Below are 55,606 nucleotides of genomic sequence, written 5' to 3'. Positions count from 1 at the left end.
TCATCCAGCGCCTGCCCGAGCAGACTGAGGTCGCGAATTTTGACCGACAATTGATTGCCTGCCTCATAACCTTTGATGCGCGCAACATCGATCCGGTTATCACCGCGCTCCCACACCGGGTTCAGATAGAGGTTACCGGTTTGCATATCCCGTGGCTCCACCCCGAGGCGCAGCATGATGTCAATGGCAGCCTGCGTGCGCTGATTGACCTGATCCATCGCCTCGCGCGCGGTATACGCCTGATAGCGCGCGCCCAGCATCAGGGTCGCCATATCTGGGGCTTGCTCAACAACCCCACGGCCCTGAACCACAATCTCTCCGCAATGCGCAACAGCGGGCAGTGCCAGCGCCGCCATCACCGCAAACGTCTTCAATTTCAGCATGTCTCGCTCCTCAATTCGGACAGAATTGACCTTAGTCGGCTGTTTCGGAAAATGCTTGCCCATAAAGGGCTTTTCCTTCCCCTTCGGCGATTTCCTGCTATAAATCGCTGGCGCAAATGGCAAAATCTTTTGCCAACCCTGATCGAATGCTAGAGCCTTACTATGAAACCTGACTTTGCCCTGTCCCTCTCATTTGAAGGCATCCGATTCCTGTGTCGCGTCGATGCAGGGTGGCACAACTTGGGCGAGGTCCCTCTTGAACATGTCGATCTTGAAGCCGCACTCGCGAAGCTGCGCGGTCTGGGCGAAGATCAAGCAGACGGTCAGGCACTTTGCAAAATCGTCCTGCCAAATGACCAGATCAAGTACATTGCACTTGCCGGTTTAAAGAGCGATCAAGACGAAGAAATCGCTGCAGCGGTGGCCGAGGCCACGCCATATACGCTGGATGAACTCGCCTATGATTTTGTCGAAACCGAAGATGGTGTGGACGTTGCGATAGTGGCGCGCGAAACGCTGGCAGAGGCTGAAAGCTTTGCCCTAGAACATGGGTTTTCACCTGTCTGTTTTGTTGCCCAGCCGACAGCGGATCAATTCAACGCGGAGCCGTTTTTTGGCTTAACCCAAGAGGCCGCGAAACTTGTCGATGACCCAAAGGTGATCACCCCGGACGATGCACCGATTGAGGTTGTATCAAGCGGACCGTTGCCAGACCCCGTCGATGACCCGCCCCCGCCGTTTTCGTCGTCGCGCCTCTCGACGTCGGCGACCGAGGGGGCTGCTGGCAAACTCGGCGGTGCAACGCGAACACAGTCGGCGACTGGTGCGCCTGCAGTTTCTGGGCAGTCGGCAACTGAAACCGGACTGGAACCCGCGAGTGCCTTGTCTGCGCAGGAACCACGGTTTGATACGGCAACCCTGATTGCGGGCCTCAAGAAACGCCCCGAACCCGTGACCAATACCCGGCCACGTGGGGCGGCGCGTGTTGGCGGTGCCGAAAAACCCCCAACATCGACCGTTGTTGCCGAGGTCGCGGGCTCTGCTGATGCAACGGCGAGCATTCAGACAATCCAAGCTCAGCCAGCGGAGGGCGGCAAACCCCGTTACCTCGGTGTGATCCTGATTGTGATCCTCTTGGTCTTTCTTGCTGCTGTCGCACTCTGGTCAAGCATGACATCCGAGGATGGTCTTGCGGGTCTTTGGGGCGCTGGCAACAACGTGGAAACCATCGAACTCTTACCCGAAACGGACAATACGTTTGAAACCACGGCGCTGCCTCCTGTTTCTGAGGAAAGCGTGACAGATTCCGCTGAGATCGAAGCGCTGGATGACAATGAAGGTGTTTTGATTGATCCGGTGATGGAAGCGGCCCTGCCCTCTCCGACCAGCGAAACGATCTATGCCGCGACCGGCATTTGGGACCGCGCACCCGCGCAACCCATTGCCCCACAGGAAGACGTGTCAGAAAACTCCGAGGCGATATACCTCGCGTCTTTTGAGCCAGTGCAACAAACCCACGACGCGATTGCGCTGCCCTCGGCGGACAGCTTCACCATCGACCCAGATGTCGCGCGCCAGAACAACCCGGTGGCAGCCGGAACGACAATTGATCTGGACGAACGGGGATTGGTTGTTGCCACGGCAGAGGGTGCGATTTCTCCGGAGGGGATCTTGGTCTATCTTGGTAAGCCGGCATCTCTGCCGCCGTCTTTCCCAGATCGGACCCAGATCCAAGAAGAAGCGCAAGAGGAAATGGCGGCCGAAGTTGATGCAGAACTTGCCCGCCTCGCGGCCTTTCGTCCAAAGGCACGTCCTTCCGACCTGATCGAACAGAATGAGCGCGCCACATTGGGGGGAAGCACCCGGTTGGAATTGGCCGGTATTCGCCCGAAACTTCGCCCGGAAGGCTTGGTTCAAGTCGTTTCGATTGATCCTAACGCCATTGCCTTGGCCACGGATCAAGCCGTTATGGCCAGCATTCGCCCACAAGTGCGCCCTTCGGATTTTGCAAGCACCGTGCGCGCACAGAAAGAGCAACTGGCCTCGGTCGCTGTGCCGCGCAGTGAAACCGTGCAACCAAGCATCCCGACAACAGCATCGGTCGCACGCAACGCAACGCAGGAAAACGCGATCAATCTGCGCAAGGTGAACTTGATCGGGGTCTATGGGGCCTCCAACGACCGGCGCGCGCTGGTGCGACTTTCGAGCGGACGTTATAAGAAAGTCCAGATCGGTGACCGGATTGATGGTGGCCGTGTCGCAGCCATCAACACCACCGAATTGCACTATGTCAAAGGCGGACGGACAATCGTCTTAAAAATGCCGCGCGGCTAAGGGTTTTGCGTAGGGCTTGCTCTGCACGCAGGACCGCTAGCGAGACACCGGCGACCAAACCAAAAACAATGCAAAAGCGCATGACCTCGGGCATGGTCAAGGAAGTCGTCATCGCGGCTGCGCACATCCCCAATGTGTAATGGTTCAGATACAGCGGATAGCTGAGCGCGCCAAGAAACCGAAGCCAGTGTGAACTTCTGCGGTTTGCGACACCTAATCCGGATCGCGCAATCAACAGCAGAGCGGCAGCAAACAAGAACCACGCGCTGAGAACCCCCACCCCATGCGCCTTCATCAACAGTCCGATCTCTAACAGCCCAGCAGCGCAAAACACCATCAACCACAGAAAATGGCGGTGCAGCCCGTGGGACCGTGCCGACCAAAGCAAGATCCCGAGGGCAAAGAAGACGCCATGGCGCAGCAGCAAAACTTTGTATTCAAACCCGTTGAGATGCGCGACCGCGCTTTCGGCGCCGGACCAGTCCAGGTCAAAGAACACAAAAAGATAGAGGCTGCTCACGCTTCCCAGCCATCGCGCGAAGCGCGTCAAATCGGCACCGCGTTGTTGCAAGATCAAAAGACAAACACAGCCGTAGAAAACAATCTCGACGACAAGCGTCCAAATGACCCCATCGACATAGGGACCGATGGGCGAAAGAAAAACCGAGCGCAATGCGCGCTCGATCACTTGCGCTACGTCGACCCCGCTAAGCAACAATGCCGTGGCCCCAATCGCCGTCGATAGCCAAAGCGCAGGCAGAATGCGCAGCGCGCGCGCCGTTATAAAGCGGCGCGCTCCGGACCTCCCACCCAAACCCTCAGCGCTTTTGGCAATCACGAACCCAGACAGCACAAAAAAGATCTGAACCCCAACCGCCCCAACCCCAAGAAACGGGCGGAGGAATGGAAATGCCACCACTTGCGCGGCGGCTTCCTTGTCTATGGCCAGATGGGGATCGCCCAATGCAATGGCTGCAAAATGGTTCAACAACACCAAAAGCGCCGCAAAAAAGCGTAGCAAATCGAGTTCGGAAAAATATTGGCGGGGCGCAGCCATAACGCAAAACCTGCGCCATTAAAGTTAACAACTTGTTGCGAACAGGCGGGCGCACAATAGGCAACAGCATTCACAGACAATCTGATTTGCATCAAGGCGCCGAGTCATCACTCGGCATAATCTACCTGCAAAGGGTGCAACATGCCGCCCTTGGCCGACACGTGGCGGAAACCATTCGTTGGCCGTAGCAACAAATGGAATTTCTTAGGAGGGTCCTATGTATAAGAATATTCTGATCCCGGTCGCACCCGATCACAGCACATCCTACAAACAAGCGCTCGCCATGGCGCGCAAACTGGTTGCGCAAGACGGTAAAATCACAGCGCTAACGGTTTTGGAAGCGATCCCCGACTTCGTGCGCTCGCAGGTACCAAGCGATATCTACGAAGGGCGCGCTGCCGAAGCCGAAGGGGCCCTGAAGGCGGACCTGGGCGACAGCGCGGATATCGAGCCTGTGGTTGTCTCTGGGCATAGCTATCGCACAATTCTCGACTATGCGCACAATGCTGACGTCGACTGTATTATCATCACGTCGCACAAGCCAGAATTCAGCGACTATCTGATCGGCTCCACCGCTGCGCGCGTCGTACGACATGCGAAATGCTGCGTGGTCGTTCTGCGCTAAGACGACACGAATACGAAACGGGCGGCGATTGCCTCGCCGCCCGCAATTTACATGGGCAAAAGATCAGCTTGCGGCCTGAATCTCACCGTTGTCGATCTGCTCTTGTTCGATGCTTTCAAACAGCGCTTTGAAGTTCCCTTCGCCAAAGCCATCGTCGCCTTTGCGCTGAATGAACTCAAAGAAGATTGGCCCGATCACGGTTTTAGAGAATATCTGCAGCAAGATCTTTGTCTCACCGCCGTCCACTACGCCTTCGCCATCAATCAGGATACCGTGTTTCATCATCCGGTCGAGCGGTTCCTCGTGACCAACCACACGCTCTTTGGAAAGGGCATAATAGGTCTCTGGTGGCCCCGGCATGAATTTCACGCCTTTGTCAGCGATCGCGTCAACGGAAGCATAAATGTCGTCAGACCCCACCGCGATGTGTTGAATGCCTTCGCCGTTGTACTTTTTCAGGTAGCTGACAATCTGACCGGTCTCACCGCGATCTTCATTGATTGGAATGCGGATTTTGCCGCAAGGGCTGGTCAATGCGCGTGAAAACAGACCCGTGTATTTGCCTTCGATGTCGAAGAAACGGATTTCGCGGAAGTTGAACAGGTCACCGTAGAACTTGAACCACTTGTCCATATTGCCTTTGAACACGTTGTGGGTCAGGTGATCGAGGTAGAAGAAACCCTCGCCTTCTGGTTTAGATTGGGTGATCCAGTCAAATTCTTGGTTGAAGGGCGACGTGTCATAATACTGGTCAGTAAAATAGATCAGAGAGCCACCAATGCCTTTGATCGCGGGCCAATCCAATGTTTTGTCATCCGCCTCGTAAGGCTCTGCGCCTTTGGACACTGCGTGCTCGAACGCCTTTTGCGCGTCGACCACGCGCCAGCCCATGGAAGGGGCACAGGGGCCGTGCTCTTCGACAAACTTCAATGCATAGCTGCCGGGTTCATTGTTCAGCACGTATGTAATGTCGCCCTGCTGCCAAAGCTCGATTGCTTTCGACTTATGATTGGCAACATGGGTGTAGCCCATCCGCGCAAATAGCGCGCGCAGCTCTTCCGGCTCGGGATGGGCGAATTCGACAAATTCAAAACCATCGGTCCCGGCCGGGTTATAATCGGATATCTCTGCACGTGGCGCGTCATGTGGAAACGGACCCATCGGATGCTCCTGTTTTAGGTGGGGTTTGTTCGCTGCGACAATGATAGTCCTATGACCGGGCGGGGAGTCCGCGAAATGACGTGCAGTTTCGGCAATTTTCGCGTAGCATTCACGAAAGTGACATGAAACTTGCGGAAAACGCGCATGATGATTGATGAAACAGACAAAAGGCTGCTTGCCGCATTGCAACACAATGCACATCTGACCGCGCAAGAGTTGGGGGATATTCTGCATCTCTCACCAAGTCAGGCCGGGCGGCGTCGACAACGACTAGAGGCCGAGGGGCTGATCAAAAGCTACGCTGCAAAGCTGGACCCCCAGCGGTTGGGCCTGCACGTCCAAGCCTTTGTGCAAATTCAGCTCGGCACGCATGGTCCAGATCAGGCCAAAAGCATCGCACGGTTGATCGCCACACGCCCCGAAGTGATCAGCGCATGGACGCTGACCGGGGAAGCTGACTACATGTTGCGTGTTTTTTGTGCAGATTTGCAGGCGCTTAACACCTTGATCCATGAAATCCTTTTGCCGCATTCTGCGGTTAGCCGCGTACAGAGTCAGATCGTGATGGACCAGTTCAAACACGACGCCCCTCTGCCAATTTGATCCGACCGCCCTGGAGCCATAATGGAAAGTTTTCTACTCGAAGCCACAATGTTTTTGCTTGCCGCCGTGCTGGCCGTTCCACTTGCCGTGCGGTTTGGCCTTGGCTCGGTGCTGGGCTATTTGATCGCCGGCATTGTTATCGGGCCGATCTTTGGCTTCATTGGTGGCGCCGAGACCACGGACCTGCAGCATTTCGCGGAATTTGGCGTGGTAATGATGCTGTTCCTGATTGGGTTGGAACTTGAACCGCGCGCGCTGTGGGACATGCGGCACAAGCTGCTGGGGCTAGGTGGGTTGCAGATTACCCTGACCACCATGGCCATCGCCGGTGGCATGCTGTTTTTAGGCTATGTCTGGAGCATCTCTTTGGCCGTGGGCCTGATCTTCGCCCTGTCCTCGACGGCAATTGTATTGCAGACGCTTGCGGAGAAAGGGTTGATGCAAACATCAGGCGGACGCTCGACCTTTGCTGTTTTGCTGACACAGGATATTGCCGTTATCCCAATGCTGGCCCTGTTGCCGCTTCTGGCGTTGCCCGCCACAGCGAGCTTTGCACCAGATGGGTCGGTCAAGCGCGCTTCCGATGCGGCCCATGATGCGGGGCACCATTCCTTGTCGCTGGTCGAAGGGCTGCCCGGATGGGGGGTCACATTGGTCACGATTGGCGCGATTGCCGCCGTCGTTCTGGCTGGAACCTACCTGATCCGCCCGCTGTTCAAATTCATTGCTGGTGCGCATCTTCGTGAAATCTACACCGCCACGGCCCTTCTGATCGTGATTGGCATTGCCGTTCTGATGACGCTTGTGGGCCTATCGCCTGCGCTTGGCACCTTCTTGGCGGGCGTGGTTCTGGCCAACTCGGAATTCCGGCACGAACTTGAAAGCGATATCGAGCCCTTCAAGGGCCTGCTGCTCGGCCTCTTTTTCATCACCGTTGGCGCGCAGATTGATTTCAATACGCTGCTGAAGGACCCGGTCAACATTCTTGGCCTGACCATGGCTGTCATCGCGATCAAGATGCTGGTCCTTTATGGCTTGGGCCTCGCCTTCAAACTGAAAAGCCGCAACCGCTGGCTCTTTGCGCTGGGTCTGGCACAGGCCGGGGAATTTGGCTTTGTGTTGATCTCTTTCGCCGTCCAACAGCATGTGCTGCCGACCCCACTGAGTGAAACGCTCTTGCTGGTGGTGGCGCTGTCGATGCTTATCACGCCACTGATGTTTATTCTTTACGAAGTCGTGTCCAAACGTATGAAAGAGGATCACCCCGAAACGGCAGCAGAGGAAATTGATGAAACCGGGCAGGTCATCATCGCGGGGATTGGTCGCTTTGGTCAAATCGTGAACCGCTTGGTGCGGGCATCTGGTTTCAGCACGGTGGTTCTGGACCACAATATGGAAACGATCCAAGCCATGCGCAGCTTTGGCGTGAAAAGCTTTCTCGGCGACCCGACGCGCCCTGAGCTTTTGCATGCGGCAGGTCTGGATGAGGCGCGGGTTTTGGTGGTCGCGTTGGATGATCCGAAAGCAACGATCAAACTGGTCGAACACGCCCGCCGTGAACGGCCCGACCTCCATATCGTCGCGCGTGCTCGGGATCGTGTTGAGGTTTTCAAACTCTATCAAGCTGGGGCCAACGACATTGTCCGCGAGATGTTTGACAGCAGCCTTCGCGCTGGTCGCTATGTTTTGGAAAACGTCGGCCTAACGGAATACGAAGCCAGCCAAGCCGAACAGACTTTTTATCACCACGATCGCCACGCGGTCAGGGAGTTGGCAAAGCTCTGGGACCCGAAAAACCCAGGCGCGCAAAACGCGGAATACCGCGCGCGTGTGAAAGAGTTGGAAGAAGATCTGCAGACGTTGCTCACCGCGCAGCTGGAAAAACCGACCGCCGCAGAATGATCAATTCAGGGGCTTTGCGCCTCGGAGAGAAAGCAGGCTTTCTCCCCTCACCCAGAGTATTTCACAATGGTGAATGATTAGGCTTCAGACACGCCCGCTTCGGCGAAGGTGGCCATGCCAGAGTGACAAGCGACAGCAGATTTCAGAATATTGATCGCAAGCGCGCCGCCGGAAGCTTCGCCAAGGCGCATGTTCATCGCCAGAAGCGGCTCTTTGCCGAGGTTCTTTAGCACGTTGAAATGCGCGGCTTCTGCCGACACGTGGCCTGCCACTGCATGATCCAAAGCATCGTCGCTTTCGGCGACCAGCGTCGCGGCGGCCGCCGTGCAGATGAAGCCATCCAGAATGACAGGAATACGCGCGACGCGGGCTTTGGCAATGGCCCCGGCCATCGCTGCCAGTTCGCGCCCGCCGAGGCAACGCAGAACCTCAAGACCTGCACGGTCCGGATTCGCAGCGAGGCCTTCGCCCACAACACGCGCTTTATTGGCAAGGCCAGCATCGTCGACGCCGGTACCGCGTCCAACCCAGTCTGCGGCCTCGCCACCATAAAGCGCGTTCAGAATTGCCGCGCCAGAGGTCGTGTTGCCGATGCCCATTTCGCCGACCACCAACAGATCGGTATTATCATCAACCGCATTCCAGCCCGTCAGAAGCGCCGCGACGACCTCGTCTTCGCTCATCGCCGGGCCTTGGGTGAAATCAGCCGTTGGGGTGTCCAGATCAAGCGCATGCACCGACAGTTTTGCGCCCGCCGCGCGGGACAATTGGTTGATCGCCGCGCCGCCATGCTGGAAATTCAACACCATCTGCTCGGTGACCTCCGCCGGGAACGCCGAGACGCCTTGCGCTGTCACCCCATGGTTGCCTGCAAACACAATCACCTGCGGATTGGCGATTTCCGGGCGAGGATTTCCGCGCCAACTGCCATACCAGATCGCCAGATCCTCAAGACGACCCAGTGCACCCGGCGGTTTTGTCAGCTGTGCGTTGCGCTCTTCTGCTTCTCCCAGAGCTTTTGCATCCGGCGCAGGGGCGCTTGTCAGCAAGGAACGGAATTCATTCAAGGTGGAAAAAGCGGCAGTCATGGCTGGCTCCTGTTGTCTCGGGCTGGCAAGCTGTTTACCTGATGGAACGCGCGGAACAAGTCTGGAAGGGACATCGCAATGCAAAAGGACGACATGTCGCTGGTTGCGGGCAAAGATATCCTGACCGCGCTTTCGCTTTTGACGCGCCTGCCGGTAAAGGCAGAGTTCACCCGCAGCGCGCAAGCCGCTTGGGCCTATCCAGTCGCTGGGATCGCCGTCTCGCTCGGGGCCGCATTGGTCGCTTGCGTCGCTCTTTGGTTGGGACTTGCGGCAGAGATTGCGGCCGGGCTCTGGATTGCAACAACAGTTGTCCTGACCGGCGCGATGCACGAAGACGGGTTGGCCGATTGCGCAGATGGCTTTTGGGGCGGGTTTGATCCAGCGAAACGTTTGGCGATTATGAAAGACAGCCAGATTGGCACCTATGGTGTCTTGGCACTGGTCCTGTCCATCGGTCTGCGTTGGCTGGCGGTCGCAAGCCTCATGCCCCTAGGGAACTGGTTCTGGCCGCTGTTGGCCGTTGAAACCCTGTCGCGCGCCTGCATGCCTGCTGTGATGTCGGCCCTTCCCCAAGCACGGGACACCGGGCTTTCGAAATCGCAGGGGCGTCCTGCGTCAAAAACAGCCATGCTATCGGCAGGCCTCGGTGCGTTGATCGCGCTAATCTGCGTTGGTTGGGCTGCCATCACACTTGTTGCGTTGGCAGCGCTGGCGGTTTGGCTAATCGGAACGCTTGCGGATCGCAAAATTGGTGGACAAACGGGCGATGTTCTTGGCGCGACGCAGCAGATTGTTCTGTTGGTAAGCCTTCTGGCCCTTACGTAGTTCACGCATACTGGCGCAGCAGCACCAAGAAAACCACGCCTAGCGCAATGGTTGGCAGCATCGACAGCCGCAATGACAGCAAACACACAAAGATCAGTGCAACCGCATCCGGCCACTCTCCGTTAAGAACCGTCGGTGCGACAAGCGCAGACAACACAGCAATAGGCACAGCGTTCAACCCGGCCTCGACCCTATGATTGACTGTTCCGAAATAGGACATCAGCACATAGCCGCCACTGCGGACAATATAGGTGACGACTGCACAGAGCAGGATCAGAACATAGGTATCAGACATGTTGTGCATCCTTGCCTTGGGTCGCTGGCGCGGGGCGACTGCGCAGGGCAGCAATGAGGATCCCGCTGATTCCACCCAACGTGATGTGCCAGGGCGCACCGATCGTGAAATAGCTGATCAAAGAGACCGCAACGCTGGTGATCAGGATCACAGCAAACCCAGACGTCTGGCGGAAGCTGATAACCAAAGTGGCAAAGAACATGGGCAACATCAGGTCCAACCCAAAGCGGCTGACATCACCGAGCAACTGGCCAAACACCGCGCCAGTCAGATTGGAGATCATCCACACTGCGTAAATGCAAAGCGCATAGGTGAAATAATACCGTGGCGTGATGGGGCGTCGTTTGTGACGCGCCTCGCAGGTGGCGTATTGCGGGTCGATCAATAGAAAAAATGCCAGCACTTTTTGCCAAGTGGAAAACCCAGCCAACCAGCGCACGGAGGCTGCAGAATAAAGCACGTGGCGGAAATTCACTGCCAGCACTGCAAGCAGGACGGACCAGATTGGAACGCCTTGGACCCACAGGTCCAGCATCACGTATTGGCTGGCGACGGCATAGATGCTGCCAGAGGTCACCAGCAATTCGGTCAGCGTCATACCCTGATCGACAGCAAGTGCACCAAAGACCGCTGAATAAGGCGCGATGGCGGATGCCACAGGCACCATATCACGCAGGGCATCTCTGGTTTCTGACACGACTCACCTTTCATCGAAACGAACGTTGTTCGGCAACATGAACGGAATTGCCGAAGCTGTCAAATCGAACTATGTTCGCCATAACGAACAACTGAGGACTAGACCGTGACCCCCTCCACCCTCATTGCCCGCGCGATTCAGCGCGAACGTTCCAAGGCTGGGATCAGCTTGTCTGCGCTTGCGCAGCAGGCGGGGCTTGCCAAATCTACGCTTTCGCAACTGGAGTCTGGCCAAGGGAACCCCAACATCGAAACGCTTTGGGCCATTGCAAAGGTTCTCGGGGTGCCTTTCAGCCATTTGTTTGAAATGCCAGCAAATGACATCAAACTTGTGCGGGCCGATGAAGGCACGCCCGTCCCTTCAGAGAACGCTGCTTTTCAGGCCATCATATTGGACAAGTGCCCGCCGAACCGCTGTCGCGACCTGTATCGGGCGACCATCACAAAGGGCGATGTCCGACACGCCGAAGCGCATCCAGCCGGAACCGTGGAGCATATTTTCGTGATTTCGGGTCAAGCACTGATCGGCCCCGAGGATTCCGCAGAGACCCTAGCATGGGGCGATTATTATCGCTTCCCTGGCGATGTGCCGCATTTCTACGAAGCCCTGACTGATCAAGTTCACCTAGTCGTCGCCATGGAAAGCCCAGCCTAAGTGGGCATTTCAACACCGTTTGCGTCCCTTCCCCGGCACTCAGCTAAAAATAAAGCTGCGCATCGAGATGCTGCCTGCATCTATGGAGTCATTCATAAAAGCTAGTTCGTCATCACGTTGCACCGTACCAGCGACGGTCAATGCGGGGAGGTAGTGATCAAAGCTCGGATGGGCCTGTTCAAACAATGGCCCCATTGCGCGCCTGTCTGCCAATGCATCAAAATTTCTGTCTGTCAGTTTATTGGCGACGAACTGATCAAAGCCTTCTGCCCAATCAAACGGTGCTCCGTCAAAGCGCAAGTTTCGCAGGTTATGCACCAGGTTGCCGCTGCCCAAAATCAGAATGCCACGATCCCGCAATTCAGCCAGTTGCGCGCCGACTTCAAGGTGCCACGCCAGAGGGCGGCTCATGTCAATAGAAAGTTGGAACACCGGAACATCAGCTTCTGGGTAAAGCCATTTCAAAACGGCCCAAGAGCCATGATCCAGCCCCCAAGTCTCATCTTCCTCGGCGTGGTGGCTCGACAATAAAGCAACGACTTCGCGCGCCAACTTGGGATGACCGGGTGCAGGATATTGTTGTTCATAAAGCGCGGGAGGAAAGCCGCGAAAATCGTGGATCGTGCGCGGCATCGTCGAAACATCCACCAGCAGGCTGCCGCGGCTCATCCAATGGGCAGAGACCAGAAGAATGGCCTTGGGGCGCGGCAGGCTTTGGCCGAGATGCTGCCACGCATCGGCATAGGGGTTGTTGCCAAGGGCATGCATCGGGTTCCCATGGCCGAGAAACACAACCGGCATACGTTCGGTTTTTTGAAAGCGTGTTTTTAGGTCTTCGATGCGAATGGACATAGGCATTCCCCCCATTGCAAATATCAAAGGAAAACCAGTTCCACTCAAGCCCCGTGCCCGCGCAGATACTGTTCAGATATGCAGGTTTGCCTTGGCTGCTGCCAACTATGCAGCAAAGAAAAAGGCCGCGCTCCTACCTAGAACGCGGCCGATTGTCTTGCTGATATGGCTGTTTACGCAGCGCGTGCGGTCAGGACGTCGTCGACCTGTTTGGCAGCCAGAACCTCATCCCCGCCAGCCACTGCAGCCACTTCGCGTGTCAGACGCTCCAGCGCGGCTTCGTAGAGCTGACGTTCAGAATAGCTTTGCTCACGCTGATCGTCGGTGCGATGCAGATCGCGCACAACTTCGGCGATGGCGATCAGATCACCAGAGTTGATTTTCTGTTCGTATTCCTGCGCCCGGCGCGACCACATGGCCCGCTTGACCTTGGCCTTGCCTTTCAGCGTTTTCATCGCCTGATCAATCACGTCTGGGGAGCTAAGGCTACGCATACCAATCTCGGTCGCCTTATGGGTCGGAACCCGCAGCGTCATCTTGTCTTTTTCGAAAGAGATCACAAACAGCTCTAGTTCGATCCCAGCGATTTCCTGCTCCTCGATCGACACGATCTGACCCACGCCATGCGCAGGATAAACAACGTAGTCATTCGGGCGGAATTCGTTCTTCTTCGCTTTGCTCATGCAGTCCTTCCTAACAGAGCGCGTCACAGCAAAACTCGCCAATGCAGAAAGCGCGTTCCGCATCTTCGATAAGCTGTGGCGCAAAAAACCATCCGTGGCAGCAGCCTGCGGGATGGCATCGGGGTCTTATCATTTGTAACAACAGTGTATCACAAAATTACCCCAAATAGAAGCGCAACCACCATCTGAGGGGGTATTTCTGTTCGTTTTCAAACTATTACGCGGTTTCTGCGCGGCAGAAAGAGCTGCTGCACGCGCGAATCGATTTGAGATCAGGCTTAACCGCCTTCACCGGGCGCTTCGGAGAAGTATTTCTCCATTTTGCCCTCTTCACCGTCGCGATCTTCATATCCCGGCATCGGTTCTTTTTTGGAAATGATGACGGGCCAGATTTCCGCGTATTTGCGGTTAAACTCGACCCATTTTTCCATATCCGGCTCTGTGTCCGGACGGATTGCGTCAGCGGGGCATTCAGGTTCGCAAACACCACAGTCGATGCATTCATCCGGGTGAATCACCAGGGTGTTTTCGCCTTCGTAGAAGCAGTCCACGGGGCAGACTTCGACGCAGTCTGTATATTTGCAAGCGATGCAGTTCTCTGTGACAACGTAGGTCATGGGTCTATCGATATCCTAGGTATTTGACCGTCTAGCTAAATCAGACGCGCCTAATCTTCAAGCCGCGTGTTTTTCATAAGGTCGAGATTGCGACGATCCTTTTTTGAAGGGCGTCCTTTTCCTTCAAATCGCGGAGAAGCCGGAATTTTTTCTTTACGTTCGGTCATATCGAAGTACAGGGTTTGCGCTTCGGGCGCTGGCCCACGCCGTTCCCCGAGCACTTCGATCCGCACCACCCTGATTTCCTTGGCCTGAGGGAAGGTCAGAACGTCACCTGGACTTATCGAATGGCTGGATTTGGCAATCTTTTGGCCGTTCACGCGCACATGGCCGCCTGAAACGACTTTAGCCGCCAGTGATCGCGTCTTAAAGAAGCGCGCGTACCACAACCATTTGTCGATACGTAGTTTGGCCGTTGCATCGTTCATGCGGCGTTCCCAGACAGGCAAAAGGCGCGCCTCAACGGCGCGCCTTTGAATGTCCAACGCATGGCGCGTCGGCTCATTTGGTTTTCAGGCCCATCAGCGCGGCGGCGAATGGGTTGTCTGGATCAATGGCTTTTTCCTTCTTCGGAGGGCGCGCGCTGAATTGCTTTGCACCCTCATTCCGAGGTTTGCCTTTGCCGCCTTTGCCCTGTGGCTTGCCACGCGGTTTACCGCCCGGTTTGCCTCCTGGATTTCCTTGACCTTCGCGACGCCCACCCTGCGGACGACGGTTCGCATTTTGACGACGACCGCCACCCCAAGTGAAGGTGTAGAACACTTCAACCTCTGGAGTGACGTCCTCGGTAGGCGCATCTTCAGCGACGGCACCTTCGGTTAGTGCCTCTGGCGCCGCAGCTTCAACAGCTGTGTCTTCAGACGTTGTCTCGGGTGTCGTATCTTCCGGTGTCTCAGAGACTTCCGTCGCTTCCGCATCGGTCGCAGGCGTGGCTTTGACCTTTTCCCGCTCGCCCTTTTCGGCGTTGTAGCCAAGACCCTGCATCAGGTCGGCAAAATGTTCGAGCGTCATCCCGGTGATCGACAGCATATCTGGGTTGGCTTCAAAACCACCCCGGCTGTCCTCGGCACGCAGCATGTCTGCCAGACGTTCCAGCATATCGATACGAATCGCGCGTTCGCCCGCAGCGCGGTAACCCGCCATCGCGTGGTAGCCTTCTGGTGTGCCCTCGCCCGCCGGAACGGTAACCAGCCCCGGAGGTGGCGATTCTGGGAAGATATCCAGACCTTTGGACAGGGACCACAGCACCAACCGCAAGCGCGTCGGCGCGGGTTTCAGCAGCAAAGGCATAAAGATGGTGAACTGACCAAAGCGAATGCCATGTTTGCGCAGCGCGCCACGTGCATCTTGATCCAGCTCTTTGACTTCCTGCGCAACCTCGCCACGCGGCAGGATGCCCAACGCTTCGACCATGCGGAAGGCAAAGCCACGCGCCAGACCAGAGAGTTCTTCGTCGCGCGACAGGTTCAAGAGCGGCTCAAACAAAGCCGCGATCTTGCGGTCAATGAAATGCTGCAGGCGGCGCTCTACTTTCTGAGCGACCTCCGGCCCTGCCTCATCATCGACGAATACGCTGATCGACGGTTTCAATGGGTCACTGCCGGCCACCAATTTGCCCACAGCATGTTCGCCCCACATCAGGCCGCCTTGTTCGGTAAAATCAATTTCAGTATCGGGTGCATTGTAAAAGCGATCCGCCCGTAGGTGGAACTGCGGTGCCAGCGCGGACACGCTCGCCTGACGCAGAGTCTTTGCCTCTGCCCCTTCGGCGCTTTTGTCTGCCTGAAAGCGGAACCCTTCCAAACGACCAACGAACTCCCCTTCGATGGTCACTTCACCTTTATCATTCACATCGGCCAAAAGGGCCTCCTTCTGTTTGAGCCGCCGCAACAACACAGATGTCCGGCGATCCACAAATTTTTCTGTCAACCGTGCATGCAGCGCATCTGACAGGCGATCTTCTACCGCGCGAGTCTCCTCGCGCCAATGGTTTTCGTCGTCAATCCAACCATTTCGCTGCGCGACATAGGTCCATGTGCGGATAAATGCCAATCTTTTGGAGAGTGTATCAATATTTCCGTCGATTTTATCGATTCTTGAGACTTGGCGCGCGAACCAATCCCGCGGAATCCGGCCTTTTTCGTGCAAATAGCCGTAGATTCCCTGCAAGAGGCTGGCGTGCTCATTGTGACTGATGCCTCGGAAATCGGGGATACGGCAGACATCCCAGAGCAAACGCACCGATGCCGCATCGCTGGCGCGGGCGGCAACTTCGGTGTCTCGGGCTAGGGTTTTCAACGCTCCCAAGTCATCCGCTTCGCGCGCCTTCATCAGCAAAGGATCGGTAGGCGCTTCTTCAAGCGAAGCGATCAGCGCTTCCAACTTGCCGAACCGCAGGTCCGCATTGCGCCAGTTCACCTTACGGATTGGTGTGAAGCGATGGTTCATAATCGCCTCGGCCACCTCTTCGTGCAACGGACGCGCCTCACCTGTGACACCAAAGGTGCCATGGCTCATCCCCCGCCCGGCGCGGCCTGCGATCTGTGCAAGTTCATTGGGCATCAACTCTCGCATCCGGCGGCCATCGAATTTTGTCGTCGAACTGAACGCCACATGGTCGATATCAAGGTTCAACCCCATGCCGATGGCGTCCGTCGCCACCAGATAATCGACATCGCCATTCTGATAGAGTTCCACCTGAGCGTTACGTGTGCGCGGGCTGAGCGCACCCATCACCACTGCCGCCCCGCCTTTTTGCCGGCGGATGAGTTCGGCAATGGCGTAGACGTTATCAACCGAGAAGCCGACAATGGCGGACCGGGGTTGCATCCGACTGATCTTGCGGCTGCCCGAATAGCTCAGCGTGCTCAGGCGTTCGCGACGAACGAATTCCGCTCCGGGCACCAGCGCCGCAATCGTGCCACGCATGGTGTCAGACCCCATGAACATGGTTTCATACAAACCCCGCGCGCGCAGCAATCGGTCGGTGAACACATGCCCGCGTTCTGGATCGGCACAGAGTTGGATTTCATCGACAGCAAGGAAATCGCACCCCATGCCCTCGGGCATCGCCTCAACCGTGCAGACCCAATATTGTGCTTTTGGGGGAACAATGCGTTCTTCACCGGTGACAAGCGCCACAACACGCGGACCACGTGCGGCAACGATTTTGTCGTAAACCTCTCGCGCCAAAAGCCGTAGCGGCAGGCCGATCACCCCAGTGCGATGGCCCAGCATACGCTCTATCGCCAGATGCGTTTTGCCCGTGTTGGTCGGCCCCAAGACCGCCGTGATCCGACCTTGTCCGGCCATGCCCCGCCCCTGACTTATAGTTTCCGGCCTTTTGCAACCGGCTCGAGTCGCTCCAGCGCTTCTGTTACGGCGGGATGGTGGGGATGTATAGGGCGCACCATCTGGTAGGCCTCATAGGCCGCTTCGGGTTGTCGGATCATTTCCAAAATCGCACCCAGCCCTATGATGGCTTCGAAATGCTGCGGATTTATCTCTAAGGCCGTTTCAATGTCATCAAGCGCCAGACCGTATTTCTCTGACTGCGCGAATGCCATGGCGCGGCTGACCCAGCCTTCAGCAAACTCTGGCGCGTGGTCGGTCAGAGCAGTGAAATGCTCTATCGCGGATGCAAAATTCCCAGCATCCATTGCCTTGCGGCCGCGCGACAACAAAAGGTCAGCCGTGGCTGAACCCGATTTCTCCCACTCAAGCTGAATATCCGCCGCAATGCGCCGTGCCTCTTGCGGATCGGCTGTTTGCAACTCTTGCATCAGCTGTGTCAGGCGATCTGTATCGGCCACCACGGCGCTGTTCAGCAAAGCCAGCAGCGCCGCTGCCGCCACGGCAGGTTTGAGAAAGTTTGAAAGCATGGTCATATCAACCTTGAATGTAACCGGCGGCTCGGGATTTACTAGTCTCACGAGGCGCAAATCAAAGGATATTGATAAGATGAGCGACATTGTGGCTGCAGCCGTGGAAGCCCTGCGTGAAAAACTAGGGGGTGGCGTGCTGGATGGCTCTGCCAAATTCGTGATCGAAGGCGAAGGCGCGCTGATCATTGACGCCGATGGTGTGCGCGCATCTGATGATGAGGCTGACGTCACCCTGACCGCAGACGCAGACCTGTTTCAGGATATCCTTGCGGGCGACGTGAACCCAACCACCGCTTTCATGAGCGGCAAGCTGAAAGTCGATGGCGACATGGGCATGGCTATGAAGCTGGGCCAAATCCTGTCCTGATGGAACAAGCGCCCTACCACCAGGTCCCTGCCGGTGAGCCGATTGGGCAAGCCTATTGGACGCAGGCCAGTGATGACGTGCGGCTTAGGGTGGCCGCATGGGCGAAAGACAGTGCCAAGGGAACGGTATTACTTTTCCCAGGGCGCACTGAATATGTCGAGAAATACGCGCTTGCGGCGGGTGAGCTAGCCGATGCAGGCTACGCAACATTGTCGATTGATTGGCGCGGGCAAGGGTTGGCGGATCGTTTGCAAAAGAACCGCCAAGCCGGGCATCTGTTGGCGTTTTCCGACTACCAGCGAGACGTTCAGGCGCTGCTGGAAGCGGCCGAAACATTGGACATGCCCAAACCCTATTTCCTGCTCGCTCATTCCATGGGGGGATGCATCGGGTTGCGGGCACTTTACAACGATCTTCCGGTAAAGGCCGCAGCCTTTACAGCGCCGATGTGGCACATCGGTTTGGGGCCCCTGCGCCCTGCGGCTTATGGGCTAAGTGTCGTTCTCAGGCGGCTTGGCATGGGCGACTGGTTGGCCCCGGGCACCAAGAACGAAACCTATGTACTGGACACAGCGTTTGAGGATAACCAACTGACCCGCGACCGTGGCATGTTTGCGCGACTACAGGCGCAGGCCCGTATGGTGCCCGACCTTTGCATCGGCGGCGCGACGGTGCGCTGGGTCAATGAGGCGCTGCGGGAATGCGGTGCCCTCGCCCAGATGCCTGCGCTGCACGTCCCTTGCGTGACATTTCTCGGGACCGACGAAAAAATCGTCGACACAGCGGCCATTAAGACCCGCATGGAAAGTTGGTCCAATGGCCAATTGATCATGGTTCCAGACGGTGAGCATGAAGTTTTGATGGAAGGCCCTGCAAAACGCGCGCCCATCATGCATGCCATGACGGACCTGTTTGATCAGCACGTCTGACTTTACTGCGCCAGCCATGCGGCGCGCAGATCATTTTACCCACCACCCCTTGCACCTTGCGACCGGCTCTGCCTATCTCTGGTCAAGCACTTCAACCAACACCAAGAGGTCCCAATGCTGAACCTGCCCTTCCCCGTCCGCGACGCCAACGCCAGTTCTGGCAGCGAAGGATTGGGAAACCTTCCCGAATGGGACCTCAGCGACCTGTACACCAGCCCCGATGCGCCAGAACTACAGGCGGACCTTGATTGGCTGGATAAGGAATGCGCGTCTTTTGCGGCGGACTACGAAGGCAAGCTGGCCGGTTTGACAGCCGCAGAGATGCTGACCTGCGTTGAACGCAACGAAAAGATCAGCCAAGTTTCTGGCCGCATCATGTCCTATGCGGGCCTGCGCTACTACCAACTGACCGTTGATGCCGAGCGCGCGCAGTTCATGTCCAACATGCAGGGCGCGCTGACCGAATTCTCAACGCCGCTGGTGTTTTTCACACTGGAACTCAATCGCCTCGATGACGACAAACTTGAGGCAATGTTTGCGGAAAACGACGCGCTTGCGCGCTATAAACCGGTCTTTGATCGCATTCGTGCGATGAAACCGCACCAATTGTCTGATGAGTTGGAAAAGTTCCTGCACGATCTTGGCGTTGTGGGTGACGCTTGGGAGCGGATGTTTGACGAAACCATCGCTGGGCTGGAATTTGAGATGGAGGGCGAAACGCTCAACATCGAAGCCACATTGAATTTCCTGACCGAACAAGACCGCAGCAAACGCGAAGCCGCCGCGCGGGAAATTGCGCGTGTGCTGGGGGCCAATATCAAAACCTTCGCCCGTGTGCACAACACGCAGGCCAAAGAAAAAGAAGTGCTGGACCGCTGGCGCAAGATGCCGACAGCGCAGCATGGCCGACACCTGTCAAACCACGTAGAACCCGAGGTCGTCGAAGCCCTGCGCAACGCCGTGGTCGACGCCTATCCGAAACTCAGCCACCGCTATTACGAACTGAAACGCAAATGGCTGGGACTGGATGTGATGCAGGTCTGGGACCGCAACGCCCCCCTGCCCATGGAAGACACGCGCACCGTCCACTGGGATGAGGCTGAGAAAACCGTGATGGAGGCCTATGCCGCCTTCGACCCGCGCATGGCCGAAATTGCCAAACCGTTCTTTACCGACGGCTGGATCGACGCCGCCGTGAAACCCGGCAAAGCGCCCGGCGCTTTTGCCCACCCGACGGTTACCAATGTCCACCCCTATGTGATGCTGAATTACCTCGGCAAACCACGCGACGTGATGACCTTGGCGCATGAGTTGGGCCATGGCGTTCATCAGGTTCTTGCCGCTGAACAGGGCGAAATGCTGTCCTCTACACCTTTGACATTGGCCGAAACCGCGTCGGTCTTTGGCGAGATGCTGACCTTCCGCAAGATGCTGGATGCAGCCAAAACCAAAGAGCAACGTAAGGTGCTGCTGGCCGGTAAGGTCGAGGATATGATCAACACCGTCGTGCGCCAGATCGCGTTTTACGATTTTGAATGCAAACTGCACGCGGCACGTCGCGAAAGCGAGTTGACGCCAGAAGACATCAACGCTCTGTGGATGTCCGTACAAGCCGAGAGCCTTGGGCCGGCGTTTGAGTTCATGGACGGCTACGAAACCTTCTGGGCTTATATCCCGCACTTCGTACACAGCCCGTTCTATGTCTACGCCTATGCGTTTGGCGACGGCTTGGTGAACGCACTATATGCGGTCTATGCCGAGGGCGGCGAGGACTTCCAAGAGAAGTATTTCGATATGCTCAAGGCGGGCGGGTCCAAACACCACAAAGACCTTCTCGCGCCCTTTGGGTTGGACGCCAGCGATCCAAAGTTCTGGGACAAAGGCCTGTCGATGATCTCTGGCATGATCGACGAGCTTGAGGCGATGGAAGAGTGATCAATGATGGCGGCTTTGGCAAATGCCAAGCGCCGCCAGATACCTACAGATCCCTCGCCACCTCAAACACCTGATCCATCATCGCCTGCGTGCCGCGCGAGAATTCGAGGGGGCATGGGTAGTCAACGCCTTCCCGCACCGATCGCACAAAAGCTTCGACCTGCAGTTTATAGTGATCATCTGCTGGGAAACGATGTGTTGTGACAGTGCCGCCGCCGACATGGTTCGCCTTGTGAATCTCGATCTGCGCTTCTCCAAAGACCCGCGCGTTAAATGGCACAACAACGCGGATCAGGCCTTTTTCGCCGTGAAACACCATCTCTTGCGCGGGATGCATGCGGGTGCTGACGTAGGCAGAATAAGTCGCGTCGCCGAACCGCGCTCCGATCTCTGAAAAAACATCAACGCCGTTTTCTTTACGAATGCGAGCGCTGATATCGCTGCCCTCCTGCCCGGTCACAAACCGCGCCGCGCCGATAACATAGACGCCGATATCCCTAAGGGCTCCGCCGCCAGTTTCGGGGCGGTTTCGGATGTTCTCTGTGTCCGCGCGGTTGTCGAAAGAGAACCGTCCTGCAATGTGGACCAGCCGACCGATTTCGCCGCTCTGTACCAAGTCGCGCACATGCTGCCACTGCGGGTGATGAACAATCATATAGGCCTCTGCCGCCAACAGCCCTGCCTTGTCGCGCGCGGCGATCAATTGGTCAAAGTCGCTGGTCTGCATCGCGATGGGCTTTTCACAAAGGACGTGTTTGCCCGCCTCCAGTGCCTTGATGGTCCAGGGCACATGAAGGTGATTGGGCAAGGGAATGTAGACGGCATCGATAGATGGGTCCGCTAACATGGCGTCATAGTCTGTGTGGACCTTTATATCCGGGCAAAACGCCTGAAAGCCCTGCGCCTTGTCAGCGGAAGACGTGGCCAGCGCCGCCAACCGCGCCCCATGTGCTGCGTGAATGGCAGGCCCCATAAACAAACGCGCGAATTTTGACGCGCCGAGTATTCCCCAGTTCAGTGGTTGCAAAGCCTACTCCCCTCAATGTTGGCGCTATCATTGCGGGGCGGCCCAGTGAAAACAACCCAGAATCTGGCTATGGCGCTTTGGACGTGTAAATGAAAAGGCCCCGTCGGAACCGACAGGGCCATATTCGAATGCGGTAAGTTGTTCGCCTTAAACCTTCGACAGCATGCCCTTTTCGCTGGCCAATGCACGCATGCGCATCTGCAGCTTTTCAAAGGCGCGCACTTCGATCTGACGGATGCGCTCGCGGCTAACGTCATATTGGCCGGACAGTTCCTCTAGTGTCAGAGGTGTGTCCTGCAGCCGACGCTGCACCAGAATATCCTTTTCACGGTCATTCAGCACGTCCATTGCCTCCGCAAGCAATTCCCGGCGGGCTTCCAACTCATCCTTGGCTTCGTAATCTGCCGCTTGATCGGCGTCTTCGTCTTCCAGCCAATCCTGCCATTGCATCGTGCCTTCGCCGTCAGAGCCAACTTGAGCATTCAGTGACGCATCCCCGCCGGACATACGCCGGTTCATGCTGATCACCTCATCTTCGGTCACACCAAGGTCATGGGCAATTTTCGCCACATTGTCCGGGTGCATGTCGCCCTCTTCCAACGCGCCGATACGGGCCTTTGCCTTGCGGAGATTGAAGAAAAGCTTCTTCTGAGCGGAGGTTGTGCCCAGTTTGACCATCGACCAGCTACGCAGCACGTATTCCTGGATCGACGCACGGATCCACCACATAGCATAGGTCGCCAGACGGAAACCTTTTTCAGGGTCAAACCGTTTCACAGCCTGCATCAGACCAACATTGGCTTCGGAAATGACCTCTGCCTGCGGCAAGCCATAGCCACGGTAGCCCATTGCAATCTTAGCAGCTAAGCGCAGATGCGACGTCACCAGCTGATGCGCGGCGTTTGTGTCTTCTTTTTCGACCCAAGCCTTGGCCAGCATATATTCTTCCTCTGGCTCAAGCAGAGGGAATTTGCGGATTTCCTGCATATAGCGGTTCAGACCGCCTTCCGGCGTTGGGGCCGGCAGATTCTTATAATTTCCCATGTCCTGTCCCTTTCCTCCCAAATGGGAATGTTTAAAGGCTTAACATTCAGATAAGTTGGCACCAACAGGCTTTCAAGCAAGCTCGTGCAAATTTCTTGATTTAACGTGACCGCGATGTCGGTGACTTTCCAGTCACAGGCGCGTGCGCTCACGCAGCTGTGCAGAATGTGTCATACTCAGCAATGCACGCATAGCGAAATGAATATGCAAATTTGCATAGTATATACGCGGAAATCCACAGGTGGTTCCGCCGTCAGGGGCTTATGTCCGTGGTTGCTTCAGCGCAGCGATCAGCGCCTGCATGTCATCCGGGATGGCCGCTTCAAACCGCATGTCTTCGCCGCTGACTGGATGCACAAAACCCAGCACCGCCGCGTGAAGCGCCTGCCTGTCGAAAGATTGTGCCGCGTTGATCCCCGCAATCGACACGGCCTTCTCCGATAATTTGCGCCGCCCACCATAGGTTGGGTCGCCAATCAAGCTGTGACCCGCATGGGTCATATGGACCCGGATTTGGTGTGTACGACCGGTTTCCAGCCAGCACTCCACCAATGAGGCCACTTCTGGCGCGCCAAAACGTTCGACGATCCGCGCGCGCGTGACCGCGTGACGCCCGCCCTCAAACAGGACGGCCTGCCTTTGGCGATCCGTTTTATGGCGCGCCAGATGCGTTGTGATCTTCATAATGTTGCCGGATTCAAAACTCACGCCGCGCACACCGCGCAGCCGGGGATCGTTGGCATCTGGCACGCCATAGACCACAGCATTGTAGTATCTTTCGACCGTGTGCTTTTCGAACTGCGCCGCCAAGCCGTGATGTGCACGGTCACTTTTGGCCACCACTAAAAGGCCAGAGGTCTCTTTGTCGATCCGGTGCACAATGCCCGGACGTTTGGACCCGCCTACGCCAGACAGCGTGTCGCCACAGTGATGCAGCAGGGCATTCACAAGCGTCCCATTGGGCGTGCCGGGGGCAGGATGTACCACCATGCCTGCAGGCTTGTTGATGACGATCAGATCGTCGTCTTCAAAGACCACATCCAAAGGAATGTCCTCTGGCCCAATATGGCTTTCATCGGCGACAGGCACGTCGATCTGAACCACCGCGCCTTCGGTCACCTTGGCCTTGGGGTCCGTGACGATCACTCCATCAACCAACACACAGCCGCCTTCCAGCAGTTTCGCGAGCCGGGTGCGAGACAAAGACGCTTCTTCTGGCACATCCCGCGCCAGTGCCTTATCAAGGCGCGCAGGCGGGTTATCCGCGATTTGAAACGTAACACGGGTCGTGGCCATGCCAACTTCTCCTGAGCAAGACGCTCCTGAACCGGAACTGCCGGCCAATCTGCAATTTTTGCGCCGCCTGATCACAGTTCTGACAGCGGTGATGATTGGCGGGCTTGTAGTGGTCGTCGCACTGCTTGTCACCCGTTTCTATGGCGATGGACCCGAGATGCCCGAGAGCATCAGTTTGCCAGACGGAACAGAGGCCACGGCCTTTACCAAAGGTGAAGGCTGGTACGCAGTTGTCACAAAGGACAACACGATCCTGATTTTCGACGCCATGACCGGTCAGCTAAAGCAGACCATCGCTATAGAGTGATCCCGTCTCAGACAACGTCGACCTGCAAAGGCATCAGGCCTCCAATCTCTCCGATGAGTCGATCTCCGCGCACCACCGGCCCAACGCCTGACGGTGTGCCTGTCAGGATCACATCACCGGCTGCCAATTCGAAAAACTGGGAAAGATAGGCAATAATTTGGGGTGTCTTCCAAATCATTTGCGAAAGATCACCGGATTGCCGCGCAAGGTCGTTCACAATCAATCGGATGGCCCCAATTTGCGGATGACCGACATCCGAGGCAGGTTGAAGCGGACCAACAGGGGCAGAATGCTCAAACGCTTTGGCAACTTCCCAAGGGCGCCCCTGTGATTTGGCCTGAGCCTGAAGATCGCGGCGCGTCATGTCCAAGCAGGTTGCATAGCCCCAGACACAAGCCAAGGCTTGCTCTTCTGGGATGTCACGACCGCCAGACTTGAGTGCAACCAGCAATTCGACCTCGTGATGCACATCTGCGCTTTGCGAGGGATACGGGAAAACACCGCCTGTGGTCAGATTGTTTGGATTCTTTTGAAAGAAGAACGGCGGCTCACGGTCTGGGTCATGGCCCATTTCCACCGCATGCGCCGCAAAGTTGCGACCAATGCAATAGACGCGCCGTACAGGAAAGTCGCGCCCATCGGACGTTTGGATCACGGGGGTGGCTGGCGCGGGTATGACAAAGTCTGGCACTTGGCTCTCCCAAATAGTCACTTGCAGCGATCGACGTTCATCCGACGCTATAGGCCATCAAGTCGACGCGTCCATGTGGGGGGGGTGGTACCACCTCCCCGGCTCGAACGGGGGACCTCCTGATCCACAATCAGGCGCTCTAACCAACTGAGCTAAGGCGGCACTGCAGCGCGATTTACAGTTCCGTTTTGGCAATTGCAAGCACCTAATCAGGAAAATTTCCAATTCGAAGCTTGCCCGCCAAACAGAGCTATATCTTGCCAAAACAAGCATATACCGCTACGCCACTTTCACGCAAGGAGAGAGAAAATGGGCATCAATACCGAACGTGACATCGAAGCCAATATGCAGATCGGCCCGACCGACGAAGGGTTCGTGCGCATTTTTGTTGAAGCCGGCGATCTTGAGATTCCGATGGATTTCGACCCTGAGGAAGCCGATGAAATCGCAGAGGAAATTCGCGCCGCGGCAGCGACTGCGCGAAAGCTGGCAAAATAGCTAGACCTCTGCCCCGACTTCGTCCGGCAGCGGGGCCATTTTAGGGTCCCTAAATCGGTGCAACCGTCGCGCGGCATCCATAGCGAACTTTTGGATGACTTTCTTGCGACGCGCCGCAGCAAGTTTGTCTTCAGGTGCCATACGGATAATTTCCGCGTCATAGGCATCTGCAATGATCAGGCCCGTTTCCGGCGGCAAAAGGTCGGTCGGAAAATCCGTATCGACCGCCCAGAAATACCGATCACACCACTCTAGATAGCCTTCCCATTTGCTATCCGCATTGTAATCCGCACGGCTGGATTTGCATTCAATCACCCAAAGCTCACCCCTTGGACCCAATGCCATCACATCGACGCGTTTCCCGCGCTCAGGCACAAACTCCTCAATCGAAACAAAACCATAGCTCCGCAGGTGGCGCGAAACACCACGTGCCAAAAGTTGTCCGGGTTGCAGTTCAATATCCATGACGGCAATGGTGAACATTTGGTGAACAAATTGCAAGCCAAATAGAAAAAAGGGGCCCTTGGGCCCCTTTTCAACACTAATATCTGATGGAAATCCGAAATTAAAACGTTGGCAGCGCAGGCAACGGCTGACCGAGCCAAGTTTCAGAGATTTCGTTCAACTCACCACCGAGCTTCTTGTGCAGGATGAAAACGTTGACCCACTGCAGCAAGTCAAAATCGCCTTTCTTCACGCCAATAAACGCTGGAGATTCTTTGATGATCAGCTTTGATTCCAGTGACATCTCTGGCGCATCCGCGCTCAGTTTCGCGGCAACCGTGTTGCCAGTCACCAGCACATCGACTTGACCAGAGGTGAAGGCCGCCAGTGTCGCCGCGTTGTCACCGAAACGGATGATTTCTGTACCTTCCGGCGCGCGCTTAGTCACTTCGAGGTCTTCAAGCGTGCCGCCCGTCAGGCCAATCTTGTAGGCCGCATGGTCTTCAAACTCTTTCACCATCACTTCTGCAGACGCAAAAGCGCCGGAATAAAACGGCGCATAGGCTGCCGAAAACCAGATCGATTTTGCCCGTTCTGGGTTTGCACCATAGAACTGATCACAAGGTCAACTTTATCGGTCTCAAGGAAAGGAATTCGTTGCTTGGATGTCACCGGCACCAATTCAAGTTCGACACCAAGGTCGGCCGCGATCAGCTTGGCAACATCGACGTCATAGCCTTCGTACTCGCCCTCAATGCCAAGCGAACCGAAAGGCGGGAAGTTCTCGGGCACACCAACTTTGATCGTGCCAGACGACAGAATGTCGGAAAGGTCGGCAACCGCCGGGGTTGCCAGCGCAACAGTGGCCGCTGCAATCAAGCCTTTGATGAGTTTCATGTGTATCTCCTTGTTGGGATTTGAGGGGGTATTCTTGTTTCCACGGGCTTTACCCTGCCTGCGGCGTTCTCGTGCCGACTTTGCCCAAGCGTGCTTCTAGGCGGCGCGCAGTGAGTGAAAGCGGGTAGCATAGGCAAAAATAGATCAGCGCCATGAGCGGGAAGATGATGAAGGGCTCGGTGCCATCAATCGGCGCGTTGGCCCAGCGTTTGCCAATCGCCATCAGGTCGTGGAAGCCAATGATATAAGCCAGCGACGTGCCCTTGATGATCTGGACCATAAAGCCGACTGTCGGAGCCAGCGCGACCCGGATGGCTTGTGGAAGCACCACGAGCTTGAGGGTCCTAAAAAATGGGATCCCAAGCGCCATGCCGCCTTCCCATTGGCCCTGCGGCACGCTTTCAATGGCACCGCGCCAGACATCGGACAGATAGGCGCTGGCGTAGAGCGTCAGCGACACACAGGCGGCGGTCCATGGGTTGATGTCGACATCCAATAGTTTGGGCGCACCCAGCCCTGTAAGAAAGAGCAACATCAAAAGCGGCACCGACTGAAACAGCCAGATGTACCCCAACGCCAGTTTGCGGCTGGTCTTTCCGGGCATGATCCGCAAAAGCGTAATCCCAGCCCCCAGCAACCCGCCACCAATGAAGGCTATTAAGGAGAGGTAAATCGTGAATTGGGTCGCTTCCAAAAGCTGAAAGAGAACAATCCCCTCGGGTTTGCCTAGGGCGGCAACGAATAGATCCTTCATCGCGCCACCTGCCATTTAAAGAGATGACGCTGCACCTGCGTTAGGAAAAATTTGAAGCTTAACGCGAGCAGAATGTAGATCACCGTCAGTGTGAAAAAGACCTCAAACGACCGGAAGGTCCGGCTATCGATAAACATCCCCGCCTGAGTCAGGTCGCGCACGCCGATCTCGGAAATCACACCGGTGGTCAGAAAAAGGAAAATGAATTGGCTGTTCAGCGAGGGGAACATCCGCGCGACGGCCTGCGGCAGAACGATCTTTACAAAGACCAGCCAGCCCGGAACGCCCAGCGCACGCGCCGCTTCGATTTGACCGGTGGCTACTGTCGTAAAGCCAGCGCGCAGGATCTCTGAAAAATAGGCCGAGAAGTTCAAGGTCAGCGCCAGCACAGCATGCGCCCAGAACGGCCATTGGTATCCAAGTAGCATCGGCAGACCGAAGGCCACGAAAAAAAGCTGCACGATCAGGGGGGTGTTGCGAATGAATTCGATATAGGCTGCCGCAATGTGGCCAAGCACCGGGATTTTGCCAAACCGCACACCTGCCAACACAAGCGCCATAATGAAGCCAAGAGCGCCAGATCCCGCCGTGATCAGCGCGCTGGCCCCAGCCCCTTCTACCAAAAGCCAGATATAATCTGGGTTCCGGTAGATTTCAAAAAAACGTAGTTCCAATTAGCCCCCCAAGTGGTTGCAGCAACGCTGGTTTCCCACTTGCAAAAGGTCCAGACCCGCCCCCCTTCTGGCGCAAGAGCGCGGCTAAGATTCGATCAGATGTTCAAAAATTCACCGTCTTCCGCAGCCGAGCGCCAGTAAATTCATCAAATTGAGACTGACAGTTTTAACCGTGACCCGAAAACGCAGTTCGACTGCCTCTTGCGCAGCACCTGTTCTGCACCTAATTAAGAGTGTGGCGGGTTCTGCCCTTCTCGTGATACGGTTGCATTCCGGTGGCCTTAAGCAATTCCGAGGGAGCTGGCTCTGTTTAGATCCTGGTCTATTTACCTGGCGCCCACCTGTACATACAGGTCCTCGGGAATGAGATAACCCCACGGCTGCGTTTGCGGGCCCGCCATTTCTACCCTTGCATAGAACGCAGATCGCCTGTTTGCGGACCACCAAGAAAAAGGGAAAGCAATGAAACGCAGGATATTAATGCTGGTCGCGCTGCTTACGATTAGCGCCTGCGGCGTGCCGCTTGTTCCAATTATCTAGCGTTTCACCGGCACGACGACTGGCGCAAGGCGCGTTGCGCGCGACGCGGGCTGACGTTTACCGCCACCGGAGCCATCTTTGGATGCCATAAGCATGATGCGGATACTAAATTGCACGCCCGCGAACACGATGCCGTTGAAGACCCAAAGCATGAGCACTGCAATCCATCCAGCCGCGCTGCCAAAGATCAGCCCCCGCAGACCCGCGATATCCAAAGCCAGCAGAATGCCAACGAAGGCAGCGGACAACAAAAATCCGATCATGACATTCACGATATACATGCGAATGAGCCGGGGCATCGAGATTTCTCCAATCAGGCGCGTCACGACAATGATAGCATATTTCGAGCGCTTCGAAACGCGACCGAACGGCGCGCGGCAGCGTTAGCGCTTTGCAACGGATGGTTTCTACCTGATCCAGCGCCTGATTGGGCAAACATCACCTTTCCCTTGCTGCCGCCTTTCGCTAAACCTCGCTGGAACTCGAATTGACCGCACGCAGGATGACGCAGATGGCGATGGAAAAGACATTTAACGCAGCCGAGGCCGAAAGCCGCCTTTTTGAGGCTTGGGAAAAAGCTGGCTGTTTCAAGGCCGGGGCCAATGCAAAGCCCGAAGCCTCCACCTATTGCATTATGATCCCGCCGCCAAACGTCACGGGCGTTCTGCACATTGGCCACGCGTTCAACAACACGTTGCAAGACATCCTGATGCGCTGGAAACGGATGCAGGGTTTTGACACGCTCTGGCAGCCGGGCACCGACCACGCGGGGATCGCGACGCAGATGGTTGTGGAGCGTGAGCTTGCGAAAAACCAACAGCCTTCGCGTGCAGAAATGGGCCGCGAGGCTTTCCTAGAAAAGGTCTGGGAATGGAAAAGCCAATCTGGCGGCACCATCATCAATCAGTTGAAACGCCTCGGCGCGTCGGCTGATTTCTCCCGCACCGCCTTCACCATGTCCGGCGCGCCGGGTGCACCTGAGGACGAAGCGGGCGGCAACTTCCACGATGCCGTGATCAAAGTCTTTGTGGATATGTACAACAAGGGCCTGATCTACCGCGGCAAGCGCTTGGTCAACTGGGACCCGCATTTTGAAACCGCAATCTCTGACCTAGAAGTCGAGAATATCGAAGTCGCGGGCCATATGTGGCACTTCAAATACCCGCTCGCGGATGGTGTGACATACACTTACATCGAGAAAGACGAAGACGGGAACGTGATCCTTGAAGAGGAACGCGACTATATCTCCATCGCCACCACCCGCCCGGAAACCATGCTGGGTGATGGCGCTGTTGCGGTGCACCCATCTGATGAGCGTTACGCGCCAATCGTTGGCAAGCTTTGCGAAATCCCTGTGGGTCCGAAAGAGCACCGCCGTCTGATCCCGATCATCACCGATGAATATCCTGATAAGGACTTCGGTTCCGGTGCGGTGAAGATCACCGGTGCGCATGACTTCAACGACTATCAAGTCGCAAAGCGTGGCGGCATCCCGATGTACCGGCTGATGGACACCAAAGGCGCGATGCGTGCCGATGGTGCGCCATATGCTGAGGAAGCAGGCAAAGCACAGGCGCACGCCAAAGGTGCAGAATTCACCGAAAACGAAGTGGATGCCATCAACCTCGTGCCGGATGACCTGCGCGGGTTGGACCGTTTTGAGGCGCGGAAACTTGTGGTCGATCAGATCACATCCGAAGGCCTCGCAGTGATGACTACTGAAGTCGGTACAGATGAGGATGGCAACGAAGTCACGACCACCGTTCCGATGGTCGAAAACAAACCGATCATGCAGCCATTTGGCGACCGTTCCAAAGTGGTCATCGAGCCAATGCTGACGGATCAGTGGTTCGTTGAAACCGACAAAATCGTTGGACCGGCACTGGATGCGGTACGCAATGGCGATGTGAAAATCCTGCCGGAAAGCGGTGAGAAGACCTACTACCACTGGCTGGAGAACATCGAGCCATGGTGTATTTCGCGTCAGCTATGGTGGGGTCACCAGATTCCGGTTTGGTATGGGCCAGACAAAGTTGTTATCAACGATCCTGACGCCACTTTCGACAAACCTGTTCCATTCTGCGCTGCCTCCGAGGAAGAAATAGCTCAGCTCGCAACAGACTATTACGGTGAGCATGTTGAGATCGAATTCAATCGCGGTGATGACTTGCTCAACACGGCGATCTCGACCGATGGGGACAAAATCGCTGTTTCGCTTTACCGCGACCCAGACGTCCTCGACACTTGGTTCTCTTCCGGCCTTTGGCCCATCGGCACACTCGGCTGGCCTGAGGACACCGCGGAAATGCAGAAGTATTTCCCAACCTCAACGCTGATCACCGGTCAGGACATCCTCTTCTTCTGGGTGGCCCGCATGATGATGATGCAGCTGGCGGTCGTGGACCAAATCCCGTTTGATACCGTCTACCTGCACGGCCTCGTCCGCGATGCCAAAGGCAAGAAGATGTCGAAATCCACCGGCAACGTCATGGACCCGCTGGACATCATCGACGAATACGGTGCCGACGCGCTGCGCTTTAGCTCCGCTGCCATGGCGGCTTTGGGCGGTGTGCTGAAGCTCGACATGAAACGCATCGAAGGCTACCGCAACTTCGGCACCAAAATCTGGAACGCCGTGCGCTTTGCGGAAATGAACGACGTCTACGCAAACGGCGCGCCATCTCGAGATGTGCCAAACGCGACAGCCACCGTGAACCAATGGATCATTGGCGAAGTCGCGCAAACCCGCGAAACTGTGGACGCAGCGCTGGAAAGCTTCCGCTTCAACGACGCGGCCAATGCGCTTTATGCCTTTGTTTGGGGCAAGGTCTGCGACTGGTACGTCGAATTCGCGAAACCTCTGCTGTCGTCAGAGGATGAAGCCATCAAAGCCGAAACCCGCGCGACCATGGGCTGGGTGCTGGATCAATGTATGATCCTGCTGCACCCCATCATGCCATTCATCACCGAAGAGCTTTGGGGCCAGACCGCCAAGCGTGACGGCATGTTGGTGCATGAAGACTGGCCGACATATGGCAAAGAACTGGTCAATGCGAACGCCGACCGCGAGATGAATTGGGTGATCCAGACCATCGAAGCGGTGCGCTCCACCCGTGCGCAAATGAACGTTCCTGCGGGTGCAAAAATTCCGATGGTGGCGACGCAAATCACCGATGTGAATGACGCGGCTTTCACAGCCAACCAAGCGTTGATCTTCAAGCTGGCGCGTCTGGAGAGCCTCGAGAAAGTCGACGAATTCCCGAAAGGCTGCGCGACCGTGGCTGTAGACGGCGCGACCTTTGGCCTGCCACTGGCTGGCGTCATCGATGTTGCGGCGGAAAAAGCGCGGCTTGAAAAGAACCTCGGCAAGCTGGCCAAGGAACTCGGCGGTTTGCGCGGTCGATTGAACAATCCGAAATTCGTCGCCTCCGCGCCAGAAGACGTGGTTGCAGAAGCCAAAGCCAATCTCGCCGCGCGCGAGGAAGAAGAGGCCAAGTTGAAAGCCGCTTTGGAACGGGTTGCCGAAATCAGCTAAGCCCAACGCAACTGAACACGCAAAACGCTCGTCATCATGGCGGGCGTTTTGCATTTCCCGTTCGGTTTTACCGCGCGTTCCGTTAGGCTTGCTGAACGCTCTCAATTGACGCAATAAGACAGCATGACTGACCCACGTTACACTTCCTTGGTGGCCACCCTCCCCTCAACCGTCCCGTTTGTGGGGCCTGAGACGCAAGAACGCGCGCGCGGCAAAGCCTTTGAAGCGCGTCTTGGGGCAAACGAAAACATCTTTGGCCCCAGCCCAAAGGCCATCGCGGCGTTCCGCGACGCGGTCGATGGCATTTGGATGTATGGCGACCCGGAAAACCACGACCTACGCCATGCATTGGCTGATTTCCACGGTGTGGGGGTCGCCAACATCATGGTGGGCGAAGGCATTGACGGGCTGCTCGGCTATCTTACCCGCATGTTGATTGAACCGGGCGACACAGTGGTGACCTCTGCCGGAGCCTATCCGACCTTTAATTTCCATGTCGCGGGTTACGGAGGTCGTGTCGAGGCGATCCCCTACCGGGAGGATCACGAAGACCTGACCGCGCTGATTGCCAGGGCAAAAGACCGTGACGCCAAACTGATCTATTTTGCCAACCCCGACAATCCGATGGGTACATGGCACAGCGGAGACAGCATCGCGGCGCAACTCGATGATATCCCCGATGGGTGCCTTTTGATTCTCGACGAAGCCTACGTCGAACTCGCCCCAGAGGGCACAGCGGCCAACTACCAGATTGAACACCCCAAAGTTATCCGCATGCGCACTTTTTCCAAGGCCTACGGGCTTGCGGGCGCACGCGTCGGCTATGCCATGGGGGCCAAGGGATTGATCCAAAGCTTTGATAAAATCCGCAATCATTTCGGCATGAACCGCGCCAGCCAAGCTGCGGCACTGGCCGCTTTGCAAGATCAAGAGTGGCTGGCTGGCACAGTCGCAAAAGTCGCATCAGCGCGGCGGCACATCGCAGACATCGCCAAATCACACGGCATGACCAGCCTGCCCTCTGCAACAAACTTTGTGGCCATCGACACGGGGCGCGACGGTGCCTACGCAAAGTCTTTGGTCACGGCGTTGGCGGATCAAGGCGTCTTTATCCGCATGCCTTTTGTGGCCCCACAAAATCGCTGTATTCGCATCAGTTGTGGGCCGGAAGATAAGCTTGCCCTGTTTGAAAAGGCGCTGGCGCGGGTTTTGTGACCGCCAAAAAGTCACACGCCCATCCCATGTGGACTGAAAGAAAGCGCGAATACGCATTTGAATTCAGCGCCCTGAGGACATAGTGTCTGGCAGTGCCTCATCGCGGGGCTGGACAAAAGGAATGCCCTCGCCGTGACGAAAAACGCGCCCGACACCCCCAAGCCTTCGCCGCAGGAAGGTCAGCGTCTGATCCTTTGGCTTTGGACGAATTTCCTATCGAAATACAAGTGGTTCCTGCTTGCGGCCTTCCTGTTTATGAGCCTTGAGGGCTCTATGCTGGGTGCGCTCAGTTGGATGATGCAGCCGATGTTTGACGGTGTCTTCGTCGAAGGTGACAAAAACGCGCTTTGGTGGGTGGGGTTCGTCATCATGGGCGTCTTTGTGATCCGGGCAGTCGCCGCCATGGCGCAAAAGGTGCTGTTGACCCATATCTCGCAAAAAACGGCAGCGGACCTGCGCACGCAGCTTCTGGATCGCCTGATGGCGCAGGATAACAGCTTTCACCAAGTCCACCCGCCGGGCTACTTGATTCAGCGCGTTCAGTCAGATGTCACCACCATCAACACAGTCTGGAATACAGTCATTACCGGCGCTGGACGCGACATCATCTCTTTGATGGTTTTGCTAGGCGTCGCGGTCAGTGTCGACTGGAAATGGACATTGGTCGCGTGCATCGGCACGCCGATTTTGGTACTGCCATCGATGGTTGTTCAACGCTTTGTACGCCGGCGTGCCCGTGAGGCACGTGATCTGGGCGCGCAATTGGCGACACGACTGGACGAAATCTTTCATGGAATCGTGCCAATCAAACTTAATCGACTTGAAAAGTACCAATCACGCCAGTTTCGTGACCTCACCGATATCTTGGTCAAGACACAGGTGCGTGCAGCGGCGGGCACCGCAGCCATCCCCGGCTTGATCGACATTATGGCTGGATTGGGGTTCTTTGGCGTGCTGATCTATGGCGGTGGCGAAATCATTGCCGGTGAAAAGACTGTCGGTCAATTCATGACCTTCTTCACTGCACTGGGGTTCGCATTTGAACCGCTGCGCCGCTTGGGGAATGTCAGCGGCCAATGGCAAGTCGCGGCAGCAGGGATCGAACGTTTGAGGGAACTACTCGAAGCAGAGCCATCACTTCAATCGCCGACATCCCCGAAACCGTCGCCGGCAAATGGCGGCGACATCATTCTGGAAGATGTGCATCTTTCCTATGGCGATTCAAAGGTTCTGAACGGCACCAGTTTTACTGCGAAGGCCGGTGAAACGACGGCGATTGTCGGTGCATCCGGTGCGGGAAAATCCACAATTTTCAACCTCTTGACGCGTCTTGTTGATCCTCAATCTGGGAGCGTGAGCATTGCGGGCATACCAACGAATGAACTCGCGCTCGAAGACCTGCGCGATTTGTTCTCGGTGGTATCGCAGGACGCCATGCTGTTTGACGAAACGCTGCGCGAAAACGTGTTGCTTGGCCGCGACCAGATCACAGAGAAATCCTTGATGGCGGCATTGGACGCCGCACACGTCAGCGACTTCGTGAAGAAGATGCCGGATGGGTTAGACACCCGTGTAGGCCCGCGCGGCAGCGGATTGTCAGGCGGACAAAGGCAGCGGGTTGTGATCGCGCGGGCGCTGCTGCGCGATACGCCGATCCTCTTGCTGGACGAGGCCACATCGGCGCTGGACGCGCAATCTGAGGTGCTGGTGCAGGAGGCGCTTGATAAGCTGTCTAAAGACCACACAACGCTTGTGATTGCACACCGCCTTTCGACGGTACGGGACGCCGACAAGATTGTTGTGATGGACAAGGGGCGTGTGGTCGAGCAAGGCACGCACACCGAACTGCTGGCCGCGAATGGCGCTTATGCAGAGCTTTACCACCTGCAATTCGCGACTGAGGGACCAAGTGCCGAAGAAGCCGCGCGGCGCACCTCGGCACCCACTGTGCCGACGCCACGCGCCAAACGCGGGATTTGGGCCAAGATGCTGGGACGGCTGCCCAGAATCTGAAGAGCATCTGGTAAGAATCTAATCAGCGTCGGTATTCCGCGACCAGCTTCTCTGGCGCGGCACCGGTCAGGTATCGCAACAGAAGCCAGATATTTCGACGCCCCCGCCGCAGCCAGCCTTCGCGCTGATAGCGGGCAGCACTGGTCACTGCCGTATACTTCAGCGGTCGCATGCGCCCCTTTAAGGCACGCGCAATGGCGACGTCTTCCATCAAAGGAATATCCGGGTATCCTCCGACCTGCGCATAAAGCGCGGCCGGCACAAGCAGGCTTTGATCTCCGTAGGGTAGCCCAAACAGCCGCGACCTAAAGTTCGCCCAAGTCGCCACCAACTGCCCGGGCACGCCGCCGCCTTCAAAAACCAGTTGTCCATATCCGGCCTGCCCACTGTCCAAATGTGCTTCGACAATCCGCGACCACCCAGGGGCCAATTCAGTGTCGGCATGCAGGAACAAAAGCCATTTGCCTTTGGCCGCCTCTGCACCGCGCCGCAACTGCCCACCACGTGATGATGCGCCCTTAATGAAAGCAGCGCCCGCGTCCTCCGCGATCTGCTGCGTGGCATCGGTGCTGCCACCGTCACTGACAATCACCTCTCGGATTAGCCCCTGAGGCAATCCCTCCATCAACGCGATCAGCGTTTTGGCAAGGCTTTGGTCAGCATTCAATGTCGGTATCACGACAGAAATCGGAGCGCGCATCCATTCCCCCCTGTTGCACCGCTTGCGCCTGTCTATATTAAGTTGCAAATGAAATACAGGAATAAGCCATGACTGACGCACGCAGAGTATTGATCATCGGGGGCAAAGACGCCCATGACTTCCTGCAAGGGCTGGTCACCAATGACGTCAACAAGATTGAAACAGGATTGGTTTATGCGGCTTTGTTGACTCCGCAAGGCAAGTTCTTGGTAGATTTCTTCCTAAGCAAACACCCTGACGGCATTTTGCTCGATGTTCAGGACGATCAGGCGGACGCCCTCGCAACGCGGCTATCGATGTACAAGCTGCGCGCCGATGTGACGATAGATCGATCCCCATTACATGTGCACCGCGGCCTAGGGCCCGCCCCAGAGGGTGCTTTTGCCGACCCAAGGTCCGCCAAGCTTGGCTGGCGCGCCTACCGCGACATGCCTGCAACTGCCGAAGCCACGGACTGGACCGAGCAGCGCATAGCAGCTTGTGTTCCTAAGACCGGCGCAGAGCTTGGCCCAGACAGCTACATTCTGGAGATGGGGTTTGAGCGCCTAAATGGTGTCGACTTCAAAAAGGGCTGCTATGTCGGCCAAGAAGTCACTGCCCGTATGAAACACAAAACCGAACTGCGTAAAGGCTTGGCCTTGGTGAATGTCATTGGCCCCGCTGAACCGGGGGCCGAGATTACCGCAAACGGCAAACCCGTTGGCACATTGCAAAGCCGTGTCGGAGACAAAGCGCTGGCCTATCTGCGGTTTGACCGCGCGTCCGTTGACATGATGGCAGGCGATGCAAAGGTCAGTTGGACGGGCAAGCCCGATTGAAAACACCTATTGGTATTTTGCTGCAGTGATGAATTCACCGAAGCTTTCGCACCAGATCACCACAGTATCGTATGCGTGAATGTCGATCCCAGCGGGGATGTCTAACAACAGCCCGCCAAAGGTTTTGACATCTCCGACTAAGGCAGCGTTGCTCTTGACTGCGTTGAACTCTTCTTCATTTTCGACAAAACCTTGGGTCAAATACAGATTGTAGTCAGGCCCGGGGGCCAATGCGCCTTCGTGTACAATCATCGTGGGACTGAGGCTGATCGTCCCCTCTCCCCAATGAAGGAAGTCGCTGCCTTTCAGGTCTCGGCTGAACTGGCCAGTGAACATGGCCGTCTCGGCTTGTGCCTGAAGCGTCGCTTGATCCGGCGGGGGCGGCGCGGTCAGAATCGGAAGGAAATAGATCCCAAGCCCAAAGCCAATCAGAAGTGCCGCGACATGTGAAACCGTGAAAGCCATCAAACGGAACATAGGTCTCTCCTCGTAACTAAGCGTCAGTCTGAACGGTGGCCGCGACTCTGTAAAGTTCAAGCAAAAGAAAAGGCCGTCCACGCAGGTGAACGGCCCTAACGCAATTAAATGTTGGCTGCCTTAGGCGCGTTCGGAATATTCCATCGCGATCGTATCAACAATGATCATCTCGTCCTGCCCCACGAAAGGTGGGACCATGACTTTCACGCCATTGTCCAAAATCGCGGGCTTGAAAGAATTCGCCGCTGTCTGACCTTTGACGACCGGCTCCGTCTCGACGATCTTGCAGGTGACCTTTTGAGGCACAGACGCGTTCAGCGCCTCGGATTCGTAGAACTCCACCACGATGGTCATACCGTCCTGCAGAAACGGGCGGCGGTCCCCCAATAGGTCGGACGCGACCTGAACCTGGTCGTAGGTTTCTGTATCCATGAAGATCAGCATGCCGTCATCCTCATAGAGGAACTGCATGTCCTTTTGTTCCAGCCGCACACGCTCAACCTTGTCGGCGCTGCGGAAGCGTTCGTTCAACTTGGAGCCGTTGCGCAGGTTCTTCATCTCGACCTGAGCAAATGCGCCGCCTTTGCCGGGCTTTACGTGGTCGACCTTGACCGCAGCCCATAGGCCATCATTGTGTTCCAGCACATTGCCGGGGCGAATTTCGTTACCATTGATTTTTGGCATTGTGACAAAACCATAACAGTTGGGTTGATTGGGATTGGATCAGACCTATATATCGCCCGTTGCTAGGTGACAAGACGGCCTATTTCGTTCGGAGGCATGCGCAAATTGCATGAAAGCTATGCAAAAACAGGGTACCCGAATCAATAAAAATAGGTCATAAGCGCCCTCACGCCAGAAACACAAGAGCAATAATACAAGGACGACGAGATGAGAGATTTCGTTGATGGCACGGCTTTTAATAACGAACAGGGCAACCGCGCGCGGAAACTTTTCGCAGCGGTCGTCTTGGCTGCGCTAGACGATGCGATTGCTGACGACAAGAAGTACGGCAATGGCCCTGAACAAATCGCCCGCTGGGCACGCTCTCGCGATGGGCGCGAGGTGTTGTCTTGTGCGGGGATCGACCCGAACGAACGGGTTGTGTCCGGTCTGATGGACTTCGTCGGCAAAGGTGTTCGTACCTCTGTTGCGCTTTCCCGCGAGGAAAGCGAACGTCGCAATGCCGCTCAGGAGAGTGAAGCGGCCTAAAGCGACAAAGCCAAAATGCTGCCATTTTGGAAAAACGCGCGCCTTAACGGGCGCGCGTTTTTCATTTTCACTTCGTCATTTTCACAAGGTGTATCTCGGAAATGGCCTAGCTGCCGTCGCCCAGTTTCTGCGCTGTCAGCACGCGATTGATCTCTCGCCGCACAAGTTTGCGCACATTGCGCGTGATGCGCTCTCCCAAGGGGCCCTGCAACTCTTGCCGGACGATTTCACCGACCAGTTCGCGCAGCATGTCCTCATCAAGAATAGCTTCGTAGTCCTGCGCATCAATCGCCTCGTCTGCCTCGACAACGTCTTCAACAGCCTGATCAACGAAGTCACGCGCGGCAGTTTCTTCAACACTCTCAGGTTCGGCCTCATCGATGTCCTCTGCTTCCGTGGCCGCATCATGCGATACAACGTCGACCTCCCAATCGAGCGAAGTCGTGGGAACACCGGCATTGTCACCATCTTCTGGCCCGTCGGGTTCAAAGCTTTCAGGATCGATGCTGCGGACACTTTGCCATTCCGAAAGCCGCTCACCCTCCTGTTTCCAAGGCTCAGCGGGATCAGTTTTCACGACATCTGGCGCATCTGTCTCTTCTGCAAGTGCAGACGTGCGCGCGGTTTCAAACGTCAGCTCCTCGGGGGGTGGAAATGGAAGTGTGTTTTTGAACGTCTCTTGGTCTTCGTCTTGGGAAGGCATTGGCAGGTCTTCGCCCGCGGCATCAATGTGCCCATCCTCAAACGCAAAATCGTCCGCTGCAGCGGGATCGTCGCCTTGAGTCATGCCATCTGACTGCATCAGATGTATGCGATTCCTAAGAAAGCTCGGCAGGCTTTCACGAAGTGGCAAAATGTCTTGTTTCAGGTTGTGCACAAACGGAGTGTCGGCCACAGGCGAAGTCCGCTCTTCTCTCACCTTTGAGGCAGGTTCTTCAGAAATTTGCGCTTCTTCCGGTTCTTCGATTCGCAGCGAAGGGGTCAGGACCAGTCGATCTTTTGGCTCAAGTGGATCGTCATGCTTTGCAGGATTCTCGTCTGCAGCAGGCGCGGACGCCGCTTGCTGCGTAGGGGCAACGCTGCTCTTTTCCGAGACCAATCGCCGGATCGAAGATAGCACATCTTCGATTTCGGCATTCTTTACTGGGTCTGACATAATACCTACCACTCTTCCTCGCCGATAAGTTTAGCGGTGAAGGTCGTAGCGCACAACAGATAGAAAAATTTGTTATTCTTTTCCGATACGTCGTAGCAATTGGTCCAATTGGCGCCCTTGCTTGCTCAGTGCCGCAGGTGCGGATTTGACTTGGTTGTAATAGGCTTCTGGATCGTATTTCTCGACCGCGAGATTTAGGTAATCTGCCGTCAACAGACCCATGGATGCCAACACAGAATATGCCGCTGTAAACTCTGCCGATTGCGCGGTGATCATATTGGCCTGCGCGTCCAAAAGCTCCTGTTCTGCGTTCAAAACATCAAGCGTTGTCCGAGAACCCAGCTTCGCTTCTTCGCGAACGCCGTCAAAAGCCACACGGGCAGCCGTGATCTGGCGCCCGCTCGCTTCGCGCTGCGCGCGCGCTGATAGAAGTTGAGACCAAGCGAAGCCCACGTTTTGGCGAATAGATTGGCTTGTCGCATGCAAACCTGCTCGTGCTGCGTCACGACGCGCAGTTGCTTGTCGCGTTGCTGACGCGATGCGGCCCCCGGCATAAAGCGGGCCACCGACACGCAAGCTTACGCCACCAGTAACTGGATCAAAGCTGCTGCCATAGCGGTTTTGTTTCTCGATCGAGGCGGTCAATTCGCCGGAAGGCATCATCGACGCTCTCGCCTCAAGTATGCCGTACTCCGCTTCCGAAACGCCAAACTGGGCCGCTTTCATGTCAGGATGTGACTTCAACGCAAAAGCAAGCGCTTCATCGGATGATCTGACCAGACGCGGCAGTTGGCGCGGTGGAATGAGATTTACAGGACTCCGCCCGACGGCTGCGGCATAGGCGGCTTGGGACGCCATTAAGTTGCCCTGCGCCACTGCTAGTTCTGCGCGTGCACCGGCCAGTCTCGCCTGTGCCAAAGCGACATCGGTGCGGGTCACTTCGCCGACGTCAAACCGATCCTCGGCAGCTCGCAATTCGCGCGTGATCACGCGCAGATTGTTTTGGCGCAAAGCAACGATCTCGCTATCGCGGCGTACATCCATGAAAGAACGGACGGCGGACAAAAGCACATTCTGCTCAACCGCGACCAACGACTCACGCGTAATTAACACAGATTGTTTCAAACGCTCCCGGCCATAAGTCTTTGTGCCGTTGTCCAAGATTGTCCATGTCAGATTTAACCCCGCCAACGCAGTCGTGCTTACGCTGGATGTTGGCTCAATCGAATAATTCCGTCGCATTTCGGTCGACCAGCTGATAATCGGACGAAGCCCCGCTGTGGCCTGCGCGACATTTTCATCAGCGACACGCAACAGTGCGCGGTTCTGTTCGATCAGTCCGCTGTTCCCATAGGCCCCGGCCATAGCATCGGCCAATGAGTCGGCTTTGGCGACCACAGTACCGGCCGCAATAATGATGAAAGCTGATGCAAGCGCACGTTTGAAGCCCATCGATCTACACCCCTCGTGTACCGCGGCGTCAGACGCGCCGCACAATTATAACTGGAACGCTTTCTCGCGCTCAAACCCTTCTAGTACAGGCGCACCCGCATTGAAGATCGAGCGCCAGGCGATGCCGTTTTCAGCCTTAAACCCGATCCGCGCATCGCCAACATTCCCGGACATGAACAAACAGGCAATCCGCCCGCCGATTTTCAATTGCGCGGCGAGCTTTTCTGGCAATTCTTCAACGCCCCCTTGCACAACAATCACATCATAAGGTCCGTGTTCTGCGGCACCCTCTGCCAGCGCACCTTCATGCACAACCACATTATCATAGTTAAGTTCGATCAAAGCGGTCTGCGCTTCCGCGGCGCGGTTTTTGTCATCTTCAACTGCAATGACAGCTTCTGCCATACGGGCAATCACAGCCGAAGAATAACCATAGGCTGCCCCGATATCCAGAACCAGTTCATCCTGACGAATATCTAATGCGTCCAACAGTTTGGCCAGAGTGCGCGCCTCAAGCACGACGCGGCCATCCTCAAGCATCAGGTTGTTACCCATATAAGCCGCCTCCCGCATGTCGCGCGGTACAAAGGCTTCTCTGGGAACGGTCAGCATTGCTTCTATGATCGGAAATTTGGTCACATCCGAGGGACGGACCTGAGTATCAACCATGGCTGTGCGGCGTGCGGCGTAGTCGGACATAACTAAACTCATTCGTTCAGATTTCACTTGATCACTCTTGCCACAATATTTTGCCATGGGCAACGGCACCTGATGTGTTTTCCAATGGTTCTCTCTTGCGGGACCAGAAGAGATACGATATTGCCGCGCTACCACATCGGCGGCGAGTTGGCGGAGTGGTGACGCAGCGGATTGCAAATCCGTGTACACCGGTTCGATTCCGGTACTCGCCTCCATATTATTGCGCGACATAAGCGCTTGAAGATAGCCCTCTTTCCCTTGCCTAGCGCTTACGCATTGAATTCCGTCAGCTTGCGGTCATTTCCGGATCGCCCATGTGGCCAACTGAGACCAGGTGCGCTTGGATCGTCGCTTTGTGTTTTTTAGAATTTAGGTGAGTGCACATTTGATCTAAGGGCAACCAATACATGCACAAGGCAGAGGCACATGCTGTGTCGCCGACTACCCTGCATTATGCTGCAAAACTAAAGAAAATGGCTGGGGTGGTAGGATTCGAACCTACGGTACACTGTACCAAAAACAGTTGCCTTACCACTTGGCTACACCCCAACGGTGAGCGGCTGAATACGATTTGTCTGACTAAGGCGCAAGACCTGAAACTGATTTTTTTAGCATGACGCTGAAAATTTTTTTGCTGCTCTGTTTAAGCCCGAAGTGCGCATGAAAAAGGGGCCGGTCGGCCCCTGCTCTGTTTCTTTTGTCAGCCTGCCCCTATTGATTCAGACGATCTTTCACCATGGGACCGACCTGGCCGAAATCCATCTGGCCCGTATATTTGGCTTTTAGGCCGCCCATCACTTTGCCCATATCCCGGATCGAGCTGGCACCGACTTCTTTTACGACCGCATCAATCGCCTTGGCAATTTCGTCGTCCGACAGTTTCTGCGGCAGGAATTCTTCGATCACCGTGATCTCTTTCAATTCGCTTTCTGCCAAATCAAGGCGACCGCCCTCTTCATAGGTGCGCGCGCTTTCTTGGCGTTGCTTCACCATCTTGGACAGGATTTGCAAAACATCCGCGTCGGTTGCGCCGGCCTCATTGCCGTCACCGCGCATGGCGATGTCCATATCTTTGATCGCAGCGTTCACAAGGCGCAGGGTGGAAAGCCGCGCTTTGGCGCGCGACTTCATCGCGTCCTTCAAGGATTCGTTGATTTTCGCACGCAATGTCATCTGATTTTCCCGGTTCCGACTAGAGGCTTGGACCATAAGCGATTGCCGGATATGACGCAACCACGGATAGAAAATATCAAGCCATTGTTTTTAAAGAATTTTCACCAAAGCTCTTCCCCTTGACGCGGCGGACCCCGCACCTTAGTTTCCCGACAATTTGTCCCCAGCCCCGGAGAGTCGCTGCCATGTCCCAGGTGCCAACAACCACCCCAACCGCTTGTCTAGCCCTCGCGGATGGAACGCTGTTCCACGGTCGCGGCTTTGGCGCAACCGGTACGACAACCGCAGAGCTGTGTTTCAACACTGCAATGACCGGCTATCAAGAGATCATGACGGACCCATCTTATGCCGGGCAGATCGTGACATTCACCTTCCCCCACATCGGCAATACCGGTGTGACCCCGGAAGATGACGAGACCGGCGATCCGGTCGCTGAGGGCATGGTGGTGAAATGGGACCCAACAGACCCATCAAACTGGCGTTCCACCGGGCATCTTTCTGAGTGGCTCGCATCACGCAATCGAATTGCGATCGGCGGTGTTGATACACGCCGCCTGACCCGCGCAATCCGCGCTCAAGGTGCACCGCATGTTGCCCTCGCACATGATCCAGAGGGCCATTTCGACATCGAAGCGCTTGTTGCTAAGGCACGTGCGTTCTCTGGCCTTGAAGGGCTGGATCTTGCCAAAGAGGTCACTTGCGCACAAAGCTATCGCTGGGATGAAATGCGGTGGGCTTGGCCGGAAGGTTATGCACGTCAAGAGAACCCGCGCCATAAGGTTGTCGCCATCGATTTTGGTGCAAAACGCAATATCCTGCGTTGCCTTGCCTCTGTTGGTTGTGACGTCACCGTTCTTCCCGCTTCAGCGACGGCTGAGGACATTCTGGCACACAATCCAGATGGTGTTTTCCTGTCCAACGGTCCGGGCGACCCTGCTGCAACAGGCAGCTACGCAGTGCCGATGATCCAAAAAATCCTCGAAGACAAAGACCTACCGGTTTTTGGTATTTGCCTGGGACACCAGATGCTGGCGCTGGCACTTGGGGCAAAGACTATCAAGATGAACCACGGCCACCATGGGGCGAACCATCCAGTCAAGGATCATGAGACTGGCAAAGTCGAAATCACTTCAATGAACCATGGCTTTGCGGTCGACAGTCAGACCCTGCCTGAAGGTGTCGTTGAAACACACACCTCACTTTTTGATGGCTCTAACTGCGGCATCCGCATTGCAGATCGCCCGGTCTATTCCGTGCAGCACCACCCAGAGGCTAGCCCTGGCCCGCAGGACAGTTTTTATCTGTTTGAACGGTTTGCAGCCTACATGGACCAGCAAAAAGCAATCTAAAGCACGGCCATTAACGGCAGCTTAACCTTGTTGAGAGCACCCTCGTTTGCGAAAACGAGGGTCTTTTCATGTTTCATGCGGCTCCTGAATTATTTGAGCGGACGCCCGCACGCGCGGTCGATCACCAGATCGCGCTCGGCCGGCGGCTGGTTGAACATGGCGAAATCACTCCAGAACAGCTGCTTACGGCAATGCAAATGCTGACAGAGTGGGACACCTGCCTGTCTGACATAGTGGTTGCCAATGGCTGGATACGCGAAGAGGGGCTCCTACCCTATCTCGCCGACCACTATTTTGCGGCATACATTGATCTGGAAAAAGCACCGCCTGATTTTCGTTTGCTGCCATTGCTGCAACCGGCGTTTTGCCTGAAACATGCGGTCTTGCCTTGGGTGCGTATGAATGGGAAGTTGGTCGTCGCAACAAGCCGCCCGCAAGATTTCCCGAAGCTTATCCACGCCCGCCCCGATGTGTTTGAGGCCGCGCGCTTTGTGATTGTCTCCGAAGCGCAGCTGCAAGCCTGCGCAGCACGTCTGTTCCGAGCCACCTTGCTCAAGGGATGCGAAACGCGTGTGAAGCAATCTGAAAGCTGCCGGGCGTGGGCCGGGCACACGATCGGGCGCTATCTTGCAGCGATTGCAATTGGCCTCCCGATCGTTGCCGCTTTTGCCCTGTCGCCCCAATCGGCGCTCACAGCCCTCGCTGTTGTCATCCTTGCGACGCAAATACTCGCCGCCGGGACCAAAATCGCTGCCTTTCTGTCCAGCGAGCGCAAACGCCCCCAAGGGATCAGACTGCGGACGCGAGGGAAACTGCCCAAAATCTCGGTCTTGGTCCCTCTCTACAAAGAAAAAGAGATCGCCGCCGCCCTTCTTAGGCGGTTGTCGTCACTGACCTACCCAAGGGCTCTGTTGGACGTGCGCCTGGTGCTCGAAGCCGAAGACGACCTGACAAAACAAGCACTTGAGGCATGCACCTTGCCGCCCTGGGTCAAGGTTGTCGAAGTGCCCCCCGGTAGCGGCCTGACCACAAAACCCCGCGCGATGAACTATGCGCTCGATTTCTGCAAAGGTGACATCGTCGGTATCTGGGATGCCGAGGACGCCCCCGCCCCAAACCAGCTTGAAATTGTGGCGCAGACCTTTGCGCATGCGCCGCCGCAGGTGGCCTGCCTGCAAGGCGTGTTGGATTATTACAATCCGCGCACGAACTGGCTTTCGCGTTGTTTTACGTTGGAATACTCGATGTGGTTCCGGACCATCCTGCGCGGCATGTCTCGGCTTGGAGCGGCCGTGCCTTTAGGGGGTACAACATTGTTCCTGCGCCGCGATGTGATTGAAAAGATTGGCGGCTGGGATGCGCACAACGTCACCGAAGACGCCGACCTTGGCATCCGTCTGTGCCGCTATGGCCATCGAACGGAACTGATACCGACCGTGACGCAGGAAGAGGCGAACTGCCACTTTCGGCCTTGGGTACGGCAAAGGTCACGTTGGCTCAAAGGCTATATGGTGACCTACTTGGTTCATATGTCTCGACCGCGCCGCCTGTTGAAAGAACTGGGGCTGCGAAAATTCCTTGGATTCACCGCGATCTTCCTGTCCACCCTTTCCCAGTTCCTGCTGGCCCCTTTTGTCTGGAGCTTCTGGCTACTGGCATTCGGTGTCTCTCTCAGTTGGATCGAAGCGCTGCCGTCAGCTATTGTGAACGGTGTTGCCGTCCTATTTGTTGGCATCACGATGATCGACATCGGCCTCGCCGCGCTATCTCTTCGCGGGCAGAACCGCAGGTGGTTGATCCCATGGGCTATCACCATGCCGATCTATTTCACGCTGGCCACACTCGGGGCCTACAAAGCGCTGTTTGAATTGATCGTGGCCCCATTTTATTGGGACAAGACCCAGCACGGACAAGTGCCAGAAGGCACAAACGCCGAATACTCAGCGGTCAGCACTCAGCTTTAGGCGCGTTTCAAAGGCCTTGGAAATATGGCGTTTCAAGGCGTCATAGGCCGCATCTTCGTTGCGGGCCTTGATGGCGGTCACAATCGCCTGATGTTCCTGCAAGGCCACCTCTCCGCGCCCCTCGGCAGCCAGCGAGGTCGTCGCCATCAAAGCCATAGACCGGTGCACCATATCCAACTGCTGCACGAGAAACCGATTGTGCGAGGCCAGATGGATCATCTTGTGAAACCGCCGGTTGGCGCGGGCCAGCCCGTTGGCGTCGCCAATCAACGCGCGGTCATCTGACACCATCTCCTGCAAGACACGCACCTCTTCCTGCGTGGCATGCCGCGCGGCAAGGCGTGCGGCCAGCCCTTCCAGTTCACTGCGCACCGCATATAGTTCTGCCAGTTGGTTATGATCCAGCGAGGCCACAATCAAACTGCGCCCGTCGCGCGTCAAAAGAGATTGCGTCTCAAGCCGCTGCAATGCCTCGCGTATCGGCGTGCGCGAGACACCAAAGCGATCTGCAAGATCGCTCTCCACCAACCGGTCACCGGGCTTGTAGACACCCAGATCGATCGCTTCGAGGATCAATGTGTAGGCGTCTTTGTTTTGTGTCCGGGGATGTGTCATGGCGCGGCTCCGTTCTGTGGCGATCAGACTATGCATTCCCCGGCGTAAGTTGCAAGCAAACCATTGACTTGCCACGTCGAAAGCATAGCTTGCGCGCCATGGTAAAAGACAGCTTCTCACATGTGACCACCTGGGTCTTTGATCTGGACAACACGCTTTACGACCCCAAGGTGCGCTTGTTTGACCAGATCGAAGTGCGCATGGCGGACTACGTGGCGAAAACACTGTCAGTGTCGCTGGCCGAGGCCCACGAGTTGCGTGCCCGCTACTGGCACCGCTACGGAACGACGCTGGCCGGTCTGATGCGCGAACACGACATCGACCCCGACCCCTATCTATTGGACGTGCATGATATCTCTTTTGCCGCACTGACACCGGACCCGGATCTTGCGGCGCTGATCAAATCCCTGCCCGGTCGGCGGATCGTCTATACCAACGGAACTGCGCCATACGCTGAAAACGTCTTGGCCGGGCGTGGTTTGGATGGGTTGTTTGACGCCATTTATGGCATTGAACACGCAAGCTACCTGCCCAAGCCAGAACGCGCCGCCTTTGAGCAAGTTTTTGAACGCGACGGCGTCACACCTTCCCGTGCTGCGATGTTTGAGGATGACCCCCGCAATCTGCAGGCTCCGCATGAAATGGGCATGCGCACCGTCCATGTCGCGCCAGAGCCGCATGATGCAGATCATATTCACCATCACACGCATGATCTAACAGGGTTCCTGCGCGCCCTCCTTTAAGCGCAACAAAGAAAGGCCAAGCCATGACACAACAAAACGTCGATATCGTCGTATCAGGCGGTGGCATCGCCGGTCTAACGGCGGCGGCGGCCTTTGGGAAAGCGGGCTTTTCGGTTGTTTGCGTCGACCCGACGCCGCCAGTCATCGAACGTGACAAGCAGGGCGCCGATCTGCGCACGACGGCTTTCCTGCAACCCGCAAGGGTGCTGCTGGAAGAGGCCGGGCTTTGGACGCGACTGCAGGACCATGCTGCCCCTTTGCAAATCATGCGGATCGTGGACGCGGGTGGCGCAGAGCCAGAGCCGCGTGTGATCAAGGATTTCGACGCCTCGGACATTTCAGACCTTCCGTTTGGCTGGAACCTTCCGAATTGGCTGTTGCGGCGCGAATTCATGGCGCATCTGAACGAAATGCCAAATGTCGATTTGCGCCTTGGCGTTTCTGCCGTCGACTTACTGACCCGCGAAAGCGAAGCACGTGTGCGACTAAGCGACGGTGAAACCTTGGTCTGTCGCCTTGTTGTCGCTGCCGACGGGCGTAACTCCACGATCCGTGAAAAAGCCGGGATTGGTGTAAAAACATCGCGTTACGGCCAGAAAGCGCTGGCGCTGGCCGTCACCCATCCGATCCCGCATGAAAACGTATCGACGGAAATTCACCGCACCGGCGGGCCGTTCACCTTGGTGCCGCTCCCTGATCACAACGGGATGCCCTCTTCGGCGCTGGTCTGGATGGAGAAAGCAGCGAACGCGCAGGCGCTTTATGAGATGGACGAGGCCGTCTTTAACGCCGAAATGACCGCGCGAAGCTGTTCACTGTTCGGGCCGCTCAACCTTGCCTCACGCCGCACCATTTGGCCCATTATCAGCCAGATCGCGGACCGATTCAGCAGCGAGCGTGTGGCGCTGATTGCCGAAGCTGCGCATGTGGTGCCCCCAATTGGCGCGCAGGGGCTGAACACGTCGTTAGGGGACCTGTCTGTCCTGCTGGACTTGGCAAAAGCTGCGCCCGACCGGCTGGGCGACGCGCCGATGCTGGCCAGCTATCAAAGGCAGCGCCACGCCGAAGTCGCGCTGCGTGTTCGCGGCATTGATGTGTTGAACCGTGCGTCGATGGTGCAATCTCCGCTATTGCGAAACGCGCGGGCGGCGGGGCTGCAAGCGCTATATGGCATGGCCCCGGTGCGGAAAATGCTGATGCAAATGGGATTGGGCGCGCGTTAGATCATCGCCGCGCGGGTCCTAAGACCCGGGGCATTGCCCCGGACCCAGGTTTGTTTTTATGAGTATTTTTGAAAAGGTGAAGCTTAAAGCACCTTGTCGAGGACCTTTTGCAAGCGCGACAGCGTGGCGTCCACATCATACAGTTTGTCCAAACCAAAGAGACCCAAGCGGAAGGTCATAAAGCCCTCTGGCTCATCACAGGCCAGTGGAACGCCCGCCGCGATCTGCATGCCCTCGGCAACAAATTTGCTGCCGTTTTGAATGGCTGGATCGGAGGTGTAAGATACCACCACACCCGGTGCACCAAAGCCTTCCGCCGCGACCGATTTGATGCCCTTCTCTGCCAAGATGGCACGAACCCCATTGCCAAGCGCCCATTGCGCCTCGCGCAGTTTTTCAAAACCGTAGTCTTGGGTTTCCAGCATCGTGTCGCGAAAGGCTTTCAGGGCATCCGTCGGCATCGTCGCATGGTACGCATGGCCACCGTTTTCATAGGCCTGCATAATCGAATGCCATTTCTTCAGATCAATCGCAAAGCTGTCTGATGCGGTTTCTTCCAGACGCGCCAAAGCGCGTTCGCCCATCATCACCATCCCTGCAGAGGGCGATGCGGACCAGCCTTTTTGCGGAGCGGACACCAACACATCGACGCCGATCTTTTTCATGTCGATCCACGCACAGCCAGACGCGATGCAGTCCAGTACAAAAAGCGCGCCGACCTCATGCGCGGCGGCGGCCATGGCTTGCAGGTAATCATCGGGCAGGATCACACCGGCCGAAGTCTCAACATGCGGTGCGAAGACGACATCTGGCTTCTCTGCCTTGATCTTGTCCACGACCTCATCAATCGGTGCTGGTGCGAAGGGGGCGGTGACGTCATTGCCCGTTTGGCGCGCCTTCATAACGGTCGAAGAGGCCGCAAATGCACCCGCTTCGAAGATCTGCGACCAGCGATAAGAAAACCAGCCGTTGCGCACGACAAGCGTCTTGGCGTCGCGCGCAAATTGCCGGGCCACAGCTTCCATCGCATAGGTGCCACCACCGGGGATCAGGGCGACGGCTTCGGCTTGATAAACTTCTTTCAGCATGCCGGAAATATCGCGCATGACTTGCTGGAAGGTCTTGCTCATGTGGTTAAGCGACCGATCCGTGAAAACAACGGAGAATTCATCCAGACCCTCTGGGTCCACGGTGTTGAGTAATGCCATGTCGGCCTCCCTTCCTGCCGGGCGTTGCGCCCGAAACAATGATGCCGATCTGGGGCCGGCAGAAAAACTTTATGTCCTTACCAATATGTCTAGCCGCAACGCTGTTGATCCGAATACCCCAGACGCGGCGCAGTGGTTTCAGTTTACGTCATTTCACAAAGGGCCGGGTCGTCTTTCTTCGCTAAGCAGCACATTCGCCTCAACATCCCCAACGCCCGGCAGGGTCATGATGCGCCGCCGCAAGACACGTTCGAAATCGGCAATATCGCGTGCCGTGACTCGCAGACGATAGTCATACATGCCCAGAACGTGCTCTGCTGTTTGTACTTCTGGGATGGCCGTGACCGCCCGCTCAAAGTCATCAAGGCTGACACGGCCTTTTGTGGCCAGTTTCACGCCAAGGAAGACCGTGACGCCAAACCCGAGTTTTTCTTTGTCGAGGTCCAGTTTGCGCCCAGCGACAATGCCCGCCTCTTGCAGTCGCTTGATCCGCCGCCACGTCGCCGGCTGGCTTAGACCAAAGCGCCGCCCGAGCGCACCCGCGTTCTGTGTGGCGTCCTCAGCCAAGGCGCGCAGGAGTTTGCGATCAAGATCGTCGAGATCAATCATAGCGGCAGGCTTTCGTTTGCCTTCACGCTGGCCACCAGCATCAGGGCTTCGATGTCGGCGATATGTGGCAGGGTCAGAATGCTGGTGCGGTAGATATCTTGGTAATGTGCCATATCGCGCGCAATCACGCTGAGGCGCACGTCGACCCGCCCGAGGAAGGTTTGAATCTCGATCACCTCTGGAATGGCCCGTGCCGCCTCGATGAAATCATCAAAGGCGCGAGTTTGGGTTTTATCTAAGGTGACGCGCAACGAAACCTCGACTTCGTACCCAAGCGCGCGCCAATCGATGATCGCACGAATGCCCTTTAGCACGCCATCCTCGCGCAGGCGGTCCAAACGCCGTGATAGCCGCGACGTAGTCAGCCCAAGTTGATCCGCGAGATGCGGAATCGCGAGGTCAGGGTCACTTTGCATGAGGCGCAGAATGCGCCGATCCAGATCATCAAGCATGAAAATATCAGTATAGAGCAGAACAACGAATGAAAAGCGCATTATTATCGCGGATTTCATGCAATATACCATCGCACTCACCGAATACCTCTCTATGATCGCCTCAAACATCAACGAGAGGACGTGAAGATGCGCGTTTATTACGATCGCGATTGCGACATTAACCTGATCAAAGACAAAAAAGTGGCCATTCTTGGCTACGGTTCCCAAGGCCACGCGCATGCGCTGAACCTGCGCGACTCTGGCGCAAAGAACCTTGCGGTTGCTCTGCGCGAAGGCTCCCCTTCCGCGAAAAAAGCCGAAGCTGAAGGCCTGACCGTAATGGGCATCGCCGAAGCGGCAGCCTGGTGTGACGTGATCATGTTCACCATGCCCGACGAACTGCAAGCAGAGACCTACAAGAAATACGTTCACGACAACCTGAAGCCGGGCTCCGCCATTGCATTTGCACACGGTCTGAACGTGCACTTCGGCCTGATCGAGCCAAAAGAAGGCGTCGACGTGATCATGATGGCGCCAAAGGGCCCAGGTCACACTGTGCGCGGCGAATACACCAAAGGCGGCGGCGTGCCTTGCTTGGTTGCAGTTCACAATGACGCGTCCGGCAAAGCGCTGGAAATCGGCCTGTCCTACTGTTCCGCAATCGGTGGCGGTCGCTCCGGCATCATTGAAACCAACTTCCGTGAAGAATGCGAAACCGACCTCTTCGGCGAACAGGCCGTTCTGTGTGGTGGTCTGGTCGAACTGATCCGCTGCGGTTTTGAAACGCTGGTGGAAGCGGGCTACGCGCCTGAGATGGCATACTTTGAGTGTCTGCACGAAGTGAAGCTGATCGTTGACCTGATCTACGAAGGCGGCATCGCGAACATGGACTACTCTATCTCCAACACCGCGGAATACGGCCAGTACGTCACCGGCCCACGCATCCTGAAGTACGACGAAACCAAAGCCCGTATGAAAGCGGTTCTGGAAGACATCCAGTCCGGCAAATTCGTGCGCGACTTCATGCTGGAAAACCAAGTTGGCCAGCCAACCATCAAAGCTTCCCGCCGTGCAAACGACGAGCACGCGATCGAAGCAACCGGCGCGAAACTGCGTGGCATGATGCCATGGATTTCCGCAGGCAAGATGGTCGACAAAGAAAAGAACTAAGTTTCTTTGACCTCAAAATTACCAAACGCCTCGCAGCTTTGCGGGGCGTTTTTTGTTGGCGCTTACAAATTCTGCGGTAGTCTGACTTCATAGATCGAAGGGAGACCCAGTATGGATATTTCAGAAAAGAGTTTTGACGCGCAGGATTATCTCTACGTCGCGGGAGAGGCCGCATTGATGGACGGCAAAGCCATCGCCGATGCAATGGGCGCGGCTTTTGGCACGGCCTTTGGGTTTCTGGGGTCCGCAGGCATAGAGCCGCTTAGCGCACCGATTTCAGTTTACACTGAAATGCCCGGTAAAAAGATGACCTTCCGCTGCGGCTTCTTTGTGTCACCCGAGGATGCCGCGAAGGCCAGCGGCGACGTCAGTGCAGACGTCATTCCGGCCACCAAGGCGCTGCATGCGCTTCACGTTGGCCCCTATATGAACATGAACCAGACCCATGGCGCAATTTGGGCGCACGCCAAAGCCAAGGGGCTGACGTCTGCGATGCCGGTTTGGGAAATCTACATTGATGACCCTCAGAAAACAGCGCCAGAAGAACTGCGGACAGAAATCTATCACTCGTTGGGCTAAAGACCCTCTACGTAGCACTCCCCCAAAACATGGTCCCAGCCGCTGCTGTAATGGCTTCGGACCTCTGTTGCGCGCTCTGCAAGCTTTGCCCATGCGCTATGGGTTAGGGTCACGCGTGTGCCGTCGCCTTCGGCCTGAAAGGCAAGGCTTAGTTCGGTTGCCAAGCTTGGGTCATTGCCCGGATGCCACGTCATCGAGAAGCCTGCAGGCGGTGCCCAGTGTGAGACGACGCCCCATTCGGTCCGCTCTCCGGTGTGCATGATTTCATAAACCGCACCGCCTGCGCGCGGTTCAATCACCACATCCTGCGCAGCTTCGCCATGACCAGCAGAGACAGAGTGACGCCCGACGGGCCACCACCGCATGATTTCAGTGGTAAACCGTGCAAACGCGCGATCAGGTGCCACGGGCACGGTGACCGTTTTGACAATGGGATCCGTCATTTAAAGTTCCTTTTCAAAGCTCTTTGCAAATTCGCCAAGCACATCACCCCATAGCCGGTCTAAATACTGTCGCAGCTCCGCAAGCCCGTCTGGCGTCGCACGATAGATGCGCCGGTTGCCCTGTTGCTTGGCGGCGACCAACCCGGCGTCGGACAGCACTTTCAGGTGCTGCGAAACAGCCGGACGGCTGATCGGGAACCCTTTGGAAATATCCGCGACAGACCCAGCGCTACGCGTGACATGTTCGTAAATCTGGCGACGGGTCGGATCGGCGAGCGCGGCAAGTGATTCTTCGTAAGTCATTACTTACCGTAAGCGAATACTTACATAATTGCAAATTCCAACATCCCCCCCTGCGTCGCTGCACAGTTCGTTATGTTGTAACATCACCGCCCCTACCCCAGCTATGAGGCATGACCCAACATGACATCAACGTCAGACAGGGGTTGCCCGAAGAGATGCAACTCCTGCTTCGGGATTATCCGCGCGACGCTTGGCCGGATCACCCGAATTTCGCTCGATCCATCCAAAACTGGATGGGTGCCCACACCATGTTTCGGCGCCTCGCCGATATTGTCGCAACAGATAGCAGAGAGGCCATCGACAAGACCTTGGACCCACAAAAGTTTGCGGCGCGCCTTGGGCATTTCGGCAATTTGTTGATCCAGAACTTGCATGGGCACCATGGTTGGGAGGACCATCGCTTTTTCCCGGAACTTGAGGCCGCAGATGACCGATTTGCCCATGGGCTGGAGATGCTGGAGACAGACCATCTGCAGATGGATGCCATCCTTGATGACCTGAAAACCAATGCAAACCGGTATATCCAACTGCTGCATCTGTCCGAAAAGGACGCCGCAGAACAGGTCCCGGCAGTTCTAGCGGCATGTGAAGGCATTCAGGCTTTTCTGAACCGGCACCTTACAGACGAGGAGGACCTTGTTGTGCCGATCATCCTGCATCATAAGCTTCGCGGATAGGCAGACACGAGCCGCGCCAACCCAATGCCGATTGACCTCGTTCCTTCAGCGGGGTCAATTGCAGGACTGTTAAGGGAAACTTCATGCAGGACATCTTGCCAAGGCATTGGGCCATGATTGCCATCATGGGCTTTGTGTGGGGGTCAACATTTCTGTTGATCGAACTCGCGCTTGAGGGGCTGACGCCTCTGTGGCTTGCCACCGGGCGCATCTGGTTTGCTGTTTTGCTATTGACCGTGATCTGGGGGCTGCGCGGGTTTCGCCTGTTTCACGGGGAAACCGCCTATGGCCGCCTTGCCATCGCCAGCATCGGCAGTTCCGCCCTGCCCTTTTTCCTGATCAGCTGGGGGCAGCAATATGTGACCTCTGGCTTCACGGGTATTTGCATGACGGCGATTGCGCTGATGATCCTGCCATTGGCCCATGTCTTTGTGCCCGGGGAACAGATGAGCCTGCGCAAAGTCTTTGGCTTCACGATGGGATTTATCGGCGTGGTGCTGCTGATTGGCGTGGATGCGCTGGAAAGCAGCGGGGCTGAGTTGGAATTTTGGGGTCGCCTGTCAGTCCTTGGCGCGACGGTCAGCTACGCGGTCTGTTCGATTATCGTGCGCCGCTTACCGCCGGTGGATTCGCTCGGGCTGGCGACAATGCTGCTTTGGTTCGGTGCGATTGTGATCCTGCCCCTTGCCCTTTGGGTCGAAGGGCTGCCCGGTGCCATCGACATGCGCACGGCCATCGTCGTTGTGGTGCTTGGCTGTGTTTCCACGGCCATCGCC

57 protein-coding genes, 3 tRNA genes and 1 pseudogene (2 of these 61 cut by a window edge) are annotated in these 55,606 nt (G+C 56.4%); 25 read left to right on the top strand and 36 right to left on the bottom strand.

All coding sequences use genetic code 11. The annotated features are described in order from the left end of the window. On the bottom strand, nt 1-383 hold the 5' portion of the coding sequence (locus tag BUA39_RS14325) for an SIMPL domain-containing protein (protein ID WP_072793912.1). It extends 313 nt beyond the left edge of the window; the window shows 383 of its 696 coding nt (coding positions 1-383); the start codon lies at nt 381-383; its stop codon lies off the left edge, out of view. A gap of 162 nt (nt 384-545) precedes the next feature. On the opposite strand from BUA39_RS14325, the gene BUA39_RS14320 reads away from it, so the two are divergent. Then, the gene (locus BUA39_RS14320) at nt 546-2,717 is read left to right on the top strand and encodes a hypothetical protein (RefSeq protein ID WP_072793896.1); all 2,172 of its coding nucleotides are present in this window, start codon (nt 546-548) and stop codon (nt 2,715-2,717) included. Here BUA39_RS14320 and BUA39_RS14315 read toward each other — a convergent pair. After that, entirely contained in the window at nt 2,674-3,774 is a 1,101-nt protein-coding gene (locus tag BUA39_RS14315) for an acyltransferase family protein (RefSeq protein ID WP_072793895.1), read from the bottom strand. The two genes, BUA39_RS14320 and BUA39_RS14315, sit on opposite strands and share 44 nt — an antisense overlap. A gap of 217 nt (nt 3,775-3,991) precedes the next feature. On the opposite strand from BUA39_RS14315, the gene BUA39_RS14310 reads away from it, so the two are divergent. Next, nucleotides 3,992-4,399 carry a universal stress protein gene (locus BUA39_RS14310; RefSeq protein ID WP_072793894.1) on the top strand — a complete coding sequence of 136 codons (408 nt, stop codon included), beginning with the start codon at nt 3,992-3,994 and terminating at the stop codon, nt 4,397-4,399. A 63-nt stretch (nt 4,400-4,462) separates the two neighbouring features. On the opposite strand, the gene hppD is transcribed toward BUA39_RS14310, so the two are convergent. Then, nucleotides 4,463-5,560: a 4-hydroxyphenylpyruvate dioxygenase gene (gene hppD / locus BUA39_RS14305; RefSeq protein WP_072793893.1), complete on the bottom strand. Its 1,098-nt coding sequence runs from the start codon at nt 5,558-5,560 to the stop codon at nt 4,463-4,465. A gap of 147 nt (nt 5,561-5,707) precedes the next feature. Between hppD and BUA39_RS14300 the strand changes: the two genes are divergently transcribed. Both BUA39_RS14300 and BUA39_RS14295 read left to right on the top strand, forming a co-directional pair. Next, complete coding sequence (locus BUA39_RS14300) at nt 5,708-6,163, top strand: Lrp/AsnC family transcriptional regulator (protein WP_072793911.1); 456 nt, start codon at nt 5,708-5,710, stop codon at nt 6,161-6,163. Nucleotides 6,164-6,184: 21 nt separating this feature from the next. Next, nucleotides 6,185-8,065: a cation:proton antiporter domain-containing protein gene (locus tag BUA39_RS14295; protein WP_072793892.1), complete on the top strand. Its 1,881-nt coding sequence runs from the start codon at nt 6,185-6,187 to the stop codon at nt 8,063-8,065. Between the two features lie 77 nt (nt 8,066-8,142). On the opposite strand, the gene cobT is transcribed toward BUA39_RS14295, so the two are convergent. After that, nucleotides 8,143-9,153, bottom strand: a complete 1,011-nt coding sequence (gene cobT / locus BUA39_RS14290) for a nicotinate-nucleotide--dimethylbenzimidazole phosphoribosyltransferase (RefSeq protein WP_072793891.1) — start codon at nt 9,151-9,153, stop codon at nt 8,143-8,145. Nucleotides 9,154-9,231: 78 nt separating this feature from the next. Here cobT and cobS point away from each other — a divergent pair, with 78 nt between their 5' ends. Beyond that, nucleotides 9,232-9,978: an adenosylcobinamide-GDP ribazoletransferase gene (gene cobS, locus BUA39_RS14285; RefSeq protein WP_072793890.1), complete on the top strand. Its 747-nt coding sequence runs from the start codon at nt 9,232-9,234 to the stop codon at nt 9,976-9,978. Nucleotide 9,979: 1 nt separating this feature from the next. Here the strand turns inward: cobS and BUA39_RS14280 are convergent, their stop codons facing one another. Both BUA39_RS14280 and BUA39_RS14275 read right to left on the bottom strand, forming a co-directional pair. Further along, entirely contained in the window at nt 9,980-10,273 is a 294-nt protein-coding gene (locus BUA39_RS14280; RefSeq protein ID WP_165610531.1) for an AzlD family protein, read from the bottom strand. Beyond that, nucleotides 10,266-10,970, bottom strand: coding sequence for an AzlC family ABC transporter permease (locus tag BUA39_RS14275; RefSeq protein WP_084604996.1), 705 nt, complete (start codon nt 10,968-10,970; stop codon nt 10,266-10,268). Before BUA39_RS14275 ends, BUA39_RS14280 begins: the two co-directional genes overlap by 8 nt. A gap of 105 nt (nt 10,971-11,075) precedes the next feature. Between BUA39_RS14275 and BUA39_RS14270 the strand changes: the two genes are divergently transcribed. After that, nucleotides 11,076-11,624, top strand: coding sequence for a helix-turn-helix domain-containing protein (locus BUA39_RS14270; RefSeq protein ID WP_072793888.1), 549 nt, complete (start codon nt 11,076-11,078; stop codon nt 11,622-11,624). A gap of 39 nt (nt 11,625-11,663) precedes the next feature. Here the strand turns inward: BUA39_RS14270 and ygiD are convergent, their stop codons facing one another. From ygiD to BUA39_RS14240, 6 genes are all read right to left on the bottom strand, one after another. Continuing rightward, entirely contained in the window at nt 11,664-12,482 is an 819-nt protein-coding gene (gene ygiD / locus BUA39_RS14265) for a 4,5-DOPA-extradiol-dioxygenase (protein WP_072793887.1), read from the bottom strand. Between the two features lie 167 nt (nt 12,483-12,649). Then, nucleotides 12,650-13,159 (bottom strand): CarD family transcriptional regulator, encoded by a 510-nt coding sequence (locus BUA39_RS14260; protein ID WP_072793886.1) that lies wholly within the window; start codon nt 13,157-13,159, stop codon nt 12,650-12,652. A 278-nt stretch (nt 13,160-13,437) separates the two neighbouring features. After that, complete coding sequence (gene fdxA / locus BUA39_RS14255) at nt 13,438-13,776, bottom strand: ferredoxin FdxA (RefSeq protein ID WP_072793885.1); 339 nt, start codon at nt 13,774-13,776, stop codon at nt 13,438-13,440. Between the two features lie 50 nt (nt 13,777-13,826). Beyond that, entirely contained in the window at nt 13,827-14,204 is a 378-nt protein-coding gene (locus BUA39_RS14250; protein WP_072793909.1) for an RNA-binding S4 domain-containing protein, read from the bottom strand. Between the two features lie 73 nt (nt 14,205-14,277). Further along, nucleotides 14,278-17,088 (bottom strand): helicase-related protein, encoded by a 2,811-nt coding sequence (locus BUA39_RS14245; RefSeq protein ID WP_072793884.1) that lies wholly within the window; start codon nt 17,086-17,088, stop codon nt 14,278-14,280. Nucleotides 17,089-17,102: 14 nt separating this feature from the next. Continuing rightward, nucleotides 17,103-17,663 (bottom strand): tetratricopeptide repeat protein, encoded by a 561-nt coding sequence (locus BUA39_RS14240; RefSeq protein ID WP_072793883.1) that lies wholly within the window; start codon nt 17,661-17,663, stop codon nt 17,103-17,105. Nucleotides 17,664-17,736: 73 nt separating this feature from the next. Between BUA39_RS14240 and BUA39_RS14235 the strand changes: the two genes are divergently transcribed. From BUA39_RS14235 to BUA39_RS14225, 3 genes are all read left to right on the top strand, one after another. Continuing rightward, complete coding sequence (locus BUA39_RS14235) at nt 17,737-18,027, top strand: SCP2 sterol-binding domain-containing protein (protein ID WP_072793882.1); 291 nt, start codon at nt 17,737-17,739, stop codon at nt 18,025-18,027. Next, nucleotides 18,027-18,956, top strand: coding sequence for an alpha/beta fold hydrolase (locus BUA39_RS14230; protein WP_072793881.1), 930 nt, complete (start codon nt 18,027-18,029; stop codon nt 18,954-18,956). Before BUA39_RS14235 ends, BUA39_RS14230 begins: the two co-directional genes overlap by 1 nt. A 114-nt stretch (nt 18,957-19,070) precedes the next feature. Further along, complete coding sequence (locus BUA39_RS14225; protein ID WP_072793880.1) at nt 19,071-20,891, top strand: M3 family oligoendopeptidase; 1,821 nt, start codon at nt 19,071-19,073, stop codon at nt 20,889-20,891. A gap of 43 nt (nt 20,892-20,934) precedes the next feature. On the opposite strand, the gene BUA39_RS14220 is transcribed toward BUA39_RS14225, so the two are convergent. From BUA39_RS14220 to BUA39_RS14210, 3 genes are all read right to left on the bottom strand, one after another. Next, nucleotides 20,935-21,918 carry a Gfo/Idh/MocA family protein gene (locus BUA39_RS14220; protein ID WP_072793879.1) on the bottom strand — a complete coding sequence of 328 codons (984 nt, stop codon included), beginning with the start codon at nt 21,916-21,918 and terminating at the stop codon, nt 20,935-20,937. Between the two features lie 147 nt (nt 21,919-22,065). Then, the gene (gene rpoH / locus BUA39_RS14215; RefSeq protein ID WP_072793878.1) at nt 22,066-22,962 is read right to left on the bottom strand and encodes an RNA polymerase sigma factor RpoH; all 897 of its coding nucleotides are present in this window, start codon (nt 22,960-22,962) and stop codon (nt 22,066-22,068) included. Nucleotides 22,963-23,223: 261 nt separating this feature from the next. After that, entirely contained in the window at nt 23,224-24,258 is a 1,035-nt protein-coding gene (locus BUA39_RS14210) for an RluA family pseudouridine synthase (protein ID WP_072793877.1), read from the bottom strand. Between BUA39_RS14210 and BUA39_RS14205 the strand changes: the two genes are divergently transcribed. After that, nucleotides 24,257-24,565, top strand: coding sequence for a DUF6476 family protein (locus tag BUA39_RS14205; RefSeq protein WP_072793876.1), 309 nt, complete (start codon nt 24,257-24,259; stop codon nt 24,563-24,565). The genes BUA39_RS14210 and BUA39_RS14205 overlap by 2 nt on opposite strands. Before the next feature lie 7 nt (nt 24,566-24,572). On the opposite strand, the gene BUA39_RS14200 is transcribed toward BUA39_RS14205, so the two are convergent. After that, nucleotides 24,573-25,256, bottom strand: coding sequence for a fumarylacetoacetate hydrolase family protein (locus BUA39_RS14200; protein ID WP_072793875.1), 684 nt, complete (start codon nt 25,254-25,256; stop codon nt 24,573-24,575). A gap of 85 nt (nt 25,257-25,341) precedes the next feature. After that, a tRNA-His gene (locus tag BUA39_RS14195) sits at nt 25,342-25,418 on the bottom strand. Between the two features lie 147 nt (nt 25,419-25,565). On the opposite strand from BUA39_RS14195, the gene BUA39_RS14190 reads away from it, so the two are divergent. Further along, nucleotides 25,566-25,754, top strand: coding sequence for a DUF6324 family protein (locus tag BUA39_RS14190; RefSeq protein WP_072793874.1), 189 nt, complete (start codon nt 25,566-25,568; stop codon nt 25,752-25,754). On the opposite strand, the gene BUA39_RS14185 is transcribed toward BUA39_RS14190, so the two are convergent. The 5 genes and pseudogenes from BUA39_RS14185 to BUA39_RS14165 form a co-directional block, all read right to left on the bottom strand. Beyond that, entirely contained in the window at nt 25,755-26,219 is a 465-nt protein-coding gene (locus BUA39_RS14185; RefSeq protein WP_072793908.1) for an MmcB family DNA repair protein, read from the bottom strand. Between the two features lie 100 nt (nt 26,220-26,319). Continuing rightward, nucleotides 26,320-27,095 (bottom strand): annotated as a pseudogene (locus tag BUA39_RS14180) (transporter substrate-binding domain-containing protein). Between the two features lie 49 nt (nt 27,096-27,144). Next, the gene (locus BUA39_RS14175; RefSeq protein ID WP_072793906.1) at nt 27,145-27,849 is read right to left on the bottom strand and encodes an amino acid ABC transporter permease; all 705 of its coding nucleotides are present in this window, start codon (nt 27,847-27,849) and stop codon (nt 27,145-27,147) included. After that, nucleotides 27,846-28,523: an amino acid ABC transporter permease gene (locus tag BUA39_RS14170; protein ID WP_084604995.1), complete on the bottom strand. Its 678-nt coding sequence runs from the start codon at nt 28,521-28,523 to the stop codon at nt 27,846-27,848. Before BUA39_RS14170 ends, BUA39_RS14175 begins: the two co-directional genes overlap by 4 nt. A 536-nt stretch (nt 28,524-29,059) precedes the next feature. Beyond that, nucleotides 29,060-29,362 (bottom strand): hypothetical protein, encoded by a 303-nt coding sequence (locus BUA39_RS14165; protein ID WP_072793873.1) that lies wholly within the window; start codon nt 29,360-29,362, stop codon nt 29,060-29,062. A 212-nt stretch (nt 29,363-29,574) separates the two neighbouring features. Between BUA39_RS14165 and BUA39_RS14160 the strand changes: the two genes are divergently transcribed. The 3 genes from BUA39_RS14160 to BUA39_RS14150 all read left to right on the top strand — a co-directional run bounded on the left by BUA39_RS14160 (nt 29,575) and on the right by BUA39_RS14150 (nt 35,826). Beyond that, nucleotides 29,575-32,598 carry a valine--tRNA ligase gene (locus BUA39_RS14160; protein WP_072793905.1) on the top strand — a complete coding sequence of 1,008 codons (3,024 nt, stop codon included), beginning with the start codon at nt 29,575-29,577 and terminating at the stop codon, nt 32,596-32,598. A gap of 123 nt (nt 32,599-32,721) precedes the next feature. Then, nucleotides 32,722-33,813 carry a pyridoxal phosphate-dependent aminotransferase gene (locus tag BUA39_RS14155; protein WP_072793872.1) on the top strand — a complete coding sequence of 364 codons (1,092 nt, stop codon included), beginning with the start codon at nt 32,722-32,724 and terminating at the stop codon, nt 33,811-33,813. 132 nt (nt 33,814-33,945) lie between these two features. Then, entirely contained in the window at nt 33,946-35,826 is a 1,881-nt protein-coding gene (locus BUA39_RS14150; protein ID WP_072793871.1) for an ABC transporter ATP-binding protein, read from the top strand. Between the two features lie 22 nt (nt 35,827-35,848). Here the strand turns inward: BUA39_RS14150 and BUA39_RS14145 are convergent, their stop codons facing one another. Next, a complete protein-coding gene (locus tag BUA39_RS14145) occupies nt 35,849-36,526 on the bottom strand; it encodes a TIGR04283 family arsenosugar biosynthesis glycosyltransferase (RefSeq protein ID WP_072793870.1) in 678 nt (225 codons plus the stop codon). A 68-nt stretch (nt 36,527-36,594) separates the two neighbouring features. On the opposite strand from BUA39_RS14145, the gene ygfZ reads away from it, so the two are divergent. Beyond that, nucleotides 36,595-37,344 (top strand): CAF17-like 4Fe-4S cluster assembly/insertion protein YgfZ, encoded by a 750-nt coding sequence (ygfZ, locus tag BUA39_RS14140; RefSeq protein ID WP_072793869.1) that lies wholly within the window; start codon nt 36,595-36,597, stop codon nt 37,342-37,344. 6 nt (nt 37,345-37,350) lie between these two features. On the opposite strand, the gene BUA39_RS14135 is transcribed toward ygfZ, so the two are convergent. Both BUA39_RS14135 and efp read right to left on the bottom strand, forming a co-directional pair. After that, on the bottom strand, nt 37,351-37,821 hold the full coding sequence (locus BUA39_RS14135) for a DM13 domain-containing protein (RefSeq protein ID WP_072793868.1): 471 nt from the start codon (nt 37,819-37,821) through the stop codon (nt 37,351-37,353). Nucleotides 37,822-37,941: 120 nt separating this feature from the next. After that, nucleotides 37,942-38,505, bottom strand: coding sequence for an elongation factor P (efp, locus tag BUA39_RS14130; RefSeq protein WP_072793867.1), 564 nt, complete (start codon nt 38,503-38,505; stop codon nt 37,942-37,944). Between the two features lie 207 nt (nt 38,506-38,712). On the opposite strand from efp, the gene BUA39_RS14125 reads away from it, so the two are divergent. Further along, nucleotides 38,713-39,033, top strand: coding sequence for a DUF6280 family protein (locus BUA39_RS14125; RefSeq protein WP_072793866.1), 321 nt, complete (start codon nt 38,713-38,715; stop codon nt 39,031-39,033). A 106-nt stretch (nt 39,034-39,139) separates the two neighbouring features. On the opposite strand, the gene BUA39_RS14120 is transcribed toward BUA39_RS14125, so the two are convergent. From BUA39_RS14120 to BUA39_RS14110, 3 genes are all read right to left on the bottom strand, one after another. Next, a complete protein-coding gene (locus BUA39_RS14120; protein ID WP_072793865.1) occupies nt 39,140-40,189 on the bottom strand; it encodes a V-type ATPase subunit in 1,050 nt (349 codons plus the stop codon). Nucleotides 40,190-40,261: 72 nt separating this feature from the next. Continuing rightward, nucleotides 40,262-41,641, bottom strand: a complete 1,380-nt coding sequence (locus tag BUA39_RS14115; RefSeq protein WP_072793864.1) for a TolC family outer membrane protein — start codon at nt 41,639-41,641, stop codon at nt 40,262-40,264. A gap of 45 nt (nt 41,642-41,686) precedes the next feature. Continuing rightward, nucleotides 41,687-42,340, bottom strand: a complete 654-nt coding sequence (locus BUA39_RS14110; RefSeq protein ID WP_072793863.1) for a protein-L-isoaspartate O-methyltransferase family protein — start codon at nt 42,338-42,340, stop codon at nt 41,687-41,689. Nucleotides 42,341-42,481: 141 nt separating this feature from the next. Between BUA39_RS14110 and BUA39_RS14105 the strand changes: the two genes are divergently transcribed. Beyond that, a tRNA-Cys gene (locus tag BUA39_RS14105) sits at nt 42,482-42,555 on the top strand. A gap of 259 nt (nt 42,556-42,814) precedes the next feature. Here BUA39_RS14105 and BUA39_RS14100 read toward each other — a convergent pair. Both BUA39_RS14100 and BUA39_RS14095 read right to left on the bottom strand, forming a co-directional pair. Next, nucleotides 42,815-42,889: transfer RNA gene (locus tag BUA39_RS14100), tRNA-Gln, on the bottom strand. Between the two features lie 162 nt (nt 42,890-43,051). Continuing rightward, on the bottom strand, nt 43,052-43,513 hold the full coding sequence (locus BUA39_RS14095; RefSeq protein WP_072793862.1) for a GatB/YqeY domain-containing protein: 462 nt from the start codon (nt 43,511-43,513) through the stop codon (nt 43,052-43,054). Between the two features lie 185 nt (nt 43,514-43,698). Between BUA39_RS14095 and carA the strand changes: the two genes are divergently transcribed. Together carA and BUA39_RS14085 are read left to right on the top strand one after the other, a co-directional pair. Continuing rightward, nucleotides 43,699-44,862, top strand: coding sequence for a glutamine-hydrolyzing carbamoyl-phosphate synthase small subunit (gene carA / locus BUA39_RS14090; RefSeq protein WP_072793861.1), 1,164 nt, complete (start codon nt 43,699-43,701; stop codon nt 44,860-44,862). 68 nt (nt 44,863-44,930) lie between these two features. Next, nucleotides 44,931-46,826 carry a glycosyltransferase gene (locus tag BUA39_RS14085; protein ID WP_072793860.1) on the top strand — a complete coding sequence of 632 codons (1,896 nt, stop codon included), beginning with the start codon at nt 44,931-44,933 and terminating at the stop codon, nt 46,824-46,826. Here BUA39_RS14085 and BUA39_RS14080 read toward each other — a convergent pair. Further along, a complete protein-coding gene (locus BUA39_RS14080; protein WP_072793904.1) occupies nt 46,803-47,441 on the bottom strand; it encodes a GntR family transcriptional regulator in 639 nt (212 codons plus the stop codon). The genes BUA39_RS14085 and BUA39_RS14080 overlap by 24 nt on opposite strands. Nucleotides 47,442-47,539: 98 nt before the next feature. Between BUA39_RS14080 and BUA39_RS14075 the strand changes: the two genes are divergently transcribed. Continuing rightward, nucleotides 47,540-48,184: a pyrimidine 5'-nucleotidase gene (locus BUA39_RS14075; protein ID WP_072793859.1), complete on the top strand. Its 645-nt coding sequence runs from the start codon at nt 47,540-47,542 to the stop codon at nt 48,182-48,184. A gap of 23 nt (nt 48,185-48,207) precedes the next feature. Next, a complete protein-coding gene (locus BUA39_RS14070; protein ID WP_072793858.1) occupies nt 48,208-49,407 on the top strand; it encodes a UbiH/UbiF family hydroxylase in 1,200 nt (399 codons plus the stop codon). Between the two features lie 83 nt (nt 49,408-49,490). Here BUA39_RS14070 and BUA39_RS14065 read toward each other — a convergent pair whose 3' ends face one another. The 3 genes from BUA39_RS14065 to BUA39_RS14055 all read right to left on the bottom strand — a co-directional run bounded on the left by BUA39_RS14065 (nt 49,491) and on the right by BUA39_RS14055 (nt 51,676). Beyond that, the gene (locus BUA39_RS14065) at nt 49,491-50,615 is read right to left on the bottom strand and encodes an aminotransferase class V-fold PLP-dependent enzyme (RefSeq protein ID WP_072793857.1); all 1,125 of its coding nucleotides are present in this window, start codon (nt 50,613-50,615) and stop codon (nt 49,491-49,493) included. A 153-nt stretch (nt 50,616-50,768) separates the two neighbouring features. Beyond that, entirely contained in the window at nt 50,769-51,224 is a 456-nt protein-coding gene (locus BUA39_RS14060) for an Lrp/AsnC family transcriptional regulator (RefSeq protein WP_072793856.1), read from the bottom strand. Next, on the bottom strand, nt 51,221-51,676 hold the full coding sequence (locus BUA39_RS14055) for an Lrp/AsnC family transcriptional regulator (protein ID WP_072793903.1): 456 nt from the start codon (nt 51,674-51,676) through the stop codon (nt 51,221-51,223). Before BUA39_RS14055 ends, BUA39_RS14060 begins: the two co-directional genes overlap by 4 nt. Before the next feature lie 84 nt (nt 51,677-51,760). On the opposite strand from BUA39_RS14055, the gene ilvC reads away from it, so the two are divergent. Then, nucleotides 51,761-52,828 (top strand): ketol-acid reductoisomerase, encoded by a 1,068-nt coding sequence (ilvC, locus tag BUA39_RS14050; RefSeq protein WP_278246328.1) that lies wholly within the window; start codon nt 51,761-51,763, stop codon nt 52,826-52,828. 111 nt (nt 52,829-52,939) lie between these two features. Continuing rightward, nucleotides 52,940-53,407: a GyrI-like domain-containing protein gene (locus BUA39_RS14045; protein WP_072793854.1), complete on the top strand. Its 468-nt coding sequence runs from the start codon at nt 52,940-52,942 to the stop codon at nt 53,405-53,407. Here BUA39_RS14045 and BUA39_RS14040 read toward each other — a convergent pair. Both BUA39_RS14040 and BUA39_RS14035 read right to left on the bottom strand, forming a co-directional pair. Next, nucleotides 53,404-53,850 (bottom strand): SRPBCC domain-containing protein, encoded by a 447-nt coding sequence (locus BUA39_RS14040; protein WP_072793853.1) that lies wholly within the window; start codon nt 53,848-53,850, stop codon nt 53,404-53,406. The genes BUA39_RS14045 and BUA39_RS14040 overlap by 4 nt on opposite strands. Further along, on the bottom strand, nt 53,851-54,153 hold the full coding sequence (locus BUA39_RS14035; RefSeq protein ID WP_072793852.1) for an ArsR/SmtB family transcription factor: 303 nt from the start codon (nt 54,151-54,153) through the stop codon (nt 53,851-53,853). It lies immediately after the preceding gene. 110 nt (nt 54,154-54,263) lie between these two features. On the opposite strand from BUA39_RS14035, the gene BUA39_RS14030 reads away from it, so the two are divergent. Together BUA39_RS14030 and BUA39_RS14025 are read left to right on the top strand one after the other, a co-directional pair. Continuing rightward, a complete protein-coding gene (locus tag BUA39_RS14030) occupies nt 54,264-54,830 on the top strand; it encodes a hemerythrin domain-containing protein (protein ID WP_072793851.1) in 567 nt (188 codons plus the stop codon). A gap of 83 nt (nt 54,831-54,913) precedes the next feature. Beyond that, nucleotides 54,914-55,606, top strand: the 5' portion of a protein-coding gene (locus BUA39_RS14025; protein WP_072793850.1) for a DMT family transporter. It continues 222 nt past the right edge of the window; the window shows 693 of its 915 coding nt (coding positions 1-693); its start codon is at nt 54,914-54,916; its stop codon lies beyond the right edge, outside the window.

The sequence above is a fragment of the Cognatishimia maritima genome (assembly GCF_900129685.1).
Classification (GTDB): Bacteria; Pseudomonadota; Alphaproteobacteria; order Rhodobacterales; family Rhodobacteraceae; genus Cognatishimia; species Cognatishimia maritima.
The sequence above is the reverse complement of the archived record's forward strand: the minus strand, read 5'-3'. Positions and strand labels throughout refer to the sequence as shown.

Bases quoted from the DNA above. Each gene is read 5' to 3' on its own strand.
- BUA39_RS14320 (WP_072793896.1), top strand. From the start codon at position 546: ATGAAACCTGACTTTGCCCTGTCCCTCTCATTTGAAGGCATCCGATTC.
- BUA39_RS14145 (WP_072793870.1), bottom strand. From the start codon at position 36,526: ATGCGCGCTCCGATTTCTGTCGTGATACCGACATTGAATGCTGACCAA.
- cobS (WP_072793890.1), top strand. From the start codon at position 9,232: ATGCAAAAGGACGACATGTCGCTGGTTGCGGGCAAAGATATCCTGACC.
- BUA39_RS14250 (WP_072793909.1), bottom strand. From the start codon at position 14,204: ATGAACGATGCAACGGCCAAACTACGTATCGACAAATGGTTGTGGTAC.
- BUA39_RS14230 (WP_072793881.1), top strand. From the start codon at position 18,027: ATGGAACAAGCGCCCTACCACCAGGTCCCTGCCGGTGAGCCGATTGGG.
- ygfZ (WP_072793869.1), top strand. From the start codon at position 36,595: ATGACTGACGCACGCAGAGTATTGATCATCGGGGGCAAAGACGCCCAT.
- BUA39_RS14045 (WP_072793854.1), top strand. From the start codon at position 52,940: ATGGATATTTCAGAAAAGAGTTTTGACGCGCAGGATTATCTCTACGTC.
- BUA39_RS14120 (WP_072793865.1), bottom strand. From the start codon at position 40,189: ATGTCAGACCCAGTAAAGAATGCCGAAATCGAAGATGTGCTATCTTCG.
- BUA39_RS14245 (WP_072793884.1), bottom strand. From the start codon at position 17,088: ATGGCCGGACAAGGTCGGATCACGGCGGTCTTGGGGCCGACCAACACG.
- BUA39_RS14110 (WP_072793863.1), bottom strand. From the start codon at position 42,340: ATGTCCGACTACGCCGCACGCCGCACAGCCATGGTTGATACTCAGGTC.
- hppD (WP_072793893.1), bottom strand. From the start codon at position 5,560: ATGGGTCCGTTTCCACATGACGCGCCACGTGCAGAGATATCCGATTAT.
- BUA39_RS14160 (WP_072793905.1), top strand. From the start codon at position 29,575: ATGGCGATGGAAAAGACATTTAACGCAGCCGAGGCCGAAAGCCGCCTT.
- cobT (WP_072793891.1), bottom strand. From the start codon at position 9,153: ATGACTGCCGCTTTTTCCACCTTGAATGAATTCCGTTCCTTGCTGACA.
- BUA39_RS14225 (WP_072793880.1), top strand. From the start codon at position 19,071: ATGCTGAACCTGCCCTTCCCCGTCCGCGACGCCAACGCCAGTTCTGGC.
- BUA39_RS14185 (WP_072793908.1), bottom strand. From the start codon at position 26,219: ATGGATATTGAACTGCAACCCGGACAACTTTTGGCACGTGGTGTTTCG.
- BUA39_RS14085 (WP_072793860.1), top strand. From the start codon at position 44,931: ATGTTTCATGCGGCTCCTGAATTATTTGAGCGGACGCCCGCACGCGCG.
- BUA39_RS14315 (WP_072793895.1), bottom strand. From the start codon at position 3,774: ATGGCTGCGCCCCGCCAATATTTTTCCGAACTCGATTTGCTACGCTTT.
- ygiD (WP_072793887.1), bottom strand. From the start codon at position 12,482: ATGCCTATGTCCATTCGCATCGAAGACCTAAAAACACGCTTTCAAAAA.
- BUA39_RS14205 (WP_072793876.1), top strand. From the start codon at position 24,257: ATGCCAACTTCTCCTGAGCAAGACGCTCCTGAACCGGAACTGCCGGCC.
- BUA39_RS14055 (WP_072793903.1), bottom strand. From the start codon at position 51,676: ATGCTTGATGATCTGGATCGGCGCATTCTGCGCCTCATGCAAAGTGAC.
- BUA39_RS14260 (WP_072793886.1), bottom strand. From the start codon at position 13,159: ATGAGCAAAGCGAAGAAGAACGAATTCCGCCCGAATGACTACGTTGTT.
- BUA39_RS14095 (WP_072793862.1), bottom strand. From the start codon at position 43,513: ATGACATTGCGTGCGAAAATCAACGAATCCTTGAAGGACGCGATGAAG.
- carA (WP_072793861.1), top strand. From the start codon at position 43,699: ATGTCCCAGGTGCCAACAACCACCCCAACCGCTTGTCTAGCCCTCGCG.
- fdxA (WP_072793885.1), bottom strand. From the start codon at position 13,776: ATGACCTACGTTGTCACAGAGAACTGCATCGCTTGCAAATATACAGAC.
- BUA39_RS14030 (WP_072793851.1), top strand. From the start codon at position 54,264: ATGACCCAACATGACATCAACGTCAGACAGGGGTTGCCCGAAGAGATG.
- rpoH (WP_072793878.1), bottom strand. From the start codon at position 22,962: ATGGGAAATTATAAGAATCTGCCGGCCCCAACGCCGGAAGGCGGTCTG.
- BUA39_RS14175 (WP_072793906.1), bottom strand. From the start codon at position 27,849: ATGAAGGATCTATTCGTTGCCGCCCTAGGCAAACCCGAGGGGATTGTT.
- BUA39_RS14040 (WP_072793853.1), bottom strand. From the start codon at position 53,850: ATGACGGATCCCATTGTCAAAACGGTCACCGTGCCCGTGGCACCTGAT.
- BUA39_RS14155 (WP_072793872.1), top strand. From the start codon at position 32,722: ATGACTGACCCACGTTACACTTCCTTGGTGGCCACCCTCCCCTCAACC.
- BUA39_RS14165 (WP_072793873.1), bottom strand. From the start codon at position 29,362: ATGCCCCGGCTCATTCGCATGTATATCGTGAATGTCATGATCGGATTT.
- BUA39_RS14190 (WP_072793874.1), top strand. From the start codon at position 25,566: ATGGGCATCAATACCGAACGTGACATCGAAGCCAATATGCAGATCGGC.
- BUA39_RS14135 (WP_072793868.1), bottom strand. From the start codon at position 37,821: ATGTTCCGTTTGATGGCTTTCACGGTTTCACATGTCGCGGCACTTCTG.
- BUA39_RS14310 (WP_072793894.1), top strand. From the start codon at position 3,992: ATGTATAAGAATATTCTGATCCCGGTCGCACCCGATCACAGCACATCC.
- BUA39_RS14080 (WP_072793904.1), bottom strand. From the start codon at position 47,441: ATGACACATCCCCGGACACAAAACAAAGACGCCTACACATTGATCCTC.
- BUA39_RS14065 (WP_072793857.1), bottom strand. From the start codon at position 50,615: ATGGCATTACTCAACACCGTGGACCCAGAGGGTCTGGATGAATTCTCC.
- BUA39_RS14115 (WP_072793864.1), bottom strand. From the start codon at position 41,641: ATGGGCTTCAAACGTGCGCTTGCATCAGCTTTCATCATTATTGCGGCC.
- BUA39_RS14295 (WP_072793892.1), top strand. From the start codon at position 6,185: ATGGAAAGTTTTCTACTCGAAGCCACAATGTTTTTGCTTGCCGCCGTG.
- BUA39_RS14235 (WP_072793882.1), top strand. From the start codon at position 17,737: ATGAGCGACATTGTGGCTGCAGCCGTGGAAGCCCTGCGTGAAAAACTA.
- BUA39_RS14125 (WP_072793866.1), top strand. From the start codon at position 38,713: ATGAGAGATTTCGTTGATGGCACGGCTTTTAATAACGAACAGGGCAAC.
- BUA39_RS14060 (WP_072793856.1), bottom strand. From the start codon at position 51,224: ATGATTGATCTCGACGATCTTGATCGCAAACTCCTGCGCGCCTTGGCT.
- efp (WP_072793867.1), bottom strand. From the start codon at position 38,505: ATGCCAAAAATCAATGGTAACGAAATTCGCCCCGGCAATGTGCTGGAA.
- BUA39_RS14300 (WP_072793911.1), top strand. From the start codon at position 5,708: ATGATTGATGAAACAGACAAAAGGCTGCTTGCCGCATTGCAACACAAT.
- BUA39_RS14035 (WP_072793852.1), bottom strand. From the start codon at position 54,153: ATGACTTACGAAGAATCACTTGCCGCGCTCGCCGATCCGACCCGTCGC.
- BUA39_RS14070 (WP_072793858.1), top strand. From the start codon at position 48,208: ATGACACAACAAAACGTCGATATCGTCGTATCAGGCGGTGGCATCGCC.
- BUA39_RS14240 (WP_072793883.1), bottom strand. From the start codon at position 17,663: ATGACCATGCTTTCAAACTTTCTCAAACCTGCCGTGGCGGCAGCGGCG.
- BUA39_RS14280 (WP_165610531.1), bottom strand. From the start codon at position 10,273: ATGTCTGATACCTATGTTCTGATCCTGCTCTGTGCAGTCGTCACCTAT.
- BUA39_RS14210 (WP_072793877.1), bottom strand. From the start codon at position 24,258: ATGGCCACGACCCGTGTTACGTTTCAAATCGCGGATAACCCGCCTGCG.
- BUA39_RS14075 (WP_072793859.1), top strand. From the start codon at position 47,540: ATGGTAAAAGACAGCTTCTCACATGTGACCACCTGGGTCTTTGATCTG.